This window comes from Pseudomonas sp. FP1742 (genome assembly GCF_030687145.1).
Taxonomy (GTDB): domain Bacteria; phylum Pseudomonadota; class Gammaproteobacteria; order Pseudomonadales; family Pseudomonadaceae; genus Aquipseudomonas; species Aquipseudomonas frederiksbergensis_D.
Genome location: NZ_CP117460.1, coordinates 4,022,460 through 4,078,491, shown reverse-complemented (window position 1 = coordinate 4,078,491; position 56,032 = coordinate 4,022,460). Strand labels below are relative to the sequence as shown.

Sequence of the window (56,032 nt, the reverse complement as noted above, 5' to 3'; positions counted from 1 at the left end):
AGGGCAAACGCAAACAGCTCATCAAGCAATGCCCGACTTTGCTCTTGCGAGTAACCGTTGATGCGCGTGGTGTAGCCCGGGTTAACGTAGAGGCTTTCGTGCTGTGTGCGCGGATGCACGGCAACCGTTGGGTGGGTGCTGGCCGGGAAGGTCTTCTCCAGGCGAGTGAAGATTTCCTGGATCGACTCCCCGACATCGTCTTCCTTGACTTTGTAAGTCCAGCGAACATCATGTACCGCCTGATGATTGTTGACCCGCTCGTACAGATCCTTGGGCAGATCGTCATACACCGATTGCATATCCACGAAGAGCGTATCGCCACCCGTCTCGGGAATCTGTTGCGCGTGCAGCATGGTCAGCGGCAGTGGTTCGGCCAGGTAGCTGGAGTCGCTATGCCACATGTTGCCGAGCTTGCGCGCACCGACCGCGCCAGCTCCGTTGCGGTTATTGATCACCAGAATGTTCGGATACTCCGGGTCGTGGTAACTCTTGAGCTTGAACTGTTCGAGTTCCCCGAAGCACGCTGCGAACTGTTGATAGCCCTCACGGGTCAGCGTCTGGTTTTTCAGTGCCACCACTTTGCGTTCGTATACCAGCTCCTGAATGGCACGAATCTCGTCCAGGGAAGCCGTGTTGATATCGAAATCCGTCACTGCCGTGACGAAGGTTTCCGCCAAATCCGTTCGCTTCACGTTGAGAGTCTCCTGCACGACGTCAGTCAAACGGCCAGCGCAGGCTGGAGTTGGGCAGCGATAGGGGCACTATCGCGATTTGAATCGCAGCTTTTGAGCATCAGGCTCAGATCCAGGATGTCGGCCGGGTTATGTGCCGAGGTGACCGACATACGCAGTGCTGCCTGACCGCGTGGTACGGTCGGGAAGAACACGACGGAGGTGTAGTGCCCCTGTTGCAGCAGGTACTCACCCTTGGCGATGGCTTCCTCTTCGTTACCGATGCGCACGATCCGGATCGGCAATTCGCTGCCGCTGGTTTCGGTTGGGATCAGGTTGTCGAACAGCTTCATGTTGTTGCGCAGCGAGCGTTGCAGTTTGTGCAATTCCGGCGTGGCATGGATTTCCGCCGACGCTAGTGCTGCGCCCACGGCAGCCATGTTTGGTGCGCAGGAGAAGCCGTAGGTGGGTGCATAGCGACGGATCGAGTTCTCGATGTGCTTGGTGCCAAGCATCAACAGACCGCCCGCTGCGCCATAGCCTTTACCCAGGGACGCGGCCACGATGGTGTTCTCATCCAGGCTGTCCAGTTGCGAGCGGACGAAGCCTTCACCGTGCTGGCCAACCACCGAGATACCGTGGGCATCGTCCAGATACACGAACAGACCGTACTTGTCCTGCAGGGCTCGCAGCTCGCGAACCGGCGCCGCGCCGCCCATCGAGTAGGCACCATCGCCCACGTAGGCGACCTTGCGACCGCCCTGGCACAGACGCTCCAGGTGTTCGAGGTCGTTGTGCTCGATCACGATCACGTCAGTTTCTTCGCGCAGAACCGGGATGTGGTACTGCAGAGTCACGTGGGCGAAACGGTCGAAAGCGATCAGCGGTTTCTCACCTCCGGTGAACAGGCCGGCAGCCAGCAGCGGCAGGGCGCCCATGTTGGCGGCAGCCACGGTCGGGAACACCACCACACCGTTTACATCAAACAGCTTGGCCAGGGTGTGTTCCAGGCGTACTAGCGGCTCGGCGGAGAGGCGTGTGCGGGCTACCGAAAAGTGCGCCGAGGGGATTTCATCCATCGAGGCCTTGGCGGCGGCGAGCACTTTGGGGTGGGCGTCCAGGTTGAGGTAACCGCAGCGGGTGTAGTCGATCACTTCCTTGCCGCTGGTGGCAATTTCGATGCGGCGGTTGTCGAGCACACGGCAGGAAACCCCCATCAGACCTTTTTCATACGCGGCGTCGAAATGCGGACGGCTGATTTCAGCCATTCTCGAGGCATTGCGAGCCTTCAGTTGTGGCGCTTTTTCGTCCGGGCTGTTGTTGATTTCAACTGTTTTATTCACGGCGATCTCATCCTTTGAGTGGTCGTTTTCAAGCCGTAGTGGCTTGAGAACGACGCTAGGATCCACGACCGCTGAAACATTTTGCAAAGGACTTCTTGAGTGCTACCTTATGACAAAATCTCATGAGCATTACGAAGTCTTATGGTTGCCAGAATTCCCTCTCTCAATGGATTGAAAGCGTTTGAATCTGCTGCCCGCCATATGAGTTTTACGAAGGCCGCTGAAGAGCTCAATGTCACGCAGGCGGCCATCAGTCATCAGATTCGCCGACTTGAAGATGAACTGGGCATTCGCCTGTTTCTGCGGCTCAAGGACGGCCTGGCGCTTACCACTGAAGGCCATGCATATTTACCTGGCATTCGCTCGGCGTTTCACGAGTTGCGCTATTCCACGGAAATGTTGCTCGAGTCGACCAACAACAGCGCATTGACGATCAGCACCCTGGTTTCCCTAGCGTCCAAATGGCTGTTGCCGCGCCTGGCATCCTTTCAGGATGCATTTCCCAACATTGACGTGCGGGTCACCGCATCAACCGAACTGGTCGACTTCCGCAAGGGCGGCATCGACGCCGCGATCCGCTACGGTTTCGGCGACTGGAAGGGCTTGCGGGCGGACTGGCTGATGTCCGACGAGATCTTTCCTGTGTGCAGCCCCAAACTGCTGACTGGCCCCAAAGCCCTGAAAAGCCCGGTCGATCTGGCCAATCACGCGCTATTGCAGGTCAGCGGCATGACCAGCAACGACTGGAACATGTGGTTGAGCGCGGCAGGGCAACCGAAGAAACTCGCCGAAGGCACGCGGCTGACCTTCGATTTGGCAATGATGGCGGTGCAGGCTGCCATTGACGGATTGGGGGTGTGCATCGGTCGCTCCACCTACGTCGATGACGATTTGAAGGCCGGGAAACTGGTAGCGCCGTTCAACCTCAAGTTGAAGTCCGATCTGGGTTTCTACCTGGTGACGCCGCTGGAAATTGCCAACTCGAAAAAAGTCGTGGCATTCCGCACCTGGCTGATCGATCTGGTGCAGAGCGCCGAATCTGCCTCAGCTTCCGAAATCCTTAAATAAGCTTTGCATTTTGTATTGGCATCTATCAATCCCGCTCTTGTATACATGCCGATAACAATCTTGCGTTCGCTGACACATCATCAATACCTGCCCCGGACAAAGTAGTCGCTGTCAGACACAAACTTCCAGCGGGAAAAACCATGTGATGCAATCGAGATGCTCAGTGGCAGTGCGTAGTCATTTGATATGTCGATAGACCTTTGTTGTACGGACCGAGAATCCTGTCCCCTCGTATAAGTGATGGGCAGATTCACGATCTGGATTGGAGGTTAAATCCAGAGTTCTCGCGCCGAGGTCATGGCTTTTTTCTATTGCTGCTTGTATGAGTGCTTTGCCGACCCCTTGACCTCGAGCGCTGGCATCTACTACGACGTCTTCGATCCAGGCACGAATGCCTGTCGGAATGCGAAAATGAATTAGGGTTAGCGCCCCCAAAATGCTTCCTCCACCTGCTGCTCTCACTACCAATAAATCGGAGCACTCTGAATCCACAATCTGCTTCAAATCTTCCATTGTCATCGCTTGAGCGTTTTTGGAAAGCTGCGGGAGAAGGTCATTCAAAGATCTGAGCAGCATAGGATCGGTTTCTCGAACCACCTCGACAATAGCGGATTGGTTTGTCATTAGAGATCCTCAAGTGAAGGGGGGAAGCTTCGATGGTTCAATTTGGCACATTACCCAAGGCGCCTGCGAGTGACCGCTATTGGCCCAGAGTGTGTAAAAACGCTCATGGCCTCATCGTCTTGGATCATCGACGTTATTGGCGGAACGATCACAAGGCAAATGCTGCGTGTCGTATCAGTCGTGACCTGGAACACATCAACGTCGCTTTTACAGTCTCTGGGATGGGCCAAAATCAGCCTTTTTTAGGCCAGCAACGCCTTCATTAAACCGTTGGCACCGATGATTTTCATGACCCGTTTCAGGTTGTAGGCGAGCACATTCAAGCTCATCTCCGCACTCACCCCGGCCAGCTTCCGCGTCAGGAAGTGCGTTGCACCCATCCACTGTTTGAGCGTCCCGAAGGGATGCTCAACCGTCCGTTTTCGGACTCGCATCATCTCCGGGGCTTTGCTCAGCCGAAGCTGCATTGCCTCCAATACGGCTTCATGTTCCCAGCGGCGAATTCGTCGTTGCGTGCTCGGTGTGCACTGCGGCTTCATGGCGCAGCCTTGGCAATTCGAACTCCAGTAACGGTGAAACTTCAGGCCTTTTTCAACGCTGGAAAAACGCCAAATCAATACCTCTCCAGCCGGACAAATGTATTCATTTTTTGAAGCGTCGTAGATGAAGACATCATTGTTGAAACGCCCATCGGCTTTGGCTGCTGAGGTCATCGGCTTGGGCACATAGGCGGTGATATTTGCATCGTGACAAGCCAGGATTTGTTCACTTTTGAAGTAACCTCGATCAGCCACTACCGACAGCGTTTCTGACGCCATCGCCTCGCGGGCTTGCTTGGCCATCGAGCTGAGTTGATCGCGGTCGGAACCGACGTTGGTCACCTCGTGCGCAACGATCAGATGGTGCTGCGTATCGACCGCTGTCTGCACGTTGTAGCCGACGATTCCGGTGCCGCGCGTCATCATGGAGCGAGCGTCTGGATCGGTCAGTGAGACCTGTTTATCCGGCGACTCGTTGAGCTGAATTTCAATCGCTTGAAGCTCCTTCATTTGCGCCTTCAGCTTGGCGATTTTCTCTTCCAGCCGCACGACACTGGGCTCGGAAGCTGTGGGTTCTTGCTGATCGGCAGCATCGAGTACCGTCAGGTAACGGTTGATGCTCGATTCAATTTCTTCCATCCGCCGCTTTAGTTTGGCGCTGGTGAAATTGCGGTCACGGTTGTTGACTGCCTTGAATTTGCTGCCGTCGATGGCCACCAGATTTTCTCCGAACAATCCCAACCGCTGACACAGCACAACGAACTGGCGACAGACGCCTCGGATGGCCTTGCTGTTGTCTTTTCGGAAGTTGGCGATGGTCTTGAAGTCCGGCATCAAACGCCCGATCAACCACATCAGTTCAACGTTGCGTTGAGCTTCTCGCTCCAGCCGTCGGCTCGACTGAATGCGGTTGAGATAGCCGTAGATGTAGATCTTCAGCAGGATCGAAGGGTGGTAAGCAGGCCGGCCTGTGCCAGCAGGAATAGCACCGTCAAAACCCAGATTGACCAGGTCGAGTTCATCGACGAAGACGTCGACTATGCGCACCGGATTGGAATCGTTGACATAGTCGTCGAGGCTTTCGGGAAGTAAGGTGCTTTGCCCTCGATGTTCACCTTGGATGAAGCGCTTCATGGGCGATCCCTGCGATGAAATCCTCAGAAATCATAGCAGGACTAACGGCGGCGTTATGTTCAGACATTGATGCGTTTTTCGACCGCCTGTAGTTGCCTTACCGGGTCCCAACCACTCGGCGACGCTTGAGCTTTGCTCCACCAAAGCATTCCTTTAGAGATCCATAACCTGCGCAAATCAGCATGAGCAGACGTCGCGTCATCATAGCCAAACTGCGTGCCGCAGGACGGGCACATGCCAAACGAAGAGCAACCAACGTCGTCGTATGGAGGCTCTTCAAGCCCCGCGTATCCACAAACCGGACAAAGATATGAAACGTTGCCTGCAATCATCCAGCCCCCAGATTTCTAGCCTCTAGCCCAGTTTGTCGGCGTGCCTGCTGATCTCTGGAGTTTTATACTGAGCAACTGATGTCTGACCTGACCTAGGCTGAGTAGGGCAAAACATTCCGGAGTGGAAACGGCTAACAAGGGTTTTGACACACTCTGGGCCGAAAGCTGCCTATCGCACAACATCAAACGCATCCTTCACGTTTTGATCGAGCTATTTGATTTGGGCGGGAGGAGGGGGCGGAGAGGTAGGGTTGCGGAAATGACCGAAAAGATGCGGAAACGATACAGAAATGGTGCAACAGAAGTCGCGTGCCCCAGAAACGACAAAGCCCTGAAAAATCAGGGCTTTGTCGTATAAAGATGGCGGAGGCGATGTCCGCTATTTTGACGTATTTTGAGTTCTATTGCCGTCTGGCTGCTTACTAAAAAATCCTTATTAAACATGTAGATATATGGTTTTTTGTCTTTTGTGTTCCAATGGATATTACCGAAAGCCATCGTCCAAGGTGTGGGCTGGAGTGTGGGCTGGAGCTGATTTAGATTAGGTCATCGTCCTTAAAAAGATGAGGTGACGTATGGCATCACTTACGACAAAGGCGGTGGAGAAAATAGTCAGGACTGGCTTGCCTGGCATGACCAATGACGGAGATGGGTTGTATCTGAGAGTTGGCCCTACCGGTGGCGCAAGTTGGCTTTTCCGCTACAAACTATCAGGAAAGAGCCGATACATGGGCTTGGGAAAGCATCCAGAGACAAGTCTCGCGGTAGCTCGGGAAAAAGCATCTGATGCTAGAAGGTTGAGTAGATCTGGAGTCGATCCAATTGCGAGTCGAGATGAGGCGTTGGAGCGGAAAAGGCTGGAGAAAGAAGCCACGTTTCTATCGGAGGGCGAAACCCCGACCAAACCAATAACCTTTAAGGAGGTCGCTCTTGATTACATCGCTGCCCATAAGGCGGGCTGGAAAAATGCCAAGCACGCCCAACAGTGGAAGAACACGCTGACTACTTATGCGTTCAAAGTCATAGGCGATCTTCCCACGCAGGAGATAGGCATTGAACATGTGCTGAAAATCCTCAAGCCAATTTGGACAGAAAAGCCCGAAACCGCTAGCCGTTTGCGAAACCGTATCGAACTTGTCCTCGACGCAGCAAAGGCTCGAGACCTACGCGCAGGCGAAAACCCCGCTCGATGGCGAGGACACTTGGACAAGCTTTTGCCTCCTCGCCAAAAAGTGCGTGCTGTAAAACATCACGCAGCAATCCCATGGACCGAGCTCCCCGAGTTCGTGGCGACTCTTGAGCAAGCAGAAGATCTGAGTTCTAAAGCCCTGTGCTTCACTATCCTGACTGCCTGCCGAACCAGCGAAGTACTCTTATCTACGTGGGCGGAGATTGATCTCGTTGCAGGGATATGGACCATTCCAGCGTCGCGAATGAAAGCAGGGAAAGAGCACCGGGTTCCGCTGTCGAAAGCTGTATTGGATCTACTGATCGGTCTTCCTCGCGTAGAAGGGAACAACCATCTATTTCCTGGTGCTCGAAAAGGGAGGCCGCTGAGTAATATGGCGATGTTGATGGTGTTACGTCGAATGAAGCGCAACGATCTCACGGCTCATGGATTTCGCTCAACTTTTCGGGACTGGGCGAGTGAGGTCACCCACTATCCTCGAGAGGTTTGCGAACAGGCGCTTGCACACACAGTAGAGAATGCGGTTGAGGCTGCTTATCGTCGTGGAGATCTGTTCGGGAAGCGTCAAATGTTAATGGATCACTGGTCACGATATGTGTGTGGCATACAGGAAGCACAAGACAGGGGAGGAGATAACAGTTGAGGCACTTTATCATTTTGTGCTTGAACTGATTTGCCACCTAAGTGGGTGAGTCATACCTCCCTTTTTTTGCATCCCCTTTGTAAGCGTCCGGCCAACCCACTTTCCTGCGATCCGGCTGGGCTGTCACTTGCGTGAGATCAACGAAGTCATGCTCCATCATACCGCTGACTGGACGCCGCGATTTACTGTTCTATAGTGCACGAAATGGTTGCTGCCGGTACCCAGCTGCGCGCCGCCGTTCCCTTGTTTGCGGAGACACGGCAGTTGCGCACCACCGAACGCTAAGCTTGCCGTATTGCCTTCCCGCGATTCTCTTGACCCCCCAGCGCATGGCATTGCCATGCGGTAGGCAGGAATACGCTATGGCTCAGTCGGGCGCGGATTTAGACGCAATGGTGCAACAACGGCGGGCCGCGTACACCCCCGCGCTGCCGGGACAACGGCGTTACTGGGGCTTGGCGTTGTCCGGTGGTGGCATTCGCAGTGCCACCTTCTGCCTCGGGCTGATCAAGGCGCTGGCGCAAAAGGGGCAGTTTCGCCAATTCGACCTGATGTCCACCGTGTCCGGTGGGGGCTATGCCGGATCCAGCCTGGGCAAACTGTTGCACGAGGCGGGTAGTGCCCAGGCGCTGGAGCCAGAGCTGGCGCGAATGGAAGCCTCCTGGTGGCTCAATTGGCTGAGAGCCAACGGCCGGTACCTGACGCCCAATGGCGCGAAAGATACGTTGTTTGCCTTCGCCAACTTTGGCCGCAACCTGTTAGGCGTGCACCTGGAGCTTGGCCTCATGGGACTGCTGTTGGGCTGCGCCTTGGCTGCCATCGACCTGTTCGTCTGGGCTTGGGCCAGTGGGCAGGCAGGCAGCGCCCCGCCGCCCACCGGCACCTCGGTCTTGTGGTCCATGCTGCCAATGGCGGCAACACTGCCCACCCTTTTCCTGTTGTTACCGCTGCTGGTACTGGTGGCGGGCATGCTGAGCTACGCCTATTTGCTATTACCCTCTCGCGCCAAGGGCCCCTCGACCACGCGCGTAGCCTGCATCGCGCTGACGGCGCTGAGCGGGCTCGGCTGTGTGGGCTACGCGACCTGGAGTCAGTTCAGTGCGGTGGGCCAGACTACTGGACGCTGGGCGCCGATACCCCCTGGTTGGCTGATACTGGGGGTGCTGTTCATGAGCGCGTGGTTTGGCGGGGCCTGTCTGTCGGCGGTCATGCGCGGGCGTCGCGATTATCAGGCTGATATCGCGCGTAACCAATTGACCCGCTGGCTCGGCTGCATCCTCATCCTCGCCTTGGCGACCGTGCTGCTTGGTTGGGTGGACCAACTGGCCTGGCACTTGGCGCGCAATCGCAACACGGACAATCTGGGGCCAGCCCTCGTCATCGTGGGCATTGCGTTGCGCGTGGCGCTGCCGATGATCGCCAACATGCCGAAAAGCCTCCCCCCGGTGGCCCGAAGTGCGCTATTGGGACTGTTCAGTATTGCCGGCATAGGCCTGCTCGCCGCCTTGCTGGTGTTCTGGGTCAGCGTCGTGCAGGGCCTGGTCACCGCGGCGTTGTTCCGTGACGGCGCCCAGATTGCCTTTTACCAGTACGGCGGGTTCGCCTTGATGAGTCTGGCGCTGCCGGTGTTGTTGCTGGTGCTGACGTCACTGGGCAATCTGGATTTTCTCAATCGCTCCTCATTGCAGCCGTTCTACCGTGCGCGATTGATGCGGGCTTACCTGGGCGCCAGCACTCGCGAGAGGATGACCCTCGGCAACATAGGACCAATGCAACGGCGCGCACCCAATCCCGACGACTTGGCGGTAGCGGTGCCGGTGGCGGAGGACGATATTGCGCTGACGAACTATGCGCCGTATCGCAGCGGCGGGGCGGTACAGCTGCTCAATGTCTGCATCAACCAGACCCAGGATCCGCGAGGCGGTATTTTCAACAGTGACCGCAAAGGCGAGTCCATGACGGTCGGCCCCGGCGGGTTGCTGCGCGTTGCTCGCGGCGGTTGGGAGCACATGACACCCGAACAGGCAATGGGCCTGGGCGACTGGATGGCGATCTCCGGCGCCGCTTTCGCGCCTGGCCTCGGCGCCAGTACGCGCTCGGGTCTTGCGGCACTTTTGACCATGGCTGGCATCCGTCTGGGGTATTGGTGGGACAGCGCCCAGTCTCGCGACGCTGTATGGGGCAAGTACTCCCTGTTGTTTGCCGAGTTGACCGGGCGTTTCGCCGGCCGCGCCCGGCGCCACTGGTTCCTCACCGATGGCGGCCATTTCGACAATACCGGTGCCTATGCGCTGCTGCGCGAGGAATGCGAACTGATCGTGCTCGCTGACTGTGGCGCAGATCCTGCCTACCGCTTCGAAGACTTGGAAAACCTTGTGCGCAAGGCGCGCATCGATCTGGACGTAGACATCGTCTTCCAGCGTCCGAATTCACCCATTAGCGCCGATGCCTATGGCGCACTGGCCGACCTCGCTGCCAACGACAGCGACGCCTGCCTGGCGCTGGCCAAGGTGCATTACCGCGCCACCGGTCACGAAGGCTTTCTGATACTCGTGAAACCCAACCTGTGCAACGGTGTACCGGTTGACCTGCAGAACTTCAAGGCCAGTAACCCTTTGTTCCCGCAGGAATCCACCACCGACCAGTTTTTCAGCGAGGCCCAGTGGGAAAGCTATTTCCAGTTGGGCTGCCGGTTGGGACAGGGCGTCTCGATACCTCCGGCAGGCGAGCTATCCAAATACTTCAGCAACTTTACCGACGACGATGGGGCGGTGATCGTGACCGCCGTTAATGGCGAAAAACAGCTGAAATTCAACGGCGGTCGGCGCGTGTCCCGGCTAGTCTCAACCGGGGCGGTGAGCGCCACGCTCAGCTTCGGAGCCGTGGCGTCGGCGGGCGTCGCCGCCTGGCAGGCCTTCGATACGCAGGTGCAGCGCACTACCGCAAACAAGGGGATCAGCAGTGAAGAATCCAATGAGATCAATGGGCGGTATATGGATGCCACCAAGAACACTCCGCTGGCGGTTGCCGTAGATGCTCTCAAGAGTCCCCCTTCAGTGCCTGCCCTAGATGCCACCGAGAGCACACCGCTGGCGAAAACACCGCTGGCGTTTTCCCAGTGGGACGCAGTGGCCGCTGCAATTCTAAGGGTGGCTGAGCAACGTTGTAAAAAAGTCGGCTTTGATGACTTCAGCCAGAATCGGTACTTGAAAACTGTGGTGGAAACGACAAAAAATCAGTGTCTGCAAGACTCTGATAAAAGGGCACCTTTCTGCGGCATCCTGACCAGCAAAGATGCGCCTAGCTGCCTGACCCCGGCCCCGCGCCAGGATTGCGCGCCGCGATATTGGGTCCGCCAGTATGCCCCAGGTGCTCAGGTTCCTGACAACTGCATGGCACCGGCCCCCGACGAGACTCAGAATAAAAGCAAAGCGCAGGCTCCTGGTGGGGCGAAGCTATGTGCGGGCTACACCGTTTACATCCAGATTTATGGCCCGGACTTGCGCGACGCGGCAGAACTTTATCGTAATGCATGGGCAACAGAGTTGGGTGCCAACGTTTCCTCCATCGAAGACGTGGTTGATACTGCTCGCCGTCAGGGTCGAAAAATCCCCAGGGGGTATGCTCAACCTACTGTCATTCAGTACACCGACAAAAGCAGAGAATGCGCCGAAGAGCTTGTTGCGAAGGGAAAGGCCACCACCGGCGGCGGCGTACCTGCCGGTTGGGGCGAAAACGGTCCCTGGCAGCGGCGAGAGCTAGCTGGTGCACCCGACAAACCAATCATTGAAGTGTGGCTCCCCCCAGCACCACCGCAGGAACCGGCGAACAAGTAAGACCATTAGCACTCATCCGGCGCCGAAACCACCGTCGACGATGAGCGTGATGCCGTCCACCATCGCGGCGTCCTTGCTGAGCAAAAAGACAATGGTCGAGATTATTTCGCTCGGCTGCACGGATCGCCCCAAGGGAATTCGCGCGAGCATGGTGGCGGCCTTGTCGGCGTCACTCCAAACTTTTCGGCCATGTGGGGCAGCGTCACCACCGGGTTGACGCTGTTCACGCGAATGCCGTGGGACCCCAACTTCAGGACCATGATTCGGGTCATGGGCAGGCGGTTAGGACTTACGTTGGCGCATGGCGATCCTGATGTTAAGGGCAACTGCGAACGCTTAATGAACTGACCCCGAAATGTTGGACATCACGCTGGCTGAGTCGTCAAAAATTGGCTTAGGTGATCACTCATCAGCACCGCAGCCAGTATAGTGATCGCTATGATCGGGTTGCTTTGGCAACACGCTTCTTGATCAACTCGGCAAGGCGAAGCGTCTGATCGGCCCGATATGTTGCAAAGTACTCCTCTGCCGCAGACCGAGCTTCAAGGGCGCGTCCAAGGCGCGTGAGGCAGAGTGTGAGACGATCAAGGGCTTGCAGTTCACCCGAGTAGCCGAACTCCTTCTGTTCCTCATCCAGCAGGAGGCCGATCAACCCGTGTTCAAGTTTCAGTGAAGCGTATGCCTCGGTGTCGGCAATGACTTTGTAGTAGCGCGAGATGGCGAGTTCTGGGTCCGACTTTTCCAGTGAGCGAGTTGCCACAATGAGTTCGCGGTTTGCATTGCGAAGTGCGTGGTACTTATTCAGTGCATCGAAGTCAGTCTTTCGTCCAAAATTGATCCAATTGACCAAGGTATCTGACTCTTGGGCAATCCATTCATCTTCGAGATTCTCGGCCTGCTCAGGAGAGAGGTTGTCTGCGAGTATGCGGATCGTGTATTTATTTTTTAAGTGACGCTCTACATATCGATGCCAGAGCTGATGGCGCGACTTGTCCCATGCCCGTCTCGCCTTCCCCTTTCCGATATAGAATGGCGTGCCTTTCTCGTCATAGTGCGCGTAGACATAGTTGCCTCTCGGCGAGACTTGATTGGCGTCTGGGGATGGTTCAAGTCGCAGATACTCTGATTCGCCGAAACATAGACTAAGACCTTCACCGGTGATTCCTGCCCGGAGCTTCATATGTCAGCCCTCGTAATGGCTTACTGTTAGGCACGAATTGTTTTGCTTAAGTGCCCCTTGGTAGATGACATTTTCTTGCTGGACAAAGTGGGACCTATAGAGTCGACTTCGGTGCATGGCCAAAAGCATTGTAGCACCAGCCCAGCAAGTCCATTTGACAGCATCACAGACGTAGGATGGAGATTGGTGCGAGAGGCTCCGGAAGAATAGGCAAGATGTGAGATCCTGTCGAAATCACTAGGTCAATTGGGCATATTGAGAGACCCCTAATATGCCTGTGACGCTTGGGTGTCTGGTACCCGCGATCCTGATAATTATGGCTACTTGAATCATCGTTTGAATTCGCCTCGTTATGGCCGTCGATGAGCTTTTGGTGCGCAATCCGTTAACCGATGTTCAGTTTCCTTAGTCGAGCCAGGCCTTGTTTGATATGGCCGGCGTTTTCACCGAATGTCTCCAATGCGCCACGGATATTTCCGCCCACTTCCTGCGCTCTTGCTCCTCAACCAACAGTGTCAATTCCATAATGGCCGCCTCCAGAGCTAACTGGTTACCATAGATCCTTTCCAATACATCAGGCAGCGAATAATCACCTGACATGCTTCGACTCCTTAGGAGAAACCCAAGCATAGCAGCGACATTTATCGCGACAGGTACTTACCGCAGCTTGGTCGCCGTATTGGTTTTGTCTACCCAATCGTCACGTTTATTTAGACTTGAGCCTGAATTCCAGAGCAGCCTGACTGGGGTGGTCTGACTCTCTTTCCGGACGGGTCAGAAGTTTTCCCTCCAGCGAAGCGTACTCGCTACATTTCAGTCGATCAGAGATTCGAATCGACAAATTCGTTGGTTCGATCCAGAACAACCCCAGATCGAACAGAGTATGAATGTCAGCTCGTAATAGCAGGCCGTTGGAGACCACGTCCGTCTGATCACCTTGGTAGGGATGGATGTGCGCGGCCTCAAGTATCGGTTCGAGTTCGCATCCCGTGATGGCGCAACGTCCCTGGTAGGCATGTAGCAGCAGCTTCCTAAATCGAGCCTGGCCGCGTCGCAAAACGATTGAGGCAAGAGATCGCTCTCGTGCGTCCCTGATGTCGGTAGGGTTGAACGCGTCTTGGGCATCCAACTTCCGCTCAATCTCCTTCGGATCGAGGTCGTTGCCTTTGGTGCGTTCGCGCCTTAAAACGAAGGAGGTGGGCCCCGAGCCCGAATGGCTTTCATAAACGAATGCTCCCTCGTATCGGAAACCCGCATCGGAATACTCGTATTTCTCCCGGCGATGGAAGACCAGTAGCTCGAGCCCACGTTTCCTGTGCTCAAGAATTAGGTGGTCTGTTCGTCCCTTAAGCTGCCCCTCCATGCCCAGAGTGTCGTCCGTAAGGGCATCAACGTACTGAGTCCGGTCGGATGTCTTCCTCTCTGTCACAAATAGCCAAACCGAATCGTATCCTTTGGGCCGAAAAATACCGTTGTTGAGGGTGGCGTCATTGACGTCGAAAAGCTGTCTGAGATCTTTCCTTGTGTAGATGGCGCCAGGCTCTAGCCGCTCAGATGATACGTTTCCCATATGCTTTCCAGTTCCTTTGATTGATCATTAAGAGCCAGACACAAAGAGTGGCAGCATTTTATGCGCGCGTTGCCAACCATAAACTGATATTGAGGATGGAGGGGCTTGCCGGAAGGGGGAGTTCCAGACGAAAACACTGAATTATATAACCCGCTAGACATTGGCGCACGCGCGCTCCCTCCTGGTGTCGTACTGTACTTGAGAGTAGTAAAGCGCTAGACGCTCATCCAGACGATCCTGCCCCACGGCCTAAGCATGCCCAAAGTGCCGAAGGGCGATCAGGTGTGGCAGCACAGCGAAGCTGTCCAGCAGCGCGTCGACGGCGATGGCAACTGGTTGCGCCAGACCGATGGCAAGATCCAGGACAAGGCGATCGAGCGCGAGGTTGAGGCTCTGGAGAACCGTGAGCAGTACCAGAGCCACACCAGGACGGTGGACGATCATTCGACCGAGACGGTGGGTGGTGTGAAAACGATTGAGGCGCTGGGCGCGCTCAAGTTGCTATCGGGCGGATCTGCGAGTCTGGCGGCCGTGGATGATCTGCATCAGGCCACCGGGAGAGATCTGAACCTGGTGGTGGGGCAGAAGTACAACGCCACGGTGGGTGGCGACATGCAGGAGAAGATTCAAGGGTTACGACAAAGCATGGCTGGTATCAGTCAGCGGATGCAGGCACCAAAAAACTGGATTGGTTCCGATGAGGTCAATCTTTTCCAAGTAACCTGCGAGATACTGGATCTCTTGCAAGAAATGAACACTCAGCTAGCACTCCACACTCACGGTCAAACTCCAGTCCCCGGGAATGCAATGGAGTTCAACGCCAACGTCGAAACATCGTTAGCACTGCGAGAAAAACTAACACCAATCACTCTCTAGAAATGCCTTTAGATACCTTGGGTATGAAAGCATTTAACAGCAGCATTTTTTGTATTTTTTTCCGGATCCGCAAGGGCACGGATCATTCCGTTTAATACCCGCATGACAAGGATGTTTAGTTTTCGTCTCAGTAGTCCCATGCAATACATCAAAGGTTCGCATTACACTTTGAGCCTGCGCTCTTTCTTCTGAAGTCAACGGTATAGATGCGTCAAATGCTATTATTGTCTCCGAGGCAGCACTGGAACCCTTCGTGTCAGCACCAAAAACTATCAACTCTTTGACTTTTGGGTATTTATATTGTGTAACTAGCGCATAAAGCTGCATGCAGGAGAGCCGCTCCTCACGATAGTCTTGATAGTCGGCATACTCGTCATCCCATGGGAAGAATACGAATACATACATTCGATTCGGATAGCATAGGGACTCTACAATCCTTGCAGATCTTACAAGCTCAGGAACCAATCCAAACTTATCAAATAAGGATTTTGATAAAAATGCCCTTGAGTACATATTCTCGGAAGCTAAAAATTCTAAAACTTTAGAATGCTCTATTAGTGGACGATCCGCTGCCTCTCCAACAGTCGCGTTAATAATACAATCCGAGAAGCGCTCTAGTATTCCCGCCCAACCCCTACCTTGCTTGTTTTGAGCGAAATGAAGCGCATATGCAATCGTATCTCTAAACTGCGACCATAGCGTCTCGTGAATCATGAAGGGGGTTGAAAACTGTGCTCCGGGGTTCGGAATCGAACCATAACCCTCTGATTGGGGTTCCAGAAGATAGTAGGCGAGGATATCTTCTTCCCCTCCTGCAATAACCAATTTTAGCTTTCGTACAGCTTTCTCTTTCTCCGCCAAATAATTAATGAAATCGGTGGGGGTTGAAAGTTCCGTTAGCAACAGATTTATTCCGGTTTCGTCTAGCACATGCACAAACGTTTTCGAAGGATCAATGTCATTGACAGTAAATGGATGTTCCAGAATTTGGTATTCATTCAACGGAAAATGAGAGATTAGCGTCCCTGCACTTCCCGGAGCAAGAGAGTCAAAATACTCCTTCGCAGCTGTACCAATACCTCGTGTTACACAGACTAAGTGAATCTTTAAATCTGGATTGGAGATGTCAAAGGGGAAAGGATCTTTGCATTTCTGATTAAGATAGATCCTATCTGGATACTTCCTAATAAAGGATTCAGCACCATGGAGTTGCTTGGCGGAGTCTTTTACCGCACTCCGATACCACCTTTTCCAAGCAATATCCGTAGGTCTATCCGTTTGAAATCGGACCTCTCCCTTGTCTGAGAATAGTATGAGAGTATTGTTAAAATACACTGTCAGGTCAGCGACCTCCTTGCCTCCATCTACGTCTCGAAAAAGGCTGGGGTAACTCCACAGGCTAAAAAACGTTGTGGTAGCGACCTTTGTTAGAATTCGCTCACTATCGTTTACGCTTGCTTCTTTAATTATAGGCTTTAACACTTCGCCTCCTGACTTTTGATTTCTATCCTTGGCAAAAAAAGTCCACTCGTTATTCTTGACTCTCCACGTAGCGCTGAAACTCAGCATACAACCGGCTCGCATCTGCAAAATTATTATCATCAAGGAGTCGATGCGCCGATCCGTAATCGAGCTTTCCTACATTTAGAAAGCAAACCGGGCCAGCTGTTAGGAAATGTAGTATTTCTTTGTGAGACATCAATATAGGTTCATCAGAATTGTAGTCGTCGTAATATTGCAGGCGGGTTTCTTTGCTCCAATCCACTGATCTGGAATCATCGTACATCACACCGTGCTGTACCTTATAATTACCGTTATCACGTATGTATGGCGACGTCCCTATAGGCTTTGAGCCTGTCGCATACAGAAAGATAAGAGGGGACAAGCTATTGTTTATCTCAGGTATGTATATAAGCATGCTTCCAAGTGGGAACTGATAGTAAGTGTCGTTATCCTCAGTAAAGATGGTTAACCTTCCATCAGTCCCTAAGTCCTTAATTGACGCCTTTCCGGAACAGTGACCATTTATAAAATCACACCCGTAGCCATGTTCAGTATCTTGTATTTCTTGCAATATAGAGCAGGCTACCTTTGGATTGTTGATTAAAAAAACCCCTGGGGCTGTGATGTTTCGAAGCTTATTTGCTTGTAGTGCATTAATTAATCGCTCTACCGTTTGCGCCTTAACCTTATTTTCTAGTTCGCCATGCACTGCTTTTGTTAAGCGATACGCACGATCCAATTCAACTCGCCCTTGCCCCTGAAGATACTCGCCCCCGATAACCGGACCAAAAAAATTATCAAGATCAACTAGTAATCCTCCCAGAACATTCGATACCTCCATTTCGTTTAGAAGTACGGCGCTATGTGTTATGCCGTTCCTCCAGCTCTCCACTTTGAGGAGTTTCTTTTTAAAGCGTTCATTAATAGGAAGTCCGCAGATATCGATTAGGCGTTCGATAGTTTCTTTGAAGGATATGGTGTGAGCGCCATCCTCTTCATATAACTCATTGATAAGGCCTTCTCTTCTGTTGCGAAATGCAGTTTTTAGTTTTGTTATATCATTAAATAGCAAAAGCTCATTGCGCTGCCTTAAGGAATATTTGAATAAAATTTCTATTCCATGCTGTATCGACAATGTAGAATCTTTGAGGGCAGAAAAACGTTCGGGATCTGTCGCGCCCGCGCCCAAAAGCCGCTCATAACTTTCTAGATATTTATAACCCTTTTTTAAAGAGTCCAGTCCGTTATCGATCAGTGAAATCTTCATCCTTGCTCCTCATTTTTTATTCGCCAAAGGACAATAGCTGATTTCCTTATCCTTGTACTCAGGTTTTTACGTGACTCTTTTAGGAGGGATAGCGGCGCCTCTCCTTAGCATCTAAAGCAATACCCCGTACGCGCATTGGTGTCATCAGTACGTGCATGGTTCGCTCTACTTTCTCGTTTCGATATCAAGTAGTGACTCCACCGCGAAGGCCAGAGCAGCGTCAGTGTTCCAGCAAATCACCTAGATCATCAATCACACGGCTCTGGTACAACGCATGTGCCCCCTAAGCAATGCATTGTGTGGGCACCGGGCATTGCGAGTAACGCTATTTCATCGCGCAACATGATTTGCCAATGCGCGATGGCTAATGATTTGGCGTCTTCAGCCTGCGCGGATTCTCTGCTCATCGGAGCCACCTTTTTCATTGGAATGCTAAGGGCGACTGACGGCAAACGCGTTACGAGGGAAAAAATCGCAGCTCAAGAAAAAACAGGCGAAAAAGCACTTATCCCCCTCCCGCCGACGGGCTATGTGTTCCTTTTTTTTGCAAAGGCTGGTGGTGTGCAAGTCAAGAGCGCGCCTAAGCCCACAGCGGGGCTTGCACTGCATATGGCGATTTCACGAAGTGAAAGGATTTGCAAAAAAGTGCAGCGGCTTTGCGCAGGGAACGGAGCAAGACAAGTTTGGTGGTGATCTCTGGAGACCCCGTTTCGCAAGGGAGCATTGTTTGAAAACAAGCGCTTTATCGAGTTTTCTATTTCTCAATAGCTCGCATCAGGGGAGGGGGCACGTATCTTAGGAAGGTGACAACATCGCTGGGAAACGCAGTGCAGCAAGGCTTCTAGGTCGTTTAGCCCATTTCACTGTAATAGAGACCAAAACCCATTGATTTTGGCGCTGGGGGGTAAGTGATAAATATCGCAATGCCAATTAAAATGAATGATCCAAACGCTTGAATTCCACTAGGGCAGTTATGGATGATCGGCAAACGAGCTAGCAGTGACTTCCTGGCTCCGAACCCATCCCCTGAAGGTTATGGAGTTGTATCGATAGAAAATTGTGATTTACGCAGCCCTCATTCTGGAGTTAAAAATAAATCCACATGCGCTACCAGCCGTTTAATTTCCGGTATGCGGTCGCCCAAATCTGTGTACACGTATGCGTAATCAAGAGCGTCCATTGTGCGAGTGACATCGCCCTTTGTATACGCTTGACCTACCAACGCATAGCAGTTGTTCAAATCCGCCGCAGGCTCATCTCTCAGGGTTGGATCATCTGTAGTGGGATCGAATGTGAGGAACGACGCTACCATACTTGGTGTAAGTGACGGATCTATTTTTTCGTAGTGATTGAACTCAGCCAAAAACCACGCTTCGACTTCCATGATAGACAGAATAAAGTCTACGGGTGTAAGGTCCGTGTTTAAGCCAGTTCTTAAACCGGCATAAAGCTTAGGGATATCCGCGCGAGAAAATGACGGTCGGACGTCTCGAACACATACGATTTTCTCATATCCTTTGTCAGTCAAGTTTTGATGCTCTTCTTGAAGTCTAGTCCTTACTTGGTGATCTCCACCGCAATCGACTATCAAAATATAGTATTGCTGACCCACGTCATCATCTGCCGCCTTTACGGTAACAATGCTCTTCGGAACAGTTTTGCCGCCTTTGATTCTAATCTCTTCAATACGAACTTCATTTTTTCCCGCAATAGCTACGACAAGTCTCTCCACGAAAAGCATTTCAGAATATCCTTCTACAAAAAATGCTAATCGTCTCATTATAGTTCCTCACCTTGATCTGTTAGGTAATCCATTTCAAAAAATGAAAAATTGCTTAATCCTGTAAATCTAAACTCGTCGAATTTTTCTTTGGAGTTGTGGTAGTTGCTTACATGGACCTCAGAGCCGATGCGGTGCAGAACAGTCCACTCGGATAAAGGTACTTCATTCATGACGAATCTATCATTCGTAGACATTATTATTTGAATATTTGAGTCTTGAGCTTTTTGTCTCAATAAAGATATGAGTTTGCAGGAGCGTTCAAAGTCAAGTCCCTCGCCGATATCATCAATGATTACACAAGTGCTTGTCTTTTTTAGTAGTAGGTAGTTAACATTAACTAAAAGAGCTAGGACCCTGTACATGCCTTGCGACATTGTAAGTTGATCTACATGTCCTCTAACGCCGACTTCCTTGATTTTTATACAGTTCAGTCCGGGCGGCACAACGAGAGGGTCTATAGAAACAGGAAAGCCCAACTCTACCGATTGCAAGTCGTAACCAAGATGTTGCATGTCTTGTAAAATTGAATTAAGAAACTCGTCTCCGAAATCTCGTACAGCATTCCTAAATAAACCAACAACTTGATTTGAATCTCGTTCGTCAACCGGTGGCATATTTGGTATGAAGACTGCAAGCTGGTCCTTGCCGAAAGCGCTTCCAAAAAAGAAATGCCTTAATTCAGATGCCCAGAGATGAAGAGGTTCTATGAAGGAATGCTGTAAAACATCTCGGCGTTTAGCTATTGCAAATTCATTTTCTGGCGATTGAAATGGAAGATTCGTCCCTCCATTAACTTGTTCGTAGTAAATGACTCCGAAACCAACTTCCTTCCTGTCGATATAGATTTTGTTATCGATAGTTAGTCGTTCTAGTGTGATGCGGCTATTTTCCACAGTGTATTCATATGCGTACAGGCTGCCGGAGCTGTTAGTCCATTCGCAATGGTATTTGCACGATGTTGGTAGCATATATTGAGAGCTTGTTAAAATGCGAGCCAGGCTTCCGAGTACGTGCAGAGTTCTAGACTTACCAGCAGAGTTACGTCCGACGATTAAGTTTTTGTCGCCAAGCGTGAGTTCGTTAAGAATCCATTCTCGGTCATGGCCGATATTTTCTGAATACTTTAAAGATACTAATTTCATACTTTCTTCCTCATTCGTTCATCCTGAACAAAAATCAAACCGCAGCATGATTACATAGACCTACCGGCAACGAAAGGTATTTGCAACGCAAGACACCTTTCATCTATAGCGGCATTTCACTGAGGGAGGCTTGTGTGGGGGGGCTTTAGGCCACCTCGCTGTTTTTGAACGGCTCCCCCCGCTCAAGCTTCATAGTCAGGCCCTATTCATTCTCAATCGCTCTCAGGCGCGCTAAGCCCTGCTTGACAAAGCCAGCATTCTCGCCAATTCGATCCAGGGCAGTCCGAGCGTTGTCACCGGCGACAGCGAAGCCTTGCTGTTCTGCCACGAGCGTCAGCTCCATTATCGCTGCTTCCAAGGCTTGCTGGTTTTCGTAGATTCTTTCAAGAACCACAGAGAGGGAATATTCGCTGGCCATGGCTTCGACTCCATTCGGAAAATTGGAAGCATAGCAGCGTAGCCGGAAGGGTATTTTCAGGTCGAGGGCGGGGAAAGGGTAATTTTGGTAAGGCGACGCGGAGAATGGGCTGTAGCCCTTATAAACCGTCGCTTCTACACATTACCTCAGAGGGTAATATTTGGTAAGGCTGGAGGTAATATTTTGCCAACTAGCTGATTTTAAAGGGTTTTTTAAGAAGCGGTAATTACTAAGGTCAAAGGTAATTTTCTAACCTATTCCTTACCCTATTATTACCTTTATAGAATTCACTCAAGTCTTTGATTTTATAGAGTTATTAAGCGAGTTAAAAAAGAAATTACCAAAATTACCTTTTTCCCATGGGTCAACCTAAAAACCGGGTATTGCAGAGGGAGGGGGCCAAGCTGGCGCATCCATGCAAATTGAGTAACTGTCACCGAAAACTGTCATCAGCTTCGCCTGACGCTTCCTCGACGCTGCTGGAGGCCTTGAATATAGTGGTGCGGGTGAAGGGATCGACCCTCGTTGTCAGCTTGGGAAGCTGCCAAATCCAGCACCCAGCTTATGGAGGACGTAATTGAAGTAAGTCAGTACGCTACTGCCAGTCATGGATGGGAGCGTAAATTTTATGTGGTGGCAGTGTGCAGCGGATTGGGAGAAAGGCCCCGCCAGAATACCGTTCTATACTGACGACTCCCCACTGCACCATCAAGGATGACCCACCATGAGCGACATTCTCCAAATCCCACCGTTTGAGCTGGACCCGCTGGCCCAAGGTGTGAACGTGGGCCTCGCGGCCGATGCCGGCGTGGTGGGCGGTTCCGAGGCCATTGCGCAGGTGCGGTTTCTGTCTCCCGACAACCTCAGCCCGTTCGGCGAAGGGGGGCCGAACGCCTATGCCTACTGCACGGGCGATCCCATCAACTTTCGCGACCCGTCGGGGCACTAGCGCTACGCATAACAGGTGTTTGGTCAAAAAGGCCCCCGCCCCGAGTCTCGGGGTGGGGGCCTTTTTTGTAAGCCCGTGGTCGCCACGATCCCCATATGCGGAATACCAGACTTTTATGGTTCCGCCATAGCGTCATTTACATCGGTGTACTAGCCTGAAGGACTAAAGGGATCTCTGGTTAATGTCTTTCATAGATGGGTAGATTGAAATTCACACTACTTCTTATTAACGGTCAGTGAGAGAAATGAACGAAATTATCAAAAATGGTTCCGCGATTTTATTATTGATACTAATGAGTGGATGCTCATTTGGTATCGTTACTGAGACTAGAACACTGGAGGAACCACCATTTGTAACAGAGAAAATGGCCGGATCTGTTCCTGAAGCTGCTAATTGTGTAGGACGATATTGGCAAGATGCTGCGGTACAAATGGGTATAAGTTGGAACCTCGGATCCTGGAATGTACTCACAGATTACTCTAAGGTTCGTGTTCAAGGGCCAGGTGGAGGAACGCCTCCGACAGGCTTAGTTATTGAGTTCTACGAAAATAACGGGACGACAATTGCTTCTGCCCATGTCCACACAATTTTCCCGGAGGATGATCCGCGTCGAACGGTCACCTATCGCGCACTTAAGGCCTGCAGTTTGGCGGGACTATAAGGGTGTACCGATGCTCTGCATGGCGGACATAAACGCGATTTTTGCTCAGTAAAGCAGATCTGGTTGTCTGGGATGAAAAGTGGATCTGATTCATCTTATCGAGTGGCCATTTCTGGCTGTAACGCGACTGTCACCCTTGGCGGTCTGCTCAAGCAGAAAATTTGAAGGTGTCTAGCAACTAATCTGGTACAAAAGTGGTACGAGGATAATTGTAATGATCTGTAGGCCTTTATTTCTGTGGCCCTTAGTCTTAGCCGGTCCAATCCATCATTGGGCGCGATTCACCACCGGGGGTGGGTAACAGAGCGGTGAGTTCGCGAGTTACTCCAGAGTCAACTCTGCGCTTCGATCCCCACTAACGGGGCACTGCGGAAATTTAATATTTTTCGATTTTCAGAAAAGGATTATCTGGTGGTATCGATTCAAAAAGTAACTTCGGTTCCTCGATCAGATATCCCTTCAAGGTGGTTTTCTTCCTTGGGCCTTGCACTTGGCATGCCCAGATATTCAGACCGTTGTCTCGCCTCTTGTGGACCTTCAGTTTCTCGAACTGCTTCTGCACCCAACGCCATTCTTCAATCTCTTGATCGGTACCCTGTGAGATACCAGGAAACTCCTGCGCGTAGCGTTGGAAGAGACCAGGCGTGACCAGAAATACGCTGCCACCCACTGTGTGGATTTTGGCCTTGCTGTCATTGATGACCAGCTTGTGGCTCAGGATGCCTTCCTTGACCCAATTCAAGAATGCCTGGCCAGGGTTGTCCGAAGGGGGGCTTGATATTTCGAGGGCGCTTTCTGACGGTGCATCAGTGGCCTCGGGGTCTGCCAATTCGAACATGTCCAGTAACGTTCCGAGGTAGTCGGCATCTTCCATGGCCAAGAGATCTGGCTGCGATGGGCTTTGAGTTGGTTTTTTATTCACCGCCATGGGCGGTGGTGATGCCGGAGCGTCAGTCGGGTGGTCATCGGCTGCCATGCTCACTGTTCCGCTGAAAGCCTCAGGCCGGTCTTCATTCCCCCAAATCAACGTCGGTTGAAGGCGCAGGAAGGTGAAGCTCTGCTGCCAGTATCCCTGCACGACAAGCGCGGTCCAGATGGCTTTGCCTTCCGGGGTCGACTCGACCAGCCCATGAGATTGCAGTTCATCGAACACTGCGATGTTGGATGAGGGAATGCCCTCAATCGATTGTGACAGCAGATAGGCTCGCAGCTTGTCCGTGACCGTCTTGCTGACCAGCCACAGTGCGTCTTGAGTCAACCAACCCGCGGCACCCGGTTGGTTGAGTTTCAGCTCATGTTGAACCAGATGACGCAGTCCGCTGATCAAGTGATGTTGCAGCGAATGAATCGGCGCTTGCAGCGCCTTGCTTGGGTTGCCGCCGATGTTCTGCGCGGTGGAGACGCGGTCGGCTTGAATCACCAGTTCGCCCAGCACACCAGCATGTTCATACTGACCGGCCAGGACATACAGCAGACTGGCCCACAGCGACGGAAATCCACTGAGCCAGTCCAGGATCGAGCGGTCGAGAATCTGGGTATAGAGCAAGCCTGCGGCGGCACCGTGCAGGTGGTAGTCACGACCTTTGAGGTAACGAAAACGGTAGGGCTGATCCAGGGGACCCTGCCAAGGATGCCAAAGCCGGCCATCCTGGCGTTCGACCTGCAGGTCCACGGCGATCTTGCCGATGTCATGCAGCAGGGCGCCATAGGCGATGCCAGCGGACCAAGCGTCGGTCTGGGCGGCCTGGTCTTCGGGCGCGGCGCCGGTGGGCAGTAGGTACGACTGACGCAGTTTCAAACTGCAAGCGACCAGCTCCAGTCCATGGTCGAGAATGCCCCCGAGATAAGCATGGTGGTGCGTCTCGCTGGCCGGGAGTTGCTGGACCTGTTCGGCGTAGCGATGGATCGGATTTAAATAGAGTTGGATGAACTGCGCGTGGGAGAGGGCGGTGTACTGCCAGATGCGATCGAGCAACTGGTGGCGGTGCTCCGCTGCTAACAAGCTGTGGGCCGACTCGATGGGTAGGTAACCTTCGGCGACACTCACGGTCGATGGCGGAGGGGGCTTCTTCCTTTTGTGGCGAAACAAACTGAGCATTGTGACCTCCGGGAAGTCGCTGGGTCAGTGGCCTTTTAGCCTTTTCGGATAGGGCTCTTACCCTTGAATCCCCATTCCCTTCCAACCCTTACCCGTCCTTTTGGCTCGTGTCCCTTTGTGCGGCAATCGGAATCTCGATACCGCTAGGCATCGTTTTGTTGGGGGGGTGGTACGGAAAAGACAAGAGTCGGTACACTGCGGTGCATATTTTTTGGGTCTTGCCATGAACCTTACTGACGCCACGCTCGTGCTGCTGCTCGCGGCACGTATCCATGGGACCGACGAGGCCGTCAGGGCCTCGGCGAAGAGCGTGGTCAAGAAGTTGCCGCGCAGTAAGCGCGATCTGATCTACAAGGTGATCGACAGCCGGAGTCCGCTCGATTTGGTGGATTTTCTGGCGCAGAACCTGGATACGGAATGACAGGCTGCGGGTGTGTGCCCTCTCTGATTCTTTGCATCAGTGCCCCGCGGCATAGGGATTTTTCTGGGCGTAGAAAAAAGGCCCAACTCGTGTTGGGCCCTGTGATGCGATTGCAGCGGTGAGGTAACGATCAAACTCCATCGTTCATGCATCGTGAGTCATCCATTACCGTCTGCTTCAGTTGCTGCTCCAGGTTGAGCACATACTCCGAGGCGCTTCGGGCGTGACCACTGGCGCGAAAGATCGCGCGTTTGTCAGCCTTGAGCAGGCCGAGCCAGGAATCGATATAGCCCTCGTGCCGCAGTTCTCCCTGTATGCCAGCGTAGGCGCATAAAAACGCAGCGCCCATCTCGGCGATCAACTCCTCAAAAGCGTAGCCTGGCGAGCCGAATGGGCAGGCTGACGTCACGCCTTCGCGCTGCAACCGAGCGTGATGCCCGGTCCAGTGCGTTAGCTCGTGCAGCGCGGTGGCGTAGTACCCACCTTCATCGTGAAATTGCGCTTTTGTCGGCAGTTGGATGAGATCCCTGATCGGGTGGTAAAAGGCTTCGTCGGCAGAGCGATGCACGATGTTTGCCCCCGAACGTAACAGCAGATTTTCCGCAGCGCTGTTGGCCAGGAAGGGGCCGGTCGGGTCTGTCTCGAGCAGGGTGTCATTGAGCGTTTCGAGCCCCTCCGTTTGCTCGATGTTGAACAGAAAATGCGTCCTGAGAATGCCAAAGTGAGCGACCTTGGGCTGACCATGTTCATCAAGTACGGGTTGGCCTGACTCGGTCTGTTCCTCGCGCTCCATCGGCTTATAGAGCACCGCCAGAGTGCTGTGTTCACCCTTACGGATGTGCCCACCGGCCTTTTTGGCTTGGTTGAAGGTCAACCAACGATCTTGAGTGAATCCCTGCAACCTGGCCTCAGCCCAGAGCAGCGGCAAGTTGATCCCGGAGTAGGGACGGCGCGTGATGGCGTTAATGGGGTAGGGTTGATGATGACCGGCGTAAGCTGAACCACTTGAGGACCAGGGTTTGATCCAGGGGGCAACGCCTTGGTCCAAAGCAGTAACGATCTTGTCAGTCACGTCTTGGTAGATATCGCGCATGGCATTTTCCTCGAGAGAAAACGGAGGAACGCCGTGCCCGTCGGGGAGGGTTCCCCGATTGGGTGATGGGTGGATTGATGCAGGTCTTGCATGCTGTCCGAATGTGGATTTGAGAGCCGAGTGCGGTTATGTGCGTTTAGCGTTGGCCTCTCCTGCAAGCGCTATCAGCAAGGCGCCAGGCTGACCCGGCTCGAGGAGCAGGCTAAGGCTCAGTTGCAGCAGCGGGTGATGGCGTGGATGACCCGTTGACGCGATGTGGGCTACCTCGAACAGCACATAGGGCTCGTGTGGAGAGGATAGGTGAGCCTCGAAGGCTGCGCGCAATACGTGGCTCAGCCGATCGACCTGCAGCCTCTCAGGATGACCTGAGTGCTCGAGCAATACTGCGTGTTGCCACGCGCCAGGCGTGAACACGATGGGCAACCGAAGGGGCTTCAGTGTTTCCGGTGTAAGTGAGTCGGACATGGTGTGCCTCCGTTGAAAGCGCGAAGAAACCTGTCCCGTGCGGGAAAGAATTTCCCCGCGGTGGGTTGAAGAAAAACAAGAAGGTTTGTCTGGCGAGTAGAGCTCGAAAGGCACTCAGGAGAGCAGTAGGCGTTCATCACCGTAGAAACGGTCACCGTGCGAGCTACCGAACGCTAATCGCACTTGGGGAGAACCATCACCGAGGTGACGTAGTCTTGAAGGTCCTGACTATCTGGGAAGGGTGCTGTCGGTAACAGCGATCCGTACCTAGTATTTAGCCGGACGAATTACATGGGTCAATCACTGTAGAGAAGCTGTTTTACGGGGCTTGTCTTCTGTCTTCCAGTGAAGATTTTTCGACTGGGCAAACTGATAAGCGGTCAGGCACGGACCGTTTTCAGTAGTAGGCTGTTACTCCTGTCTCAACCATGAAAACGCTCAGAAGAGGGCGAGACCATGCCGACTCAGCAACCTGTTCGGAATTCACGTGCCCACCGCTGGGCATACGCCTGTGGCATGTCGGTAAAGCGTGGTTACCGTAGGTTGAAAACGTTTGAGTCCCGCGTGGCTGAGCGCGCGGTGACGGCAGGTATGCCCGCAGGTAAATTACTTGTTCGCGGGAGTTTTCTAGTTATCAAGTTGGCAGTTGCTGCAGGACTCCTTCTAGTGAGCTTATGGTTCACCGTATCGGTGATGATCCTTATTGTCTTGTGTTGGGCCATAGCCAATGGAACGCCTACCAAACCTAAGGATGCTCTCCGGTACAAAGCATATGACGACCCATATGGTGAGTATGAGTATGGCCGCGCACCTGGTCAGCCTGATTTAAAAGACCTGTAGTCGAGTTCTTCACCCCTTCCTCAAGGCCTTTCCAGCAGACATCAGAGCTCCAGCACCCCTTGCACCAGCGTCCTGCGCTTGAGCTGCTCCTTTGCTAAGCATGCTGTCGGCAATTGAGCCAACGCTATATCCTGCCCAGCTCATCGCAGCCAAAAATAACATTGGAAGCACGACGAACATTGCCCCCATCACGTACTCGATCACCTGCGCGGTGACAGTACCATCCATAAGCCCGGATGTGGGCAGCGACAACAGCACCTGATTGGACGCCGAAACCTGGTTGTACAAGGTATCGAGCATGCTGGAGTCGACCCAGCGGGCCAGCTCCCACCAGAAACTCAGCATGTGCAGCGTGAACAGCGCGAACGTCACCGTCATGACGGTCTTCAGCTGGTAGGTACTGATCAACAGAATCAGCGGCAAGCTGATGATGACGCCCATGATCAGGAAGGCCTGCACCATCGGTAGGGCGGCGCGTAACGCATTCATCGCCGGGAAGTTGCTGAAGGAGCCGAGGGCTAGCCCGGTGTTGGTGGCCAGGTTATTGAGCCCCTGATTGATCGAGCCGCCGCGGGCGCTGGAGCCATAGTCCTGGTACACCTGTCCGGGCGACATGGACATCGATTGCTGGCGCGGGCTGACCAGTTCGCGCAGGGTGGCATCCTCGATCTCGTTGCTCGAACGGCCAGTCAACCAACCTTTCAGCTGAGTCAGCAGCGAAGGATCGACTTGCTCGATCAAGCGCTCGCGTAAGCCGACACCGCTATCGCTCCACCACTGCTTGCAGTTGGGGTAGCCCGCGCCATTCTCCAGCCGAGGTAAGGAAACATCGCGGCTTTCGTCATATGGCCAACTGGCCCGCGGTGTGCGTGAGCGATCCGTGTCGTAATAGCCGGGCGTATCGAGAAAATAGCTTGAGCCGATCCAGGACGCATCGTGACTTTGTGTCTTGTCCAGCTGCGGACGGTTGGTGAACAGCCGAGAACGAGAATAGCCATAGCAGTCGCGGGTGAAGTCGGCGACTTCCTGCAGCAGTACCTGGCTGTCGATGCGCGAACTGTCGATCTCCATGCGCATTTGCCGGATATCCGGTGCGCAGGGAATGGAGGCGATGGCCGCCGCGGTGACGCCTTTGCTCAAGGCATGCACCAGAAACCACCAGATCGGCACGTTGGTGGAGCGTTCGCCAATGGTATTGAAGGTGGTCCCCCAGGCGGTATCCGCCGGCTTGGCCACACTCACGCCGCAGCGCTGGCTCGCCGCATCGTCGAATGCTATTGAGGTGAGGCTCAACGGAAAGACCGGCGCGCAGCCGAACAATACGACGATGTAGGCCAGCCACAACCGGTTCTCGATCCGCGGCACCGAGAGCAATCCCTTGTTACCTTCATCCGCGCCTTGCTGACGGGCCGACAGCCACTCCTGGAGGATGATCGCGCCGAAGGGCGCGGCGAACAGCCCGGTGTCGGACAAGACACTCCAGAGGCCGTTGTTGATGATCCAGGCCAGCAGGGAGAGGTAAAACTCCAGGTAGCTGTTGGTGCTCATGAGCATGGTGGTGGCCTCACAGTCGGGTGAGTTCGACGCAGATAAAGAGCACGAATCCAAATACCCCGATGCGTTTCACGCGTAGCAGATCCTGTGGTCGATGTCGGTAGCGTCGAAGCAGATCCCACCAGAGCGCAAAGCAGCCACCATAGAGCAGGGCACGCCACCACCGCAGATAGGGCCGTACGGATTCGAACGCCTGCTGCCAGACCTCGAAACTACCCAGCGCAGCACGGCCGATCCAGGCGACCAGTGCGGCGGTCAGGATCATCACCGCGGCAATCCCCAGACTCGAAAGCAAAGTGAATAGCGGTGAGCGTTTCATGGCTCACTTGCGCCTGGCGTCAGCATCATTGAGTCGACCCGGCTCGGGGTCGCCTTGCTCGACGGTACGCGAAGCATCGGCACCACCCGCATGCCGATCGAGCACCAGGCTGGCGGTATTGGTGGCCAGCATCTGCCGGACCTGTAGCTCGGTTTGTAGCAGGCGTATTTCGCGCTCCAAGGTGTCGATGTTTTTCATCAAGGCCGTCTGGGCTGGTTCGGCTGAAGCGATGTTCGGTTCGTGACTGCCTGCCAGCAGCGTGCGCAGAAGCAGGAGCGCCTTGTCGAGCACGCTGGACAGGGCTGTCTCGCTGGCCAAGCGCCGCGCCAGCAGATCCTGGTCGGGATCGTCGCGCAGGGCTTCGATCACGCCACGGGTCACCGGCAGCATTGAACTGGAGGCTTTAGCCAGGTTGTCAGGGGTAGGCGGCAGTGAACCCGACAGCAACCCTTGCAGAGCCTTGAGGCGTTCGCTGTAGGCCTCCTGGATCAGCGGCGTCAATCCGCTGCCGGCGGTCGCACGTAAGGTTTCGCAGCTGTCGCAGGTCGCAACTTCGCTCTCGCCCAACACCCGAACGGCCCATTCGGATTCCTCCTGGGGCGAAGCCCAGGTCTGGCAAATAGCCCCACCCAGGCAATCACTGCTACTGATCGAGGCACTGTCATCCACCGACCGGTTATGCAGCAGGTTGTAGCCTGCTCGCACTACGTCGGAGGTCACGCGGATGGGTGTCTGTCCGCTACCTCCAGCCTTCTGGCCGCCGACCCAAGACACCCCATTGTTGCCGTTATGGGTCTCGGTATTTTTTACCGCAGCCACCGCATCACCGCCGGTTTGCTCCAGATTGCCCTGCATTTCTTGGTTCTTGGCCAGCGCGCCCCAGCCGGCTTGACCGACCTTGTCCGCCATCTTTTCGGCCATGGCCTGGCAGGTCAGTTTGGATCGGTCGAAGTCGATACGCCCCTGCATCACCCCGTTGCTCAACAACTCATAGAGGCCGGGATTGGCGCGCTGGATGATCAACGCGGGCAGCGACATCACCGCCTGGGTCGCGTTCTGCACGATGCTGCCCATGATCTGCTGGAAACCCTCGGTGGCACCATTCAGTTGGTTTTGTAGGGTATTGGTAAGGCTCATGTTGCCGCACATCATGTTTGCTCGCCAGGACCCGCCGACGCCGAGACCGCTGGGTCGATACAGCGAGCTCGGTGAGCCCACTGCCGAGCCGCCACCGATGGTGTACATCACCCGGTCGTCGAGTACTTCACCCTGAGTGCCCAGGCGGTAATCGCCTTCGGCGGCGCGGGCATGCGTGGCCATGGCGAGCAGTCCGTAGAGCAACAGACTCACCACGCCCAACCATGCTCGTGTGAGAAGCTGATTCATGACGCACCGCCTTCGAAGTCGATGCTGAACAGAAAGGTCTGCCCCTCACGTTTACAACAGCTATAGGGACGCCACAGCGACCAGGCGTAGCCGTCATCCGCGCTCTGTACCGGATCGCTGGGGAAGATGGTGCACGTGGGTTGAACCTGAGGGTAGAGCAATTGCCACTTGTGGGTCGAAGCGTCGTTTTCAACGATAGGACCAGGCGGCCAGTAACCATCGCGTTTAGCGGGCGTGAGCGGTACGTACACGTGTGGCTGCCCATTCCGGGTAATGACATCGCCGGCCCGTTGCGCCATGACGGCGGCGGCTTTGAAGTCGTCGGGCTGTACCAGAAAGCCCTGCCTGGGATAAACATTGCCCCACATGTTTCCCGAGGCCTGACTACCGATTTCACGGATCCCCGGCATGAGCGACTCGGGGTAGAAACTTTCCGGGATGCCATGGCGCCAGGCCAACGTGTCCAGGGTACTCAGGTAGTAGGGTATGTACGCAGTAGCGCCGCTGGCGCAGGCGTAGCCGGATTGCGAAGCCAGTTGCGTGGCGGCCCAGCCACCGGGGTGGCCGATGCCATCGACGTTCTTGAAGCGGGGCAGGTTGTCGCGCAGGGTGTTCGGCGTGATCAGGTTGCCGCCACCTTCCGCACCGCGGATAGGAGAGGAGAGGGTGGCCATCTCGGTCCAGGGGTTGTTGCCGGTGGTGGCGTAGCTCGAGACCACGAGTTCAGGAATGAAATGACGAACCTTGGTCGAGGTTTTGACTGTGCAGCCGAAGGGTGTGCAGAGCAACCAGAAACAAATGCCGACGACCCTGTATGCAAGGCAATTTGGCGACAACACAGAGGACGTGATGCTGCCGGTATCCAGCGCCATGCTTGGCCCGCACGCCAGCAGGATGCTCAGAACCAAAGGCCGTAGATTATGGGGCGCAATTGACAGGCAGGAAACAGACATGATCCAGGCTCTAGATGAATGGCCTGGGCAGGTTCAATGATGTAAGAGGGGGCTGTCAGTGATAAAGCCGAACGTGGGGTTGTCGGTTTGCAAGGATTTGCAGGACGATGAAATGGCTACTCGATGTCCAGCACACGGCGAAGGGCGTCAGGCTCGATGAGTAACTGATCTGCGGTGATCTCGAAAATATTGGCGAGTTTGCACAGGACCAATAGCGACGGGTTGCCTACCCCTCGTTCGATTTGACTGACATAGGTACGATCCACCTCGGCCATGAGCGCCAGCTGCTCTTGGGTAAGGTTCTTCACGCGCCGTATCAAGCGGATGTTCTCCGCCAGTTGCAGGCGAAGCTGTTCGTAGTCTTGAGTCATGCGCGCAAATTGCGCCTTGAGGGACTCTCAATCCACGGGATATAGTCTACATTGGTATTGATCTAGGCCATTTGATGCTCATGCCTGTTATCGAGCGTTCATTTGGTGTCGTTAAGATTTTCGAGGCTGGACTCTGCGTCTAACAATAAATCAGAAATCTAGGGTGTGTATGGACGAAAACTACATTTCCATTCCTGCGGCAGATGGTTGCTCAAGTCTTCTGACACCTTGGGGCAGCGAATTTGCCCCGATGATCGAGCGTGGCGTGCAATGCGCTCAGGCTTGGCTTGATACAACCGGTGAGATCCCCCTGTGGTGGGAGCTGGCGCAAACACGCAAGACCCTTCCTGTCGGTGATTGCCAAGATGCTTTTGAAGCTGGATTCCTGTTGAGGATTCAGCAGCGGCTTCGAGGAGCATCACAATAACCTGTCGCTCGCTTTAGAGCGCGATACCTGAATAGATTCCCCTATGCGGGTTCTATTCCTCGCGCTCTATCGATCCGTTCAGCTACCCGGTAAGCCGCTTCCAACTCTGAGCAGCCCCTGTCCTGCATCAGTGTCCAGCGCTCGGCCTTTTCCTCGGGTTCTGTCATGGCCAGGGCGAGGTAAAGACTGGGTGGTACGGCTCGAAACAGCGTCTCGAGCTTCTTCGACAGCACGACCCCTTCGGTGTATTTACCGGGTTCTTTGCTGGCGGAGAGCAACAGGGCTTTCTGCGCCGGCGTGAGCTTCTTGAAGCGAGCAATCTCTTCGATTTCCGCGGGCGGCATGTTCAAGCAAATCCACCATTCGATCATGTTGAGCATGGTCTGCGCAGCAGTGGGAAAGTCGGCAAGGTTTTGCGTTGCCAGCCAGAACCACGCGCCGAGCTTGCGCCACATCTTCGTCCCCTTGACCACGAAGGGCGCCAGTAGCGGGTTTTTGGTGATGATATGGCCCTCGTCGGTGACCATGATGATCGGTCGGCCCAGGTACTGGTCGCGCTCGGCAAGATTGTTCACGGTGTTCATCAGGCTGATGTAGCTGATGGACAGCTGTGCCTCGTAGCCTTCGCGAGCGTAAGTGGCCAAGTCGACAATGGTCACATCGCTCTCAGGCCAAGACGTGCCCTCGCGATCGAACAACTCACCCTCGAAACCCTGGCAAAACAGATCGATGGACTGGCCCATTTCCTGGGCACGCTCGCGACGTTTCTCCGGTAAGTGCGGGTCAGCGGCGACGCGCAACAAAGCGTCGCGCACGTCGCGGGTCAGGACCTGGCGGCCCGCTACGACACAAGTCTGCGCCGCATCCAGGATGCACTCGCGGATCAAGCTGCGATCGGCTCGACTCAGGCGGGCTTCTTCCTTGGCCTCGCCGCCGGTGATCATCAGGCGGGCGGTGATTTCCAGTTCGCCGAGAACATCACGCTGGTCTTCGCGACTGGTCACCACCTCATCGTCCAGCTCATCGATTGACAGACTCGCCACCTGATCCGGTTGCTCGACCAGGCGCCAAGCGTCGGCGAACGGGGCGAGACTGACCGAGGCGCCAGGTTTCAATTGGACCTTGTTGACCGACAGGTCCTGTGTCGAGAAGTAGTCTCCCTGCAAGCCGAATGAGTTGCCGGCCTCAACGATAAACAGGCGAGGGCGGTACACCGCCATGACCTGCATCAGCAGGGTGACCAGGGTGGCCGACTTGCCGGCGCCGGTCGGGCCGAACAACAGCAGATGGCCGTTCATGGCCCGGTCCAAGCGTGACAATGGATCAAAGCTCAACGGCGAGCCACCACGATTGAACAGGGTGATACCCGGTTGGCCGGTGCCTGTGCTGCGGCCCCAGACTGGGACTAGATTCGCCAGATGCTGGGCGAACATCAGTCGCGTGTACCAGTTGCGCGTGTCGCGGGCCGGGTTGTAAGCCATCGGTAACCAACGCAGGTAACTGTTGCAGGCGGCGACTTCATCGCCTTCACGTACAGGTTGCAGGCCCGCACCCAGCAGTGCGTTGGCAAGGCTGACCGAGCGCTGGTGCAGTTGCTGCTCATCGTGACCGCGTACGTAGAACGCCAGGGTGCCGCGGTACAGCTTGTGCTGGCGGCCAATGATCGCGCGAGCCTCTTCGACGTCCTGACGGGTCTGGGTGGAGGCCAGGTTTTCACCGATGGCTTTACGCGCCAATCGGTTTAACTGGTCTTCAAGCACATCCTGTGGTTTGACCACCAGGGTCAGACTCATCACTGTACCTTCGGGTAACTGGTCGAACAGGGCATTCACCGCGTCACCCTTGCGGGTTTCTCCGGTGAGTTGACCAATCAAGGGCGCTCGGCGCAGCTTGTCCACTACCATGACCCGGTGGGGCTGATCATCGAAGTACCAGAGTCCGCGCTGCACATCCGAACGCGGTTCGTTGAAGAACAGCCGCTCGGCAAAGTCATGATCGAAGGGCAGCTCCAGCGACTCGCCATCGCTAGACTCCGGATAGGCCACGCGGCGGTAGAACTCCTCGGGCGCTTCATCGGTGAGCCTGGGAGCCGGATTGAACCAGGGCAACAACCAGGCATACAAACCTCGGCCATCGACTCGTGTCGATTGCACCCCGCATGCTTGCAGCGAGGCAGCGATTCGTTCGCAAGCCTGTTGCAGGGATTGCACCGGGGTGAGTCCTGTCTCCTCAACATCAGACTCAAGCCAGCGATAGACCACCAGGCGAACCCGGCGGTTATTGCCGCGCCAGGGTAGGCGCGTAACCACCTTATCCTCAAACAGACCACCGGGCTTGGCGATGGCCTTCAGATGACGGCGGCTAAGTTCCAAATACGCCTCGGTGAAGACCGTGCCTCGCGCGCTGTCCTGAATATAATCGGTGAGCCGGCTCAGGTAGGGGGTGAAGTCGTTGTCGTCTTGGCAGAAAAACTGCGCCACCCAAGGCGCTTGATCCAGTTCGTCAAAGCTATCCTGCAGGGAGTCCTCAAGGGCATCGCGGGCCGCCATCAGCCAATCGGGTTCGCGCCCTTCGGTACCGATGGGCAGCAACTCGAACACCGCGCCCACCGAGCGACTGTCATCCAGCAGAAAACACTGCTCGGTGTCGAGGTATTCGACCCACGGCAGGTGATCGGTGAAGCTGGGGTGGTGCGCATAGAGTGCCGCTTCATTGGCCAAGGTGGCGCGAGGGTGCACTGAATTGCGCCAGGCTTTCCACGCGGGAATGCGGTTCCCCGAATCGCCGGTACGCACTACAAGTCTTCCTGACGTTCACCCGGCAATGCGTACTGCACTCGTTGGTAGAACGGAAAGACGGTCGAGTAACCCGGGACCGGTGCCTGCTCGGTACCGCTCAAATGCGGATACACGTACAGCACCAGATCGGGATTGGGCAAGCGAGGGAACAGGTTGCGGATCTCGTTCGCCGCTGTGCGCGTGTACGGTTCCTGGAGAGCCACGGAGAACTCTGCTTGAGCCAATGGGCGGCGTAACTGCTGCCGAGCATCCAGTAGTTGTTGCTGAGTACCTTGCGAACCGGCGCCGTTCCAGATGTCCAGCATGGTTTGCTCGCCATGGGGCAGCAGTGTCTCCTTGTCGGTGGAGCACCCCGCCAAGACCCAGCAGAACACGCTAATCCAGGTCAGGCAGAGAGGCATGGTCTTTTTCATGGCGAACGCTCCGGCCCTTGGGCTCGTAGTCGATGGTGATCTCATGGTCGAGGTGCAGGGCGACTTGGGCGGCCGGTGGCACGTACACGGCAGCGAAGGCTTCGCCATACAGTTTGTTGACCCACTCGCGAATGTCGCTGACTCCACCGCTGAGGATTGAGTTCAGTGCGCTGTTGCCCGTGCTACTGGTGACCCCGAGGGTACTGCCGCCCGAACTGATCACGCTGCTGTTGTTCCGCTCATCCCCAAGCAGGGCGGCGACACCGGCGCCGGCCGCGGTGATCAGGCTCTGGCTGCCGAGGTACTGCTGGGCGTTCGAGCGGCGCTCGCCGGCAATGCAAGGAATGCCATACGGATCGGACAGGTAACCGAGTCCGCCACGGATCTTGTCGGTGCTCGAATTCTGGGTGGTGGAGGCAGTGCGGCTGGCTACCGCTTTCGGCTGAGGCACCGTGCGGATGGTGCCATTGGTAAACACAAAGGTGATTGACTCGACCTGCCCGCGTACGCAAGACAGGGTCCAGTCTCCGGACGCCGTGCCGCTCATCACGGCACCCGCGACGTCCGGCAGGTCGATGCCGTTGGCGGTCAAGTTCTCCGGGCCGACCAGTACTTTGAAGGGGTAGGGATCATTCACTGTGCCGTCCACCGGGACTCGGCCGATCAGCGCGGTCATGGCGACCGAGCCCATCAATGTCGCGTTTTCGGGAATGGTGTAGACCGGCTTCGCGCCTTCGGTTCGATTAGCGGATCGTGTCAGGTCACGTTCACCCTGGGTGACGGCGCGCAGCTGTTTCTGGCTGCGATCAATCGCGTTATCGTTCAAGCTCTCCAGTGAGTTGAAGGTGGTAGGCAGGCTCAGCGCGGAGGAGGTCTTGGTTTTGTCTCGGGCGTCGGTGGACAGAGCATCCGAGGGTTCAATCCACTGCAGCGCATCATTGGCAGAATGCTGCCCGTCGAACTGAGCCCCGTCGCCCGGCTCAAGCCCCAATCCGATCGGCATATCCTTGCCTTTGCCGGTCAGCCCCGACAACTGCTCCTGCAATTGCGTCAGCAGACCGCGAGCCTGACGACTGTCTTGTTCCGCTTTGAGTCGGGCCTCGTTGGCTTGTCGGCGGCCTTCGTCAACCTGCTGGGTCACGCTGCCAAGCGCCGTCTGGATACGCAAATCGACGCTGTTTTCCCGCTCGCGCAGACGGTTGTTCTCTGTTTGCAGCGAATCGTTGTGTTTCTTCAAACCGAGCATGTCGCTACGCATGGCCTTCACCTGGCCGACCAGGGTGGCAACCGTGTCGTGTGGGGTATCGCCCGCAATGCCGAGCGACTTGGCTTGCTCGGCGGATAACTGAATGTTGCCCTGATCAACTGAGTTTTCTGGAGAAGGCGTGCTGCCACCCGCGACCCAGGTTTTCAGAATGATCAACACCACGGCCAGCAGCGCAGCCGGTACCAGCCATTTGAGCAAGGCGTTAGCCTTCATCGTCAGCACCTCGCGCAACGGGCGGGAGCAGCACGGCGTTTTCGAGGCCAGCACCGCGGGTGACGAGGTAGGCAATCGTGGTGTCTTCGGCGCTGCCGACAGGCCCGAGGAAAGCATGCTGGAAGGCCGCGGCGAACAGCTTGGCCTGAAGCCGACGCGGGTCGAGTTGCACCATCGCTGAACCACGATTGCGCAACTTCACCGCCGTCACCCAGTAATCCCCGAGTCGCCAGGCGGCGACAGGTGTGCTGGACACGTTTTCGGTCGGCAGCAGAGTTGGCAGTTCGGTGCGCAGCTTAAGCGGGACGCGGCGTACCCCGGGCAGGGACTCCACGGTGCGCAGCGGCGCGTACAGGCTCTGTGCGGCATAGCGCGTCAAGGCGACCGGGATCGGCGTACGTTCTGGAACAGGGATGGTGTTAAATTCAGCTTCGGTAGCCTGCACCGGAGCATTCTTGAGAATACGCACGGGCTCCAGCGGTTGATCGCCGGGAGTGGCCGCGATATCCAGCAGGATGATCTCGCCCGTCGTGACCGATTGCAGTTGCAGGCGGGTCGGGGCGATGGCTTCCGAGGCGCGCAGGTACAATGTGCCACCGGTTGATTGCACGCGCAGCTTGCCCGTCAGGGTTGAGGGCACACCGACTCGAACATCCTCATCGACAAAGACCACCCGTTCCTGGTTGATCACCAGTGGGACCGCAAGGGGAAGACGTTCCCAGTGCATCAGCTCGACGGCCTGCGCTGCTGCTCCCCATAGCACCAGTGCGACGGTGAATCCCAGGGTAGAAATCCGCTTCATGGCTCACCTCCGGGCAGGGAGATTTTTTGCGGAGTGCCCTGATAACAGTCCAGTGCCAGCCCCCACTTGTTGCGTTCGGGATCCAGGTCGAAACGCACCACGCGTAATGGATAACGTACCACCACCCGTTTCACCGGTTCGGCGGCGTAATACTCATCGGCATTGAGGTCGAGCTTGACCAGCCAGCTGTCGCGGTCGAGTTGCTTGACCCTGAGTTCCGGATCTTCGCTGTAGCCTCGGCCCAGGATCTCGTAGACGCCGCGCACCCGCTGGCGCAGTTCACCAGCGGCCTTGCGATACTCGTAGTCGCCGTCGAGGAAAGCCTTGCAGGAAGGTGTCAGGTAGGACTGCAAACCATAGATAGCGCGGCGATAATCCTGCTCGCCATCCGAGGGCCAGCGGTTGAGCTGACCAAAGATGTACAGGGCGAAGGCATAGACATTCTCTGAGGGGATGTCCCACCATTTGCGCGTGCTACCCGAGCGCAGATCGGGTGGTACATGCACGGTCAGATCGGTCGGTGCCGAGTGCCAGCCATACCAGAGTCCGGCACAGAGCAGGGCCAGGATCATTACCGCCAGACGCAGGCTGAAGATATGGGCCTGTTGGGCATCCACCTTGTTTCGAAATCGGCTCATGGCTGCCGCCGGGACAGGGCAGGGCGCAGTCGACGTGAACGGCGAACCGTCCAGGCGCCGGAGTGGAGGATCAAAGTCCCTCGATCCAGGCGCCAACGGCTGGCCAGTACCCATTCGAGCTTGCGGTACAACCAGGTCTCGGGGCGAGCCCGTTTAGCGCGACGCAGTAGCGTGCCACTGGCAAATAACACCACCGCCATGCCTGCGATCATGCTGGTCGGCGCCAAGGCAATGGAGGCGGTGCTGGTCGCCAGAGGCACGCCCAGCACCAGACCAATGACTGCGCCGGTGCCGAGCGCCACCCACATCTCATCATTGGTCAAACCGCGCAACACGGCAGGATCACGGTTGAGTCGCTCCGGCAGAAAAACCAAGGTGCCGTCGGCAAGACGTTCGATAGAGTCGTTCATGTCGACCTCACAGAATCGCGGCAGCCTTGGTCAGGAACCAGATGATGATTACCACCAGCAGAGCTCCGATTCCGACTACAGCACCCAAGTCCTTCCAGGTCTTGCGCTGGTTCTGCACGTCGGCATAAACGGTCAGCGAATGCCAGGCCACGCCGAGAAAAGCGAGCAGGGCGATCAGTAGGCCGAGCAAGATGCCGCCGTCGTAGGCGTAGTTTTTGATCGTCTCAATCAGACCAGATCCTTCACCACGCGAAGGGGCTTCCATGGTCGGTAGCTCGGCAAAAGCCAGGCTTGGACCGAGCACCAACAATAAGCCGATTAGACGTTGACTGGCACGATCACGCAGGTTGTTTTTCAGGGGGGCAAGGCACTTGAGCATGACGGTGATCTCCTGGTTTAGGAAAGGGTGAAGAACATCAGTACCAACAATGTGAGCAGCACGCGCACGACGCTGCCGCCAAACGCGCCGAAACGCACGCTGCCGACTGCCCAGCCCCGGTAAGCCGTCCACATCACCCAGGTACACCAGAGCAAAGCCAGGATGAGAACCAGGGACAGCCACAGCATCGAACTGCTCTGCGCAGAAAAGCCGGAGGCATTTTGGAATGCTGCGATCTGAGCGTCAGTCATGCTCATGGCGAGGACTCCGCGGGCGGAGTGTCGAGGCGGTAATCGCCGACCAATTCAGTGGGATCGCGGGGTTGAGCGCGGGAAGGGGACAGGTAGCCCTGCACTCCGTGACGGATGCGCTGAATGTCCTGGGTTAGTCGGGGATAGTCGAAGCGATAGCGATCGTCGGGTTGAGGCGTGCTGGCTGCCTCAGCTTTCGTTGCAACGCGTTCGATAATGTCGAGCTGCTGCTGGATTAGGCTGAGCTGATCCTGCTCATGACCAGATGCGGCATAGCTGCTGTCATCGACGATAGCCAGCGAGAGTAGTAAGCAGCGAAAGACGGTAATAGTTGGCATGATGCTGGCCCGTATGGATCTGAGGGCAGAATCAAGTCTGAGATCGATTTATTCAGCAGGAAATATGAGGTGTGATGGATCGCTTTTTGAGGGGAAGTACTGGAGATGTTTACTTGCAGTATTTACCCCTTCGGCCTTTGGTGGAAAGTGCAACCGACATCATTCCCAGGTCACATCCGAGCAGTGCGCTGTGAAAGAGCTGCTCGGATATGCAGAGGCAGCACCCGGATGTTAGAAAATAGTCCTATAGATACAATGCACGGAATCTCCTATCGGCAACGGAATCCTGGTAGGTACACGTGCCGCCAATAGACAAGACGGCTCTGGAAGTGGGCGTGTTGCTACCGGCGTGCGCTTCGCGGCCGCTTTCACTTTTGCGTCTGAAACTGCGATGCAACGATCGGAAAAAGCGTCAAGGAGCTTGAGTGAAAGTCCGGCGTAACGTCCCGGACATAGAAGTAGAACGTCGCCAAAACGGAATTGGCGAAAGGCGCTCACGCTGTAGAGACCCTCTGTGCCCTCGAATGACTGACGTTCCCAGGGAGCGGACTCAAATAGGGCTTTAGGATAGTCCTTTACATCCAGCACATAGCCGAGAGGTCGATTGTCACGAAGTTTAAGCAGGTTGGCGGCGGAATATACCCAGATGTCGAAAATTGCGGGCATTAGCATGGCATTGAGAAAAATAGCCCCTAACATAGCAAGAGATGCTTTGCCGGCGCGTTGTATCAGACTCCCCTTAAACGAATAGAACAAAATTACTGGGACTAGATAGATCATCATTACGAGTAGGCAGACTCCAATGGCTGCTCGCGCCTCCCAGCCATTTTCAGCTCCTCGCCAAGCCAGCAGCGCGATTTGCGCAGGTAGGACTCCGCTCATTGCGGTAAACGCTAACAGGAAGCCCAATAGCGTCATTCGTAGGTATCGATGAGCTTTATGGTGCATCGTTTTTTTTTGACCTTGCGGTACCTCAAATGCCGCGTCGGCGAGCTCCTTGTGTTTAGACAGCAATACCTTCGCCGCCAACATCGATATGACCGTCACCAGCGCGAACGTCAACCATGGTGCCAGCTCAAGATCAAACGTGGAGGCCAGAAGATTCAACGCCATTATTCCGAAGCCAACTGCGATCACCCAGCTCAAGTGTTTGGCAAGCACCGGTTCTAAGTCGCGTCCAGGTTCAACCAAGCCCATGCAAAGCATGAATGACAGCGACGGTACTGAGAAGGTTACCAGCAGTAGTAGAAAGCCAAGTACCGTAAAGATCAGCCAAACTAGCAGATTCGAGGGACTTCCAATGGAACTCAGGATCAATTCTGGATGACCGATGACCCATAAATACTTCGACAGCAGTAAGATCGAAATTAGGCTAGCCATGGGGGCCAACCACCACTTGCCATCATTTAGAATTTCCAAGAAAACCTGGATATAACCTATCGAACTTTGATTTTGTGTTTCAGTGTTTTGTGTCCTGATCGCTTCTTCTGAAGCGTTTGACTGTGCGTTCATCTATTGCCTTCCTTCCGTTGATTTTGAGTCGTCCGCTGTAAACATGATTTGTTTCGGCAGCTTGAGTTGAAAGCGTAGGGCTAATGGGAAAATAGCTTCGCTAAGCGTCTAGAGATATTTTTTGAATGTCGTCACTGTGATCGCTACCGCCGTTCCAAGTACTACCGCGCAAGGCAAAAAAATAACTATGGGATTGAGCGAAAAGGGCAGTGACAGATAAATGATCCAGGGCACGACTAGCAGTGGTATCACTGCTCGTTTAGCCCTGTGATAAACAAAGCTGCTTTCCCGCCCTGCGCCAAATTTTCGCAGGTCGCGACGCATCAAACCATCGACCAAACCGGTGAGCGCGGCCAGCAGAAACAAGGGTGTCGCCAGGACCAGAATGCTCAGGCGCACCACGAAGGTGAAGGTGACATACACCGCCGCAAGGACAAAGTCCTCGATACCCACGTAGAGCTGGTTGATCCAGCCCCAGAAACCGTTGCCTTGGCTCGACACCCGCGCCTGCAGGAAAAAATCTGCAAAGCCGGTCTTGACCAGCAGCCACTGATTGAGGAAATCCAGCATCTGGATAATCGTTGGCCCAGGCTGTTGGATGAGAAGTGAAGATTTGAAGTGCTCGCTGAGCCAGCCCAGTTCACTGGTCAGCATGGCCTGGCTGTGCCGCCAGCCCTGATCACTCCAGAACAGCAGCAAACCAGCGAATTCAATCAGAATCGAGAACAGCAACGTGGCGATCAGCAAACCGATGATGCGCAGGACCAGGCTGATGGCTGAGACGATCATTCCCGGACGCTGGACCGGTTGTGGCGGCGTGTTCTGGGCGGAAGTTGCCATCGTTCACTCCATGCGCGCTGCAGAGTTGATGTGGTCACAACGCCTTCTGGATAGTTTTCAGCTGAATAGAAACCGGTGGTGGGGGGGCGGGCTACCCCACCCGATCCAAATCAAAGTTGGTTGTTGGGCCGCCACCGCTTGCGCTCCACCAGTGCCCTGCTTGCTCGTTGTAGGTGGCCCGCATCCGCAGAGTGAGTTCCTGCAGATCCTTGGGCATAGCATCGTCGTTGGAGGATTTAGGTAAAGGCATGCGGACTTTCCAGAGCTGACCACCGGCCTGGAAGGAGAACATTTGCCCCTTGGGCAAGCTGACGATATGCGCTGGCTCGATCAGCGGCACACTGGTGCTGCTGACGCGATCCTGTGAGGACGAGGTGAAGTCCGTGTTGGCCTCAGGATCGGAGGTGTCGGTGGCACCCGACACCAGGGTCTTGGTCAGCACGTTAACCTTGGGCAACTGCTGGGTGAGTAGTTCCGCGGTGGCGGTTTCGCGCACGCGGAGCATCTGCAGGGTGTTGAAGTTGCCAATCACCTGGCCAGCTTTGGCGCGGTTGCCGATACGTGCTTCGATATCGCTGAGAGTCTGGGTGTAGGCGGTTACCTGGATACCGGCACCGCCGCCCTTATTGATCAGCGGGATGAATTCATCACCCATCAACTCGTTGAACTCATCGGCGTGGAGGTTGATCGGCAACTTGTCACTGTTTTTACCCGATTGGGGCAGGCCATGGTCGATGCCGTGTTTGTAGATGTGTCCGGCGACCGAGACCAAGTCGGCGAACATGGAGTTGCCCACAGCGGCGGCCACCTCGGCGTCGGTCAGTGCATCCAGACCGACGTAAACGATGCCGCGTTTTCGGATGATCTGCATCCAGTCGAAAATTGGCCGAGGGTCATCTAAATCGGTGTAGTTGGGGGCCAGTAACTGGGCGGTCTTGCCGGTGGTGAGTTTCTCCAGCAGCGGCAGTAGCGAGGCAACGATTTTGTCGAAGTAAGTACGGTCATATCGTACCGCCGAACGCAGTCCGTCCATTACCGGATCAAATACCCGCTTCACCGCCAGGTACTGCTCGATGGCCACCACACGCTTTTCGCGCCCCACCATATGTCGGGGAATGTTCTTCTCGGTGAGCTTGCCTTCAAGTTGGACGATCACTTCCCAGGCTTTCGGATCGGTCTTGGCGAAAAATTGCTGGGCGTATTCGATGAACAGCGCGTCGATGTTGACTACATGTCGCTGGATCTGCAGGTAGTCCGGACGTCGCCCCAGTTCGATCAGTGCGCGGGCGATGATGTTGACGAAACGCCAGGCGAACTCACGGAAGGCCGCAGAGTTGCCTTCACCACTGAGTTGCCCAGCAATGCGAGACGCCACCTCAGAAATGCGTCCGAAACGTCCCACGGCGTTGTAGCGGGCCGAGATCTCCGGCCAGCCTAGATGGAAAACATAGAATTCCTTTTCTCGACCGGCCCGTTTGGCTTCGACGTACATCCGTTTGAGCAAGTCGGCATCGCCCTTCGGATCGAAGACGATGACCACCTCATGTTCGACGCGGTGAATGTCCTGGGTGATGTACACCTCGGCGAGCCGGGTCTTCCCAACACGCGTCGTGCCGAGCACCAGGGTATGTCCGACCCGTTCGCCCAGCGGCAGACTGACCTCCGTTTCGTTGGGTTCGACCCCATGCAACAGCGGCGAACCACCGACTGGGGGCAACGGACGCAACGGATTGAAGGCACTGTCCCAGGCGGTGACACGGGCCAATGTCGAGAGCGGAAACGGTGGATGTTCCAGGCGCCGTTCGAGTCCACGGGCCAGACGGTAGCTGGTCGATTGGTCGACATAGTGGGCGACCGCCGGATCCTGGGCCTCGACCAAGCGCTGGGTGTGCAGGCGGGTCCAGCGAAAGCCGCGCCCCATGAACAAACGCTTACGACTGACTGGAATCTGTCGGCTGGTCAGTTCGTAGCGCGGCAGCCGACGGATATTGCGCCGATAGCGCAGCACCTCCCAGGCTTGTCGCAGTCGGATAAGGCCGAACAGGGTATAGGCCAGCGCTGCAACCAGACCGATCTCGGGTGACAGGGCCACAGCCCAGGGCGAGTACACGCACAACACCGCGGCGGCGATGCAGATCGCTACGGTGTACAGCTCCACCGCTGGCCGGAGCTTGGACTCCATCGCATGCTCGGCCATGACCTGGGACTCACTGTTCCAGTGAGGTGGCAGTGATCAAGACAGGGTAGTGGTCAATCTGGAGGCGGGTGGCGATGTCGTTACCGTTGACCGGCAGAATGGTGATGCCCGGAGCGGCTGCTCGAATCCGGCCCAGGGCTTCAGTATCGGCCACTTCGACGGCGAGGCCAGCCGCGCCCATTTCCTGCAGTTTATCCGCGCGTTGACGCAACCAAGCCAGTGAGTGGGGATCCTCACCGACCAGGAAAAATGGCCGCAAGCCCGGCATGTTCAGGGCGCGAGACGTGATCTGGCCTGGGCTCAAGAGGGAGCTGCGGATGGGCAGTATCCAGGCTTCACCGGCAAACGTGGACAGGTCAGCATGCACGGCCCGATCAGGCTGGATCTTGTTGTTTATTGGCGACCTGGCAACTTGAAAATGGTGTCGGGTGAAGTCGCTAGGCGGATCCCCGGCTACGGTCAGTTCCGGTTGGGCGAAAGGTGCCAAGAGTAGGATGCAAAAATGGACAATGGGGATTCGCTTCATGGTGGTGTGCCCTGTTTGAAGGAAACCTGAAGTCGTTCGAGTTGCCGGGAAAAGCCGGCGCGGTAACGCGCGGCGGGTGTACCTCCCGCCGGGCGGTGATAGCGTCCGGCAGCTGACACCCAATCACTGGTGGCGGCGTGATGCTCCTGCAACAGTGCGGCGGTCACGGCGAGATTTCGGTAGGGATCAAGGGCTTCGCAGGGGTTGGAAAAACGTTGCCCGTGGTAACCCAGGTTGGTTTGTCCGAGTCCGGCATCGACCCGCTTGGCGTCATGTCGGGCGAGTGCCTGAAGCAAAGCGTGACAGGCGGCCTGGCGAGTGGCGAAGCGGTAGGGTGTTCCGGCGACGTTCAAGGTCCAAGGCCAGGGCAGCAGTCGACCATGGATGGGGATGCCACTCTCCTGTAGAGCAATCGCGAACAGCACCGTAGAAGGGATCTCGGCGCCATGCGCCGCCAGTTGGTACGCAGGAGGCGGAAGTTCGTCAGCTTGGACGGCGAGCATCGTCAGCATGAGCGCTATACCACTCAGTCGAGGCGTTGCCATTGTCCGTTCACCTGTTGAAATGTGGCAGGCAATGGCCCCGGAGCACCTAGGCTGAACCAGCGACCACGGTCATGATTCAGGGTGATCTGCCGGCGTTGAACCTTGGCCGGATCGATGTCTGCTTGCCGGGCCCAGCTACGGACACGTTCATCCTCGCCTTGGCTGCCCACCAGGTAGATATCGAACGCCGTATCACTGCTTTGCAGACGCTGCGCTTCGGCGGTGCACGCTGGACAGTGGTCCTCCACAAACAGAGCCGGGCGCGGCACGACCGATGAGCTGGCAGGGGACGGGGATGCCATGCCCTGGATCGGCAGCAGCCCGGGAAACAGCTTGGCCCAGGCCGCAGTGTAAGCGTTTTGGTAGGCCAACTCGCGCTGGGCGCGTTTGGCTTCCAGCGCTACCTGTAATTCGGCATAGCGCTGGCGCTCTTGGTCGGTCTGGGCCTCGACCCCGAGTGCGGTCAACGGATCGAGGTTCGGGCTCCAGAAACCGCGCGGGCCGGCTTGGATCTGTTCGAAGCGTGTCCACTCCTGCTCCGTCAGCCCCCAGCTTGTCGCCTGCTTTGTGTGAGAGCGCCCCAGCGGAGCGGACTGCGTGTCCTGGATCTGTGACTGTGTCGTGATGGGGTTACCCATCGCAGCACCCATGGTCAGCAGTGAGACCAGACAGACGACGGGGAGGAGTGGCGCTCTGTTCATGATCGCGTCTCAAGGGAGGTGCACGGTTTGGTCTGGCTGAGCGGCCACCGCGAAGATGGCTGAGTTCGGCTCCAGCACTTTCAGGCGCCAGGCCCCGAGCTGCTCGCCGCTATGCAGCAGCCGAACATCTCTAAGAGAGCGACTGTCAGGAGGTGCGACCGCCAGAAAGCGCTCACCCCCGCGGGACTCGACACCCAACACTGAGAACGGTGGCAAAAGCGGGGCGGGCTTGGGGCGAGCGGTCTTTTTCGGTTGGGTCGCGGAAGGCGTCGGCGGTGGAGGGAATGGCTTTGTCCTGAGGTCCAGGAGCTGCTGCTCGACGTGCTCGAGGCGTGCGCGTAGCGCTGTCATGTCTGCCTCGGTGGCACGGGCTGCCAGACCATCGCGCAGTTCCTGTATCTCTTGCGCCCATTGATCCAACATCGGATCGAGGGTATTGGCCTGTTGCTCACCGCTATCGACCATCTGCTTCAAGTCTTTCAGCGCGTACTGCAGCTTTTCCTGTGCATCCTTGAGGGCGTTTGAATCACGTTGCAGGGTGTCCAGGGTTTGTAGGTGTTGAGTGTTCGTGCTCTGCAGTTCGGCCACTCGTTGATACTGGTTATACAAACCACCACTCAGGCCGGCGACCGCTAGGCAAAGAAGCCCGATTGTAAGGGTTTGAAACGTTGAGGCTTTCATGGACGTGCCTCCAACTGATGGGGCGAGACGGGTATGGTCAGCGTGACGCCGGCATCAGCTTTCTGCTGTTTGAAGCAGACCGAACGGCTGACTTCATCGGTCGTGAGTTGCCAGGCGGGACCAGCCAGCACTTGTAGCGCGCTGCGCAAAGGGATTGGACCCATCCGGTAATGGGCCGCTGGCAGGGGCCGAGTAAAGAGCACCCTCACTGACGCGGTAACGGGGCAGAGCGAATAGCCCGAGCGCTGCAATACGTACTGCAACGCATCCTGCACCGAAGGACTCAGACTGGACGGGATGTTCACTTCCATGATTTGGGCGAGAAGATCGCGTTGTTCCGTGGTGGGCTCAGTGCTGACCAGCGTGTAGCGGCCATAGCGGAGCTCTCGCGGATGGCTTCCTTCGGCCGTGCCCTTCGAGAGCTGGGCTCGATTGAAGCCACCGTTGACCGCTGGATTGGTCGGCAATGGGTTGGGGATTTGCGCGGTGCAGGCGCTCAACAAACCCAGCAGGCAGACAGGCGTGAAAAAACGCTCCATGGAAAAAACCTCATGTCAGATTCAGTGCAGAACCTGACATGAGGTGAAGGAGCGATTCAGTGAGAAAGTTGATTCAAGGCGGGTCGTGTTAACGCTGAACACGTTGCTATTCATCAAAAGTGGCGAGGCCATCCAAAACGGCAGCGTCGGGGTCGAAGATCAACAATCGCACATCGGCCAATGCCGCGAGGTACAGCACCTCGATCAACGCTACTGGCGTACCGGCATCGAGTTGCTCTTGCCTCAGCGATGAGTAAGGACGGCCCTCAATCTTCAGCAGGTTATCGTCGGTCCATGGCGTGCCGATCAATTTGCAACCGATGCCACAGCAATCCGACAACGTGAACAGCTCGAACAAGAGGCCGGTTTGCCTCGGTGCGGAGTGACTGACCCACTCTTCTAGATAAAGCATCGCTTCTTCGGGAAGGTGTGCGGTGCTGATTTCCCAGGCTCGACTGTAGTGTCCCGTTTCGAAGCGCAAGCGACGGACCATGGCTTGGGCTTCTTCCAGGGAGTACAGGTCGCCGACGTGATGCCGCTCGTTGAGCATTTCGCCCATCACGGCATAGATCACTTGGCGCACCAGCCCGGTGGACGGGCAGCGTTCATCTAACTCATCTGGGATAGATTGGCCTTCGCTGATCAAGGCGAAATCGTCATTGAACAGGCAGGGGAACAGTTGCAGCTCATCGTCGGGCAGATGGGCTTGTGCGTCGTGCACGGCTCGAAAGCAGGGAGGGCAGTCGTTTTCGTAGGTGATCAGTAGCAGCCGTTCGATATAAAGGTTCTCGTAACCGCGAGCAAATGGGTTTGAGGCCTTCAGCGGAGCTGGGGCTTGGTGTGTGGGGTTCATGAGGGGTCTCCAGAGTGAAGATGAACAAGGCGCCCGAAGGCGCCTGTAAGGGTTAAAGCCAGCCGTATTCGGCAAGGGAGAGCGGACGACCTTCACCCACGATGAAGTGATCCAGTACGCGCACTTCGATCAAGGCCAAGGCCTCTTTCAACCGTGCGGTCAACACGCGATCCGCCTGGCTGGGTTCCGTACACCCTGAGGGGTGGTTGTGAACAAAAATGGCGGCCGCAGCGTTATGCGCTAGGGAACGCTTAACGACTTGGCGGGGGTAAACGCTGGCGCCATCAATGCTGCCATGAAAGAGAACTTCGAACGCCAGCACTCGGTGCTTGGCATCGAGAAAAATCACACCGAAGACTTCATGCTCTTGTTGCGCAAGATGCAGTTTTAGGTATGAGGTCACGGCGTCAGGCGACGTCAGATTAGGGCCGCGGGTGAACAGCCGACGATCCAGAATATGCAGCGCTTCGTCGATCAGCTGGTTTTCTTGGACGATACGATCAGCTTCGAAATCCGAGGTTTCAATCAGTGTGAGTTGGGTGCTCATGGTGGTACCTCCGAAGGGAACAATCAGGGGTACACGCCCGAGGGGAGTGGTATCCCCGAGGTGGATAGAGAGTCGCGGGCATTAGCCGATGACGCGCTGTTTACAGCCAAGTGGAATCGGTGGCGTTGACCGTGTAGGTGTGAACCACAGCCGTCGCAGGGTAATGGGGAATAGGCTCTTATTCCCCAACCGGCTTCGGGATCGAAGTCGGCACTGATGGGCATTAACTGAACCAGTCCACGATGGATGTCGGCGATGCGTTTCTCGACTTCATCCGTCGTGTAGTAGAGCGATAACGTGCTGTAGTCCTCGTAAGCTGTAGCGAACAGGCAGTCGTCGCAAAGCCAGAAGGATTCCATGTTGGTTCTCCTGTGCTGATCGAAGAAAAGGCGCTCGAGGGAGCGCCTTGATGTGGAGCATCGTGGACTGTTCAGACGGACTGAACGGTACGGGTGGCATCACGGCGAGCCGTGCGGGGAGTGGATGGAGATTCAGGTTCGACCCGAGCCTCTGTTGGGGTTTCGATCTCCTCAGCTTCGGCATCAGCCGATGGTGGGGATGGCTCACTGTTTGGCGCTTGCTCAGCAGGTGCTGTTGCTTCCTGCCTGGCGGGCGCTTTGTACTCGAACGTGCCGTTGACCTTGATCCAGTCGATGAACAGCAAACGACCTTTCAGGCTGGCGCCCGGTTGGCCTTGTTTCTCGCCTTTCTCGTAGAGAAACGGATCGATCCACAGATCGCCGATACGGAACGACAGCAAGACCTTTTTCTCGGCGTTGACGGCGTCCGTATAGAGACGAATCAAACGTTCAGCTTCGCCTCCAGCGACCTTGCAGTCGAAGCGGGTGTACTCCACGGCATCGGTGGCACCGTGCAGGGCGGCGATATCGCAGGCCATGAATGGCTGGCCGCGGCGGACTTGTACTTCACGAACACGGTTGAGGTAGCCGATACCGACGGTGTGCAGGTTGAAGTAAGTGGTCGCTTCTTGGGATTGGTTGGCGTGGGCCATGGTGGTTCTCCTGTTTCAAGGGAAAACGGCGACGCACAGCCCCTGACGGGGAAGTGAGCCCCCGTCAGGGTGGGTAAGGTGAAGGCGAGCGATGAACGACTCGTCATCGGCAAGCCAATGATGATCAGAACGATGCGTCTGGCGGAATAACGGTGCAACTGAGGAACGTCTGCGGTAGTGGTTCGCAAACATGGGGTAGTGGGCATTCATCACCGCTGAAGCGGTAACCGCGCGAGCTTCCGAATGCTGATCGCACTTGGGTAAACCACCACGAATGTGGCGTAGCCTTGAAGGTTCAAGCTACCTGGGCTGGGCTGTCAACGACAGCGAACCACGCCCTTTGTATAAGCCTGGCACAGGGGAGCGTCAAGACGCTGCAACCCAATTTTTTATGGCCGGAATACAGTGGCAGTCACTGGACTGAAGAAAGTGAAGAGTGGGCCTGGCGGGGTGCCAGGCGAGGAACAGAAAAGCCACCTTTGGCGGTCTGACGCAGTCGACAAGCTCCTCGCAAAACTTGGTTTGACTGCGCCATGATTCGCCAACCGACCCTTGTCGTGGCCTGGGTCGGAACATGCTGGCACGCATCCGCGCACAAAGGGTGCCCAGTGTTTCTCCGGCGGGCTCCGGGACTGAATACGATCGCTGAAGCGGATGACCGCTATTGCCTGGTAGAGGCAACAGTGGTCATCCGCCACCGCGATCAGGTCGAGCACAAAGCGGGAATAAAATTCCGCAGAAGAGAAGGCTCCGAACTCAAGGAGTCCGACCGAGCTACCCGGAGCGCATCGGTCTTGGGTCGCCGTTGGCGATGATCCCAAGGCACTACAGCAGAGAGGGTGGGATGACGTCAAGGCAGAGAGCGTCCCCTCAAAAGCCCCTATATCGAATGCGAGCGCATGAGCTCATTTGTTGGCGAGATGAGTAGCCAATCGTTCGACGGTCGCCAGGATAAAGGCACGGTCGCTTTCTTTCAGACCGTTCAGCAGACCCGCGATCATCTGGCCCTGGTCATTGGGACGATTACTCGACTCCGTCAGCAGTTCATCCATCCGGCAGTCGAAAATATCCGCTAACTGCATCAGCTTGACCACGGAAAGCTCCACCACACCCCGCTCTAGACGCGATATGGCTTCGCTGCCGATCCCCAAGCGTTCAGCCACCTCTTCCTGAGTCAGATTACGCTCGGTGCGGTGCTTCGCGATCATGCGCCCGATTTGGGCTTGGGTTGGATGTTTATGTGCCAAGTGATGAGTTCTCCAGTTCAACCCGAATGGTTGAGCAAAGACCCGTTGACATGAACATCCTTAACGGTTGAGTATCGACTTATAAGGTTGTTATATTGGCTGAAATCGCTGTGTAATGCGACGTGGCTTCTATTCCTACAGGAATCAGAGTCCGAGGTGGTCAGTGAGAATGAACGGTCTGATAGGGCCAAGCTGAGGAACGGTTGAGCATGGAAGAGAAGAGCGAGAACGTCATGGATCAGATCTGGGATCGAACACTGGAGCTGTTCATCAAGATCCATGATTGCCCGGATAACCCCGAACACTTCGACAGCCTTGTTCATTGGCTTAACGAAGATCCTGCTCACCTGAAAGCGTTCAACGAACTGGGGCAGATATGGATTTCGACCGGCATCGCTTTGGCCCGTGAAATCGGACAACCGCTAAGCGACTTGGAGAGGGACCAGCCGCCGTTGATGATGCACTGACCATCGCCCCCGATACGCATGTTGATCTCCAATGGTGCGTCATGGGCGACGCGTATCTTTTCTGATTGGCACTGTACCCTTACAGCCGCGGTACTGAGAGCATGACCAGAGCGGCCCTGATTTCCCCTCTCGCCTGAACATTGAGGCATTGCAAATGGGGCAGGCCGGGCCGGTTTCGACCGGTATCGACAAGGTGAGCGCTCCGCAGTGTGCGACCAACTGCGCAATCCAGTTCGCCTGCTTGTCGATGAATGCATCCAGGGACAGACGTCCCGCTTCGATTTCGTCCAGAGCCTGTTCCCAGATCGCGGTCATGCCGGGGTCTGCGATTGCAGCGGGTACCGCCTCGATCAGGGTATGGGCCGCCGCCGTGGCCATTAAAGCGCGTTTTTTCTTCAGCAAATAACCGCGATCAATCAACCCTTTGATGATGCCGGCTCGCGTGGCTTCGGTGCCGATACCGGTGGTGTCCCGAAGCTTCTGTTTCAGGCGTGGGTCGTTGACCAGCTTGGCCACATTTTTCATGGCCTTGATCAGATCGCCCTCAGTGAGTGGCTTGGGAGCGGCAGTGCGCATGGACTTGAGTTCGACGTCGTCCACGGTGCACTGAGTACCCTGTTGCAAGACGGGCAATACTTGGGACTTGTGACTGGGCTCATCCTCTTCGGTATTTTCGCAGAGCAAGCTTTTCCAGCCCTGGACCAGGATCTGTTTGCCAACAGCAGTCAATCGTTCTTCGCCACACTCCAGTACGACCTGGGTTCGATCAAACTCATGATGCGGAAGAAATTGCGCGAGATAGTGGCTACGGATCAGTTCGTAGACTTGGCGTTCTTGTTCGGACATCCGCGCAATGTTCGCCGGTTCGGTGGTGGGGATGATGCCGTGGTGCGCGGTGACCTTGGCATCGTTCCACACGCGGGAATGCAGTGATCGATCGAGTCTTCCGAATGAGGGCTGCAGCGCGGGATCCGTTTTGAGCAGGGCTTCGAGTACCGCGGGTACCTCGTTGAACATACTCTCTGGCAAATAGCGGCAATCGCTGCGCGGGTAGGTGGTGGCTTTGTGAGTTTCGTACAGAGCCTGGGCGATGTTCAGGACTTCCTGGACACCGAGCCCCAACTTGCGCGAGCAGACTTCTTGCAGTGTGCTCAGGTCGAAGGGCAGCGGTGGCGCTTCGCGGGAGTGCTCAGTCTGCAGCGAGAGTACTGTGGCGGTCATACCGCTAGAGATCGCTTGGACCGCGTGACGGGCAAGCGTCTGCTGCAGGCAACGACCGGCCTCATCTCCTCCTGAGCTTGGTGGTAACCACGATGCAATGAATGGTTGCCCCGTTGAGGACAGGTGCACATCTACGTCCCAGTAGGGCACAGAGACGAAGCTGGCAATCGCGCGATCCCGATCGACTACCAAGCGCAAAGTGGGTGTTTGGACGCGTCCGACCGACAGTACGCCATCGTATCCCGCCCGCCGTCCGAGGAGAGTAAACAAGCGACTGAGGTTCATGCCGATCAGCCAGTCGGCGCGGCTGCGGGCGAGGGCTGAATGATAGAGCGGGAAGGTCTCCTGACTAGACTTCAGCGAGGACAGTGCTTTGCGAATCGAGGCCTCGTTGAGTGCGGACAACCAGAGGCGCTCAACGGGACCTCGATACTTGCAGAGCTCCAATAACTCCCGGGCAATCATCTCACCTTCGCGATCGGCGTCGGTCGCGATGACGACGCTGGTGGCTTCACTGAGCAGGCGTTTGATGACTTTGAACTGTGCCGCAGTTTTAGGTTTGACTTCGACTTGCCACTGCTCGGGAATGATCGGTAGATGATCCAACGACCAGTTCTTGTACTGAATGCCATAGGCTTCGGGTGGGGCCGTCTCCAGCAGATGGCCGATACACCAGGTGACGGTTGAGTCGATACCGATCAGGCAGCCATCACCGCGCCGGGTGGCTCCGAGTACTTTGGCAATGTCTCGACCTTGGGCAGGTTTCTCGCAGAGGAAGAGGCGCATAAAACTGCTCCGGATTGAGTTCGGAGCAGCGTTGTTGGAAACAGCGGTGGCGAGATATGAGAAACCTGAATGGCAGGTTCCTCATATTATTCGGCGAGGACTGGCTTAAATGGTCCGAGGCTGCTAGCCAGTTGTAGCGTGGGCAACAGGGTGGGCGTCACGAGCAGTGAGTAAAAACAGCCCAGCAACTTCGCGAAAAGGCGCAATTTTTATGCCTGAAGTCTGTCAGTCTGTAGGTGGCGGCCCTCTGCGTTTTTTGGGTTTCGATGTAGGGGAGCTGGCCTGCTCTGTGTTTTGCCCGACGTGTGTCGCAGATGCCGCTGGTTCACTGGAGCGTTCGCGCATGACCACGCTGTGCACCCGGTGAGGCAGCATGCCGACTCGACGGGCCTCGATCTTGAAGGTGACCCGCGCATTGTCTTCGCTGTCCTCCCACTCATCGCGCACGGTACGGCCTTCGACCAATACACGCATGCCTTTCTGGTACAGCGTGTTCCAGTGTTCAGCCTCGCGGTGCCAGAGCTCAACCGGCGCCCAATAGCCGCCTCGATCTTCATAGCTGCCGTCGCGCGGCACGGGGTTGTCGAAGTACACATTCAGCCGTAGCAAACGCCGTGGCTCGTCATTGCCTGATGGAAATTCCTGGAACTCTGGCGCACTGCCGATATTGCCTTCGCCGACAAAAAAAGTACTCATCCTGATACCTCCACTGCGGTTGTGAATTGGCGCAGTAACCGTTCGGCACTGGCCATTTTGATCGCGCAGGTCGAGGCCTGGCGGTAGAGCGAATGCACCACACTCATCTGTAGGTTCAGTGCGATGCGATTGCATTCGAAATGGCGCAATCCCTCGCGTACGACCTGCGGCAAGGCTTTGTTGCAGACCTGGCGTTCCCAGACCGCTACCCCCATACGAGCGAAGTCACGGGTGCGCCAACGCACAAAGGTGCTGCCAGCGCTGGTGTTCTGCAGCACCAATCGAATATCCAGCAGTGAGTAAGGAGGTTGTCCGGCCTGCTGCACCACCGCCTCCATCAGGTGACATAACTGCGCCTCGATGTCCCTCGCCACCTGCGCCAGGTGCTCCAACTCCCCCTTACCCTTAAAAGGTTTTAAAAGGCCTTTTAGGGAGGCGGCGTGTTCGAGCTGTCGATAGGCATCGGGTGTCAATGTGTCGAAGGGCATTGGTTGAGTCGAGGTCAGGGGATTCATGCGTCGTCCTCCGACTCATCCACTGTCGCAGTTGGTTCTCCCGCTTGCTCTGCCAACTCGTCAACGTCATCCACTGCCACAGTACCCCGACGAATGATTGACGGCGCGAACTGGGAGCGGCGATGCCCCTCAAGGATGTCCATCGGGGGAAAGCCCAGTTTCTCGATGGCCGCCAGGGCACGGGCGTTGTTTGCCGCCATGTCATCGCGTGTGACGCCGGCATGCCGATAGCGCTGCGCCTGGCCGAACAGACTGCGCAGCAGATGAGCGCCGTCGTCGATCCAGGCTTCCATGTCTCTGCGACCGACCAGGGCGGTGTGATGGGCCAATAGGGTCCGGCGCACCAGAGTGTCGTAGTCGGTCAGCAAGTAGACCGCCAGAAAACCCAGCTGGCTGCCGATGTACAACGGCAAGGTGACGGGGTGGATGTTGAGGTTGTCGCTCATGTCGATCTGCGTCGGCAGGTCCTGTCTGATCCGATCCAGCTGTTGGGTCAGTTCCAGCATCCCAGCCTTGGCCTGCATCAGTTTTTCTTCGAGTTGCACGATGGCCCAATCGGCATAGGGATCGTCTTGGGCCGCGGTTTGTTTGATCAGGTTGGTGACACTGATGTAGCCGGCCATGCCCATGATCGAATGAACGCCTTCACGTGCGGTTCGACCTTGCCAGATACGGGCGGCGTGGTGAGTGTGCAGGGTCAGGGTGATGCTGCTGCGCAATGAACCCAGGTTGAGTTGATAGTGATCGGCCACGGTGTTGTCCTCGCATAAGCTTGGACGGAAACGTTGCGACAGATGATGGTCAAGGGCAGCCAAAAAGCTGAATGCGGTCTGTTCGGTTTGGTGTGAGAGAGTAAATCCCGGAGACTTTCGAGAGTGACGCCAGTGGCAACATTGCCTTGGATGGCGATGGCCGTATCGCCCGGATTGCGCTGGTTCGGCCCTTTGCGATCTCACATTAGACCTCAGTAGATTTGATGCCAC

General features: G+C 55.7%; 53 protein-coding genes and 4 pseudogenes (1 of these 57 running past the window's edge). 10 read left to right on the top strand and 47 right to left on the bottom strand.

The window, feature by feature from the left end; translation table 11 throughout:
• On the bottom strand, nt 1–692 hold the 5' portion of the coding sequence (locus PSH64_RS18035; protein ID WP_305478057.1) for a TauD/TfdA family dioxygenase. It extends 181 nt beyond the left edge of the window; only the first 692 of its 873 coding nucleotides appear in the window; its start codon is at nt 690–692; the stop codon falls past the left edge of the window.
• A 26-nt stretch (nt 693–718) separates the two neighbouring features.
• Entirely contained in the window at nt 719–2,014 is a 1,296-nt protein-coding gene (locus PSH64_RS18030) for an aminotransferase class I/II-fold pyridoxal phosphate-dependent enzyme (RefSeq protein ID WP_305478056.1), read from the bottom strand.
• A gap of 141 nt (nt 2,015–2,155) precedes the next feature.
• On the opposite strand from PSH64_RS18030, the gene PSH64_RS18025 reads away from it, so the two are divergent.
• Entirely contained in the window at nt 2,156–3,082 is a 927-nt protein-coding gene (locus tag PSH64_RS18025; RefSeq protein WP_305478055.1) for a transcriptional regulator GcvA, read from the top strand.
• A gap of 177 nt (nt 3,083–3,259) precedes the next feature.
• Here PSH64_RS18025 and PSH64_RS18020 read toward each other — a convergent pair whose 3' ends face one another.
• Both PSH64_RS18020 and PSH64_RS18015 read right to left on the bottom strand, forming a co-directional pair.
• The gene (locus PSH64_RS18020; RefSeq protein ID WP_305478054.1) at nt 3,260–3,706 is read right to left on the bottom strand and encodes an N-acetyltransferase; all 447 of its coding nucleotides are present in this window, start codon (nt 3,704–3,706) and stop codon (nt 3,260–3,262) included.
• A 242-nt stretch (nt 3,707–3,948) separates the two neighbouring features.
• Nucleotides 3,949–5,379 carry an IS1182 family transposase gene (locus PSH64_RS18015; protein ID WP_305478053.1) on the bottom strand — a complete coding sequence of 477 codons (1,431 nt, stop codon included), beginning with the start codon at nt 5,377–5,379 and terminating at the stop codon, nt 3,949–3,951.
• Nucleotides 5,380–6,286: 907 nt separating this feature from the next.
• On the opposite strand from PSH64_RS18015, the gene PSH64_RS18010 reads away from it, so the two are divergent.
• Nucleotides 6,287–7,543: a site-specific integrase gene (locus tag PSH64_RS18010; protein ID WP_305478052.1), complete on the top strand. Its 1,257-nt coding sequence runs from the start codon at nt 6,287–6,289 to the stop codon at nt 7,541–7,543.
• 362 nt (nt 7,544–7,905) lie between these two features.
• Nucleotides 7,906–11,379 (top strand): patatin-like phospholipase family protein, encoded by a 3,474-nt coding sequence (locus PSH64_RS18005; protein ID WP_305478051.1) that lies wholly within the window; start codon nt 7,906–7,908, stop codon nt 11,377–11,379.
• A gap of 12 nt (nt 11,380–11,391) precedes the next feature.
• On the opposite strand, the gene PSH64_RS18000 is transcribed toward PSH64_RS18005, so the two are convergent.
• The 4 genes and pseudogenes from PSH64_RS18000 to PSH64_RS17985 all read right to left on the bottom strand — a co-directional run bounded on the left by PSH64_RS18000 (nt 11,392) and on the right by PSH64_RS17985 (nt 14,129).
• Entirely contained in the window at nt 11,392–11,529 is a 138-nt protein-coding gene (locus tag PSH64_RS18000) for an SDR family oxidoreductase (RefSeq protein WP_305478050.1), read from the bottom strand.
• Nucleotides 11,530–11,815: 286 nt separating this feature from the next.
• Nucleotides 11,816–12,559 carry a hypothetical protein gene (locus PSH64_RS17995; protein WP_305478049.1) on the bottom strand — a complete coding sequence of 248 codons (744 nt, stop codon included), beginning with the start codon at nt 12,557–12,559 and terminating at the stop codon, nt 11,816–11,818.
• 385 nt (nt 12,560–12,944) lie between these two features.
• A pseudogene (locus PSH64_RS17990) lies at nt 12,945–13,159 on the bottom strand (hypothetical protein).
• Nucleotides 13,160–13,265: 106 nt separating this feature from the next.
• Nucleotides 13,266–14,129 (bottom strand): HNH endonuclease, encoded by an 864-nt coding sequence (locus tag PSH64_RS17985; RefSeq protein WP_305478047.1) that lies wholly within the window; start codon nt 14,127–14,129, stop codon nt 13,266–13,268.
• A 225-nt stretch (nt 14,130–14,354) separates the two neighbouring features.
• Here PSH64_RS17985 and PSH64_RS17980 point away from each other — a divergent pair.
• Nucleotides 14,355–15,005: pseudogene (locus PSH64_RS17980) on the top strand (hypothetical protein); the annotation flags it as partial.
• 33 nt (nt 15,006–15,038) lie between these two features.
• Here PSH64_RS17980 and PSH64_RS17975 read toward each other — a convergent pair.
• From PSH64_RS17975 to PSH64_RS17955, 5 genes are all read right to left on the bottom strand, one after another.
• A complete protein-coding gene (locus PSH64_RS17975; RefSeq protein ID WP_305478046.1) occupies nt 15,039–16,574 on the bottom strand; it encodes an SEC-C domain-containing protein in 1,536 nt (511 codons plus the stop codon).
• Complete coding sequence (locus PSH64_RS17970) at nt 16,537–17,775, bottom strand: hypothetical protein (RefSeq protein ID WP_305478045.1); 1,239 nt, start codon at nt 17,773–17,775, stop codon at nt 16,537–16,539. The genes PSH64_RS17975 and PSH64_RS17970 overlap by 38 nt, the downstream gene beginning before the upstream one ends.
• 1,075 nt (nt 17,776–18,850) lie before the next feature.
• Nucleotides 18,851–19,555 carry a hypothetical protein gene (locus PSH64_RS17965; protein ID WP_305478043.1) on the bottom strand — a complete coding sequence of 235 codons (705 nt, stop codon included), beginning with the start codon at nt 19,553–19,555 and terminating at the stop codon, nt 18,851–18,853.
• Entirely contained in the window at nt 19,555–20,700 is a 1,146-nt protein-coding gene (locus PSH64_RS17960; RefSeq protein WP_305478042.1) for an AAA family ATPase, read from the bottom strand. Before PSH64_RS17960 ends, PSH64_RS17965 begins: the two co-directional genes overlap by 1 nt.
• 202 nt (nt 20,701–20,902) lie before the next feature.
• Nucleotides 20,903–21,118, bottom strand: a complete 216-nt coding sequence (locus tag PSH64_RS17955; protein WP_305478041.1) for a hypothetical protein — start codon at nt 21,116–21,118, stop codon at nt 20,903–20,905.
• Nucleotides 21,119–21,956: 838 nt separating this feature from the next.
• On the opposite strand from PSH64_RS17955, the pseudogene PSH64_RS17950 reads away from it, so the two are divergent.
• Nucleotides 21,957–22,064: pseudogene (locus PSH64_RS17950) on the top strand (RHS repeat-associated core domain-containing protein); the annotation flags it as partial.
• Between the two features lie 247 nt (nt 22,065–22,311).
• A complete protein-coding gene (locus PSH64_RS17945) occupies nt 22,312–22,728 on the top strand; it encodes a hypothetical protein (protein WP_305478040.1) in 417 nt (138 codons plus the stop codon).
• Nucleotides 22,729–23,104: 376 nt separating this feature from the next.
• On the opposite strand, the gene mobH is transcribed toward PSH64_RS17945, so the two are convergent.
• Complete coding sequence (mobH, locus tag PSH64_RS17940; protein WP_305478038.1) at nt 23,105–24,826, bottom strand: MobH family relaxase; 1,722 nt, start codon at nt 24,824–24,826, stop codon at nt 23,105–23,107.
• 223 nt (nt 24,827–25,049) lie between these two features.
• Here mobH and PSH64_RS17935 point away from each other — a divergent pair, with 223 nt between their 5' ends.
• Nucleotides 25,050–25,247 (top strand): hypothetical protein, encoded by a 198-nt coding sequence (locus PSH64_RS17935; protein WP_044269227.1) that lies wholly within the window; start codon nt 25,050–25,052, stop codon nt 25,245–25,247.
• Between the two features lie 130 nt (nt 25,248–25,377).
• Here the strand turns inward: PSH64_RS17935 and PSH64_RS17930 are convergent, their stop codons facing one another.
• Both PSH64_RS17930 and PSH64_RS17925 read right to left on the bottom strand, forming a co-directional pair.
• Entirely contained in the window at nt 25,378–26,340 is a 963-nt protein-coding gene (locus PSH64_RS17930) for an ArdC family protein (RefSeq protein WP_305478037.1), read from the bottom strand.
• Between the two features lie 126 nt (nt 26,341–26,466).
• Complete coding sequence (locus PSH64_RS17925; RefSeq protein ID WP_305478036.1) at nt 26,467–26,805, bottom strand: hypothetical protein; 339 nt, start codon at nt 26,803–26,805, stop codon at nt 26,467–26,469.
• A 456-nt stretch (nt 26,806–27,261) separates the two neighbouring features.
• Here PSH64_RS17925 and PSH64_RS17920 point away from each other — a divergent pair, with 456 nt between their 5' ends.
• Nucleotides 27,262–27,645 (top strand): DUF3742 family protein, encoded by a 384-nt coding sequence (locus PSH64_RS17920; protein WP_305478035.1) that lies wholly within the window; start codon nt 27,262–27,264, stop codon nt 27,643–27,645.
• Between the two features lie 9 nt (nt 27,646–27,654).
• On the opposite strand, the gene PSH64_RS17915 is transcribed toward PSH64_RS17920, so the two are convergent.
• From PSH64_RS17915 to PSH64_RS17895, 5 genes are all read right to left on the bottom strand, one after another.
• Nucleotides 27,655–29,199 carry a conjugal transfer protein TraG N-terminal domain-containing protein gene (locus PSH64_RS17915; RefSeq protein WP_305478034.1) on the bottom strand — a complete coding sequence of 515 codons (1,545 nt, stop codon included), beginning with the start codon at nt 29,197–29,199 and terminating at the stop codon, nt 27,655–27,657.
• Nucleotides 29,200–29,209: 10 nt separating this feature from the next.
• Nucleotides 29,210–29,518, bottom strand: a complete 309-nt coding sequence (locus PSH64_RS17910; protein WP_305478033.1) for a hypothetical protein — start codon at nt 29,516–29,518, stop codon at nt 29,210–29,212.
• A 3-nt stretch (nt 29,519–29,521) separates the two neighbouring features.
• A complete protein-coding gene (locus PSH64_RS17905) occupies nt 29,522–30,904 on the bottom strand; it encodes an integrating conjugative element protein (RefSeq protein WP_305478032.1) in 1,383 nt (460 codons plus the stop codon).
• Complete coding sequence (locus PSH64_RS17900; protein WP_305478030.1) at nt 30,901–31,857, bottom strand: TIGR03756 family integrating conjugative element protein; 957 nt, start codon at nt 31,855–31,857, stop codon at nt 30,901–30,903. Before PSH64_RS17900 ends, PSH64_RS17905 begins: the two co-directional genes overlap by 4 nt.
• A 116-nt stretch (nt 31,858–31,973) precedes the next feature.
• Nucleotides 31,974–32,228: a helix-turn-helix domain-containing protein gene (locus PSH64_RS17895; RefSeq protein WP_087092597.1), complete on the bottom strand. Its 255-nt coding sequence runs from the start codon at nt 32,226–32,228 to the stop codon at nt 31,974–31,976.
• 169 nt (nt 32,229–32,397) lie between these two features.
• Between PSH64_RS17895 and PSH64_RS17890 the strand changes: the two genes are divergently transcribed.
• Complete coding sequence (locus PSH64_RS17890) at nt 32,398–32,655, top strand: LasR-specific antiactivator QslA (protein WP_305478029.1); 258 nt, start codon at nt 32,398–32,400, stop codon at nt 32,653–32,655.
• Between the two features lie 41 nt (nt 32,656–32,696).
• Here the strand turns inward: PSH64_RS17890 and PSH64_RS17885 are convergent, their stop codons facing one another.
• From PSH64_RS17885 to PSH64_RS17780, 22 genes and pseudogenes are all read right to left on the bottom strand, one after another.
• Complete coding sequence (locus PSH64_RS17885) at nt 32,697–35,450, bottom strand: conjugative transfer ATPase (RefSeq protein ID WP_305478028.1); 2,754 nt, start codon at nt 35,448–35,450, stop codon at nt 32,697–32,699.
• On the bottom strand, nt 35,450–35,866 hold the full coding sequence (locus PSH64_RS17880; protein WP_305478027.1) for a TIGR03751 family conjugal transfer lipoprotein: 417 nt from the start codon (nt 35,864–35,866) through the stop codon (nt 35,450–35,452). Before PSH64_RS17880 ends, PSH64_RS17885 begins: the two co-directional genes overlap by 1 nt.
• A complete protein-coding gene (locus PSH64_RS17875) occupies nt 35,829–37,346 on the bottom strand; it encodes a TIGR03752 family integrating conjugative element protein (RefSeq protein WP_305478026.1) in 1,518 nt (505 codons plus the stop codon). Before PSH64_RS17875 ends, PSH64_RS17880 begins: the two co-directional genes overlap by 38 nt.
• Nucleotides 37,336–38,148, bottom strand: coding sequence for a TIGR03749 family integrating conjugative element protein (locus PSH64_RS17870; RefSeq protein WP_305478024.1), 813 nt, complete (start codon nt 38,146–38,148; stop codon nt 37,336–37,338). Before PSH64_RS17870 ends, PSH64_RS17875 begins: the two co-directional genes overlap by 11 nt.
• Complete coding sequence (locus tag PSH64_RS17865; RefSeq protein WP_305478023.1) at nt 38,145–38,786, bottom strand: PFL_4703 family integrating conjugative element protein; 642 nt, start codon at nt 38,784–38,786, stop codon at nt 38,145–38,147. Before PSH64_RS17865 ends, PSH64_RS17870 begins: the two co-directional genes overlap by 4 nt.
• The gene (locus PSH64_RS17860) at nt 38,783–39,196 is read right to left on the bottom strand and encodes a TIGR03750 family conjugal transfer protein (protein WP_305478022.1); all 414 of its coding nucleotides are present in this window, start codon (nt 39,194–39,196) and stop codon (nt 38,783–38,785) included. Before PSH64_RS17860 ends, PSH64_RS17865 begins: the two co-directional genes overlap by 4 nt.
• 7 nt (nt 39,197–39,203) lie before the next feature.
• Nucleotides 39,204–39,575: a TIGR03745 family integrating conjugative element membrane protein gene (locus PSH64_RS17855; protein ID WP_060738069.1), complete on the bottom strand. Its 372-nt coding sequence runs from the start codon at nt 39,573–39,575 to the stop codon at nt 39,204–39,206.
• A 17-nt stretch (nt 39,576–39,592) separates the two neighbouring features.
• Entirely contained in the window at nt 39,593–39,832 is a 240-nt protein-coding gene (locus PSH64_RS17850; RefSeq protein ID WP_305478021.1) for a TIGR03758 family integrating conjugative element protein, read from the bottom strand.
• On the bottom strand, nt 39,829–40,164 hold the full coding sequence (locus PSH64_RS17845) for an RAQPRD family integrative conjugative element protein (protein WP_305478020.1): 336 nt from the start codon (nt 40,162–40,164) through the stop codon (nt 39,829–39,831). The genes PSH64_RS17850 and PSH64_RS17845 overlap by 4 nt, the downstream gene beginning before the upstream one ends.
• 231 nt (nt 40,165–40,395) lie before the next feature.
• Nucleotides 40,396–41,676, bottom strand: coding sequence for a hypothetical protein (locus PSH64_RS17840; RefSeq protein ID WP_305478019.1), 1,281 nt, complete (start codon nt 41,674–41,676; stop codon nt 40,396–40,398).
• Between the two features lie 108 nt (nt 41,677–41,784).
• The gene (locus PSH64_RS17835; RefSeq protein ID WP_305478018.1) at nt 41,785–42,516 is read right to left on the bottom strand and encodes a TIGR03747 family integrating conjugative element membrane protein; all 732 of its coding nucleotides are present in this window, start codon (nt 42,514–42,516) and stop codon (nt 41,785–41,787) included.
• Between the two features lie 91 nt (nt 42,517–42,607).
• Complete coding sequence (gene traD, locus PSH64_RS17830; RefSeq protein ID WP_305478017.1) at nt 42,608–44,713, bottom strand: type IV conjugative transfer system coupling protein TraD; 2,106 nt, start codon at nt 44,711–44,713, stop codon at nt 42,608–42,610.
• Nucleotides 44,714–44,723: 10 nt separating this feature from the next.
• A complete protein-coding gene (locus PSH64_RS17825) occupies nt 44,724–45,239 on the bottom strand; it encodes an integrating conjugative element protein (RefSeq protein WP_305478016.1) in 516 nt (171 codons plus the stop codon).
• On the bottom strand, nt 45,236–45,784 hold the full coding sequence (locus PSH64_RS17820; protein ID WP_305478015.1) for a lytic transglycosylase: 549 nt from the start codon (nt 45,782–45,784) through the stop codon (nt 45,236–45,238). Before PSH64_RS17820 ends, PSH64_RS17825 begins: the two co-directional genes overlap by 4 nt.
• Complete coding sequence (locus tag PSH64_RS17815) at nt 45,766–46,485, bottom strand: TIGR03759 family integrating conjugative element protein (protein WP_305478014.1); 720 nt, start codon at nt 46,483–46,485, stop codon at nt 45,766–45,768. The genes PSH64_RS17820 and PSH64_RS17815 overlap by 19 nt, the downstream gene beginning before the upstream one ends.
• Nucleotides 46,486–46,494: 9 nt before the next feature.
• Entirely contained in the window at nt 46,495–47,166 is a 672-nt protein-coding gene (locus tag PSH64_RS17810) for a chemotaxis protein (protein ID WP_305478013.1), read from the bottom strand.
• Nucleotides 47,163–47,705, bottom strand: coding sequence for a PilL N-terminal domain-containing protein (locus PSH64_RS17805; RefSeq protein WP_305478012.1), 543 nt, complete (start codon nt 47,703–47,705; stop codon nt 47,163–47,165). Before PSH64_RS17805 ends, PSH64_RS17810 begins: the two co-directional genes overlap by 4 nt.
• 106 nt (nt 47,706–47,811) lie before the next feature.
• A complete protein-coding gene (locus PSH64_RS17800) occupies nt 47,812–48,558 on the bottom strand; it encodes an ABC transporter substrate-binding protein (protein ID WP_305478011.1) in 747 nt (248 codons plus the stop codon).
• A 52-nt stretch (nt 48,559–48,610) separates the two neighbouring features.
• Nucleotides 48,611–49,105: a DNA repair protein RadC gene (gene radC / locus PSH64_RS17795; protein WP_305478010.1), complete on the bottom strand. Its 495-nt coding sequence runs from the start codon at nt 49,103–49,105 to the stop codon at nt 48,611–48,613.
• Between the two features lie 113 nt (nt 49,106–49,218).
• Nucleotides 49,219–49,464, bottom strand: a pseudogene (locus PSH64_RS17790) (hypothetical protein); the annotation flags it as partial.
• 71 nt (nt 49,465–49,535) lie between these two features.
• The gene (locus PSH64_RS17785; protein WP_305478009.1) at nt 49,536–50,117 is read right to left on the bottom strand and encodes an STY4534 family ICE replication protein; all 582 of its coding nucleotides are present in this window, start codon (nt 50,115–50,117) and stop codon (nt 49,536–49,538) included.
• A 905-nt stretch (nt 50,118–51,022) separates the two neighbouring features.
• Complete coding sequence (locus PSH64_RS17780) at nt 51,023–51,364, bottom strand: helix-turn-helix domain-containing protein (protein WP_305478008.1); 342 nt, start codon at nt 51,362–51,364, stop codon at nt 51,023–51,025.
• Between the two features lie 209 nt (nt 51,365–51,573).
• Between PSH64_RS17780 and PSH64_RS17775 the strand changes: the two genes are divergently transcribed.
• Nucleotides 51,574–51,831 carry a hypothetical protein gene (locus tag PSH64_RS17775; protein ID WP_305478007.1) on the top strand — a complete coding sequence of 86 codons (258 nt, stop codon included), beginning with the start codon at nt 51,574–51,576 and terminating at the stop codon, nt 51,829–51,831.
• A gap of 39 nt (nt 51,832–51,870) precedes the next feature.
• On the opposite strand, the gene PSH64_RS17770 is transcribed toward PSH64_RS17775, so the two are convergent.
• From PSH64_RS17770 to PSH64_RS17755, 4 genes are all read right to left on the bottom strand, one after another.
• Complete coding sequence (locus PSH64_RS17770) at nt 51,871–53,838, bottom strand: DNA topoisomerase III (RefSeq protein ID WP_305478006.1); 1,968 nt, start codon at nt 53,836–53,838, stop codon at nt 51,871–51,873.
• Between the two features lie 225 nt (nt 53,839–54,063).
• Nucleotides 54,064–54,534 carry a single-stranded DNA-binding protein gene (locus PSH64_RS17765; protein ID WP_305478005.1) on the bottom strand — a complete coding sequence of 157 codons (471 nt, stop codon included), beginning with the start codon at nt 54,532–54,534 and terminating at the stop codon, nt 54,064–54,066.
• Nucleotides 54,531–55,049: a DUF3158 family protein gene (locus PSH64_RS17760; protein WP_305478004.1), complete on the bottom strand. Its 519-nt coding sequence runs from the start codon at nt 55,047–55,049 to the stop codon at nt 54,531–54,533. Before PSH64_RS17760 ends, PSH64_RS17765 begins: the two co-directional genes overlap by 4 nt.
• On the bottom strand, nt 55,046–55,801 hold the full coding sequence (locus PSH64_RS17755; RefSeq protein ID WP_305478003.1) for a PFL_4669 family integrating conjugative element protein: 756 nt from the start codon (nt 55,799–55,801) through the stop codon (nt 55,046–55,048). Before PSH64_RS17755 ends, PSH64_RS17760 begins: the two co-directional genes overlap by 4 nt.
• Nucleotides 55,802–56,032: the final 231 nt, after the last annotated feature.

What these genes read in the sequence shown, in the direction of transcription:
- PSH64_RS17760 (WP_305478004.1), bottom strand. Translation starts at nt 55,049, where the DNA reads ATGAATCCCCTGACCTCGACTCAACCAATGCCCTTCGACACATTGACA.
- PSH64_RS17870 (WP_305478024.1), bottom strand. Translation starts at nt 38,148, where the DNA reads ATGAAGCGGATTTCTACCCTGGGATTCACCGTCGCACTGGTGCTATGG.
- PSH64_RS17785 (WP_305478009.1), bottom strand. Translation starts at nt 50,117, where the DNA reads ATGGCCCACGCCAACCAATCCCAAGAAGCGACCACTTACTTCAACCTG.
- PSH64_RS18010 (WP_305478052.1), top strand. Translation starts at nt 6,287, where the DNA reads ATGGCATCACTTACGACAAAGGCGGTGGAGAAAATAGTCAGGACTGGC.
- PSH64_RS17915 (WP_305478034.1), bottom strand. Translation starts at nt 29,199, where the DNA reads ATGCTCATGAGCACCAACAGCTACCTGGAGTTTTACCTCTCCCTGCTG.
- PSH64_RS17910 (WP_305478033.1), bottom strand. Translation starts at nt 29,518, where the DNA reads ATGAAACGCTCACCGCTATTCACTTTGCTTTCGAGTCTGGGGATTGCC.
- radC (WP_305478010.1), bottom strand. Translation starts at nt 49,105, where the DNA reads ATGAGCACCCAACTCACACTGATTGAAACCTCGGATTTCGAAGCTGAT.
- PSH64_RS17845 (WP_305478020.1), bottom strand. Translation starts at nt 40,164, where the DNA reads ATGCCAACTATTACCGTCTTTCGCTGCTTACTACTCTCGCTGGCTATC.
- PSH64_RS17800 (WP_305478011.1), bottom strand. Translation starts at nt 48,558, where the DNA reads ATGAACCCCACACACCAAGCCCCAGCTCCGCTGAAGGCCTCAAACCCA.
- PSH64_RS17995 (WP_305478049.1), bottom strand. Translation starts at nt 12,559, where the DNA reads ATGAAGCTCCGGGCAGGAATCACCGGTGAAGGTCTTAGTCTATGTTTC.
- PSH64_RS17895 (WP_087092597.1), bottom strand. Translation starts at nt 32,228, where the DNA reads ATGACTCAAGACTACGAACAGCTTCGCCTGCAACTGGCGGAGAACATC.
- PSH64_RS18005 (WP_305478051.1), top strand. Translation starts at nt 7,906, where the DNA reads ATGGCTCAGTCGGGCGCGGATTTAGACGCAATGGTGCAACAACGGCGG.
- PSH64_RS18000 (WP_305478050.1), bottom strand. Translation starts at nt 11,529, where the DNA reads ATGCTCGCGCGAATTCCCTTGGGGCGATCCGTGCAGCCGAGCGAAATA.
- PSH64_RS18020 (WP_305478054.1), bottom strand. Translation starts at nt 3,706, where the DNA reads ATGACAAACCAATCCGCTATTGTCGAGGTGGTTCGAGAAACCGATCCT.
- PSH64_RS17775 (WP_305478007.1), top strand. Translation starts at nt 51,574, where the DNA reads ATGGAAGAGAAGAGCGAGAACGTCATGGATCAGATCTGGGATCGAACA.
- PSH64_RS17965 (WP_305478043.1), bottom strand. Translation starts at nt 19,555, where the DNA reads ATGAGACGATTAGCATTTTTTGTAGAAGGATATTCTGAAATGCTTTTC.
- mobH (WP_305478038.1), bottom strand. Translation starts at nt 24,826, where the DNA reads ATGCTCAGTTTGTTTCGCCACAAAAGGAAGAAGCCCCCTCCGCCATCG.
- PSH64_RS18015 (WP_305478053.1), bottom strand. Translation starts at nt 5,379, where the DNA reads ATGAAGCGCTTCATCCAAGGTGAACATCGAGGGCAAAGCACCTTACTT.
- PSH64_RS17805 (WP_305478012.1), bottom strand. Translation starts at nt 47,705, where the DNA reads ATGGAGCGTTTTTTCACGCCTGTCTGCCTGCTGGGTTTGTTGAGCGCC.
- PSH64_RS17860 (WP_305478022.1), bottom strand. Translation starts at nt 39,196, where the DNA reads ATGAACGACTCTATCGAACGTCTTGCCGACGGCACCTTGGTTTTTCTG.
- PSH64_RS17815 (WP_305478014.1), bottom strand. Translation starts at nt 46,485, where the DNA reads ATGAACAGAGCGCCACTCCTCCCCGTCGTCTGTCTGGTCTCACTGCTG.
- PSH64_RS17925 (WP_305478036.1), bottom strand. Translation starts at nt 26,805, where the DNA reads ATGTCCGACTCACTTACACCGGAAACACTGAAGCCCCTTCGGTTGCCC.
- PSH64_RS17975 (WP_305478046.1), bottom strand. Translation starts at nt 16,574, where the DNA reads ATGCTGAGTTTCAGCGCTACGTGGAGAGTCAAGAATAACGAGTGGACT.
- PSH64_RS17880 (WP_305478027.1), bottom strand. Translation starts at nt 35,866, where the DNA reads ATGAAAAAGACCATGCCTCTCTGCCTGACCTGGATTAGCGTGTTCTGC.
- PSH64_RS17850 (WP_305478021.1), bottom strand. Translation starts at nt 39,832, where the DNA reads ATGAGCATGACTGACGCTCAGATCGCAGCATTCCAAAATGCCTCCGGC.
- PSH64_RS17865 (WP_305478023.1), bottom strand. Translation starts at nt 38,786, where the DNA reads ATGAGCCGATTTCGAAACAAGGTGGATGCCCAACAGGCCCATATCTTC.
- PSH64_RS17810 (WP_305478013.1), bottom strand. Translation starts at nt 47,166, where the DNA reads ATGAAAGCCTCAACGTTTCAAACCCTTACAATCGGGCTTCTTTGCCTA.
- PSH64_RS17960 (WP_305478042.1), bottom strand. Translation starts at nt 20,700, where the DNA reads ATGAAATTAGTATCTTTAAAGTATTCAGAAAATATCGGCCATGACCGA.
- PSH64_RS17840 (WP_305478019.1), bottom strand. Translation starts at nt 41,676, where the DNA reads ATGAACGCACAGTCAAACGCTTCAGAAGAAGCGATCAGGACACAAAAC.
- PSH64_RS17825 (WP_305478016.1), bottom strand. Translation starts at nt 45,239, where the DNA reads ATGAAGCGAATCCCCATTGTCCATTTTTGCATCCTACTCTTGGCACCT.
- PSH64_RS17920 (WP_305478035.1), top strand. Translation starts at nt 27,262, where the DNA reads ATGCCGACTCAGCAACCTGTTCGGAATTCACGTGCCCACCGCTGGGCA.
- PSH64_RS17985 (WP_305478047.1), bottom strand. Translation starts at nt 14,129, where the DNA reads ATGGGAAACGTATCATCTGAGCGGCTAGAGCCTGGCGCCATCTACACA.
- traD (WP_305478017.1), bottom strand. Translation starts at nt 44,713, where the DNA reads ATGGCCGAGCATGCGATGGAGTCCAAGCTCCGGCCAGCGGTGGAGCTG.
- PSH64_RS17945 (WP_305478040.1), top strand. Translation starts at nt 22,312, where the DNA reads ATGAACGAAATTATCAAAAATGGTTCCGCGATTTTATTATTGATACTA.
- PSH64_RS17820 (WP_305478015.1), bottom strand. Translation starts at nt 45,784, where the DNA reads ATGGCAACGCCTCGACTGAGTGGTATAGCGCTCATGCTGACGATGCTC.
- PSH64_RS17935 (WP_044269227.1), top strand. Translation starts at nt 25,050, where the DNA reads ATGAACCTTACTGACGCCACGCTCGTGCTGCTGCTCGCGGCACGTATC.
- PSH64_RS17835 (WP_305478018.1), bottom strand. Translation starts at nt 42,516, where the DNA reads ATGGCAACTTCCGCCCAGAACACGCCGCCACAACCGGTCCAGCGTCCG.
- PSH64_RS17930 (WP_305478037.1), bottom strand. Translation starts at nt 26,340, where the DNA reads ATGCGCGATATCTACCAAGACGTGACTGACAAGATCGTTACTGCTTTG.
- PSH64_RS17770 (WP_305478006.1), bottom strand. Translation starts at nt 53,838, where the DNA reads ATGCGCCTCTTCCTCTGCGAGAAACCTGCCCAAGGTCGAGACATTGCC.
- PSH64_RS17875 (WP_305478026.1), bottom strand. Translation starts at nt 37,346, where the DNA reads ATGAAGGCTAACGCCTTGCTCAAATGGCTGGTACCGGCTGCGCTGCTG.
- PSH64_RS17905 (WP_305478032.1), bottom strand. Translation starts at nt 30,904, where the DNA reads ATGAATCAGCTTCTCACACGAGCATGGTTGGGCGTGGTGAGTCTGTTG.
- PSH64_RS17955 (WP_305478041.1), bottom strand. Translation starts at nt 21,118, where the DNA reads ATGGCCAGCGAATATTCCCTCTCTGTGGTTCTTGAAAGAATCTACGAA.
- PSH64_RS18025 (WP_305478055.1), top strand. Translation starts at nt 2,156, where the DNA reads ATGGTTGCCAGAATTCCCTCTCTCAATGGATTGAAAGCGTTTGAATCT.
- PSH64_RS17765 (WP_305478005.1), bottom strand. Translation starts at nt 54,534, where the DNA reads ATGAGTACTTTTTTTGTCGGCGAAGGCAATATCGGCAGTGCGCCAGAG.
- PSH64_RS17900 (WP_305478030.1), bottom strand. Translation starts at nt 31,857, where the DNA reads ATGTCTGTTTCCTGCCTGTCAATTGCGCCCCATAATCTACGGCCTTTG.
- PSH64_RS17855 (WP_060738069.1), bottom strand. Translation starts at nt 39,575, where the DNA reads ATGCTCAAGTGCCTTGCCCCCCTGAAAAACAACCTGCGTGATCGTGCC.
- PSH64_RS17890 (WP_305478029.1), top strand. Translation starts at nt 32,398, where the DNA reads ATGGACGAAAACTACATTTCCATTCCTGCGGCAGATGGTTGCTCAAGT.
- PSH64_RS17970 (WP_305478045.1), bottom strand. Translation starts at nt 17,775, where the DNA reads ATGAAGATTTCACTGATCGATAACGGACTGGACTCTTTAAAAAAGGGT.